Genomic DNA, 57671 nt, shown 5'->3' with positions numbered 1-57671 from the left:
CTTCGATGCAGGGTTCCGTTCGGATCGGCGCCAGCGACATCGTCTGCCAGTCGATATTCAACGTTTCCATCGCAAGCCTCCGATTTCACATGTACGTCGCATTTCGCGTCGCTGACGGGCCGCTTGCACATGCAAGTCGAAAAGTGCGTCGCGGACTTCCTGAGGTTGCCGTTGCATTCGCGGCACGACATCAGCGACGGAAAATCACGTCACGATGCGTGTGTCGTGCGTCACCGGAATCGATGGCGCGTCGACGGCTCCGATCAGCTGCATTGCCGTGTCGCAATACTAGGAGCCGGGCTCATGTGCAGGTAGACCCGTATCGGAACACTTTCCCGTTCCTCATTGACACCAATCCGCCCCGTCACCGCATTCGCCGGGAGATCGATGCAACCGACCGCCTCCTGTCCTCAATGGATTGGTGCGGAGCAGGCAACACCATGCATCCCGAGTCGATCTGGTACGGCGACCCGGCTTTGCCTAGCATGCAGGTGCGTGTGGCCCATCGTTCGGATGGCGGTCATAGGGTCGACTTGCAGGCAAGACCTGCGCCATTGCGCTGATTCGCTTCGAAAAACAACGCACCGCCTCGATACGCAAGGGTCGAGAACCGCTCGCGTTGGCCATGCAAGCAACCGGGAGGCATATGGAGAACGAGAGGTTGAAACCTCCGCCGCTGACACTGCTCGACAAATACCGGGGGCGGGAATTCGCCGCGCTCTACACGACCACGGTCACGGTCTCCGGAGGCGTCTCCGGGCACGGCCGTGCATCGGGCGTCGCGAGATCCGACGACGGTTGTCTCGTCCTCGATCTGCGCTTGCCCACCGAACTTGGCGGCCCGGGTGGCGGCACCAATCCCGAGCAGCTTTTTGCCGCCGGCTACGCCGCGTGCTTTCACGGTGCGCTGAGCCTGCTGGCGCAACGCGCGCAGATCGATATCCGGGAAACAACGGTGGCCGTCGAAGTATCGTTCGGCCGCGATCCGGTCGATGGCGGATATGCGCTGATTGCCAACGTCACCATCCGCATGCCGGGTGTGGACCTGCCTGTCGCGGAAGGTCTCGTTCGCGACACGGAACGCCTGTGCCCCTATACGAAGATGGCGCGGCAGGGAATCTGCGGCGTCATCGCAATTTCGGCATGACGGGCGATTGGTTCCGAAGCGACAACAGAGTGCGCACGCTCCCGGCACTACTGGCCCCCGAGGCGCGCGATTACGATGGTTGTCAGGCAGGTCCTGCGGTGAATCGCTGTACGCGGGGTCGGCAGTCGCCCTTCCACAGATCAGGAGAACAGATCATGACGCAACGTATCAACTATTTTCAGCAATCGCCGGAACTGACCAAAAAGCTCGTCGAGCTCGACGGGTTGTTTCAGAAAACGACGATCGAGGCGCCGGTCCGCGAGCTCGTCGAGATTCGGGCATCGCAACTCAACGGCTGCGCGTTCTGCGTCGACATGCATATCAAGATGGCAAAAATCCACGGCGAGCGCGAACTGCGTCTGCATCACGTCGCGATCTGGCGCGAGTCGACGCTGTTTTCGCCGCGCGAGCGTGCCGCGCTGGAATGGACCGACGTGCTGACCCACCTCCCGTCACATGGCGTGCCGGACGATCTCTACGAACGCGTTCGTGCGCACTATTCCGAGAATGAGCTGTCGGATCTCACCTTCCTGGTGGGCGCAATCAACAGCTGGAACCGGCTGAACGTCGCATTCCGCATCGCGCCCGGTTCGTTCGACAAGATGTTCGGGCTCGACAAGGCCAACCTGGAGTGACGACATGAAACGCATCATGCTTGTTCTTGCACCGCTGGTATCGTCGCTGCTGATGGTCGTTCAGCCAGCCGCCGCCGCTCCGCAAGCCACGGTCACGCCGCTGACGACGGAGCCGTTGCCCGAGTATCCGGGCAAGGAAGTCCAGATGATCGTCGTGGATTATCCGCCCGGCAGCGTCGACCCCGTTCATCGTCACGATGCGCACGCATTTGTCTACGTGCTCGACGGCAGTATCGTGATGGGCCTGAACGGCGGCAAGGAGGTCACGCTCCACGCGGGTGACACGTTCCACGAAGGCCCGGACGATGTGCACACGGTCGGACGAAATGCCAGCAGCACGAAGCCGGCAAAGTTCGTCGTGTTCCTGATCAAGAACAAGGGCGCGCCGGTCCTCACGCCCGTGAAGTAGGGCAATCGCTGCCAGGGCCCGGTAATGCCGGGCCGCTCGCCGGTTTCAATCATCACGCCCGGTGTGCCCCCGCGAACGCTGCACTCGGCAAGCGTGGGCGACAGTCGGTGGATGGCCGTGCAGACCACGGGCGAGTCGCCGTTTCAACGTCGAGCGCCGACACAACGCCTGTCGACGCGCCGCCAACCCGATTGGCCAGCGACGGCACACTCATCGGTCGCAGGGATGCTTGGCTGGCACGAAGTCATCAAGCTTCGCTATCCTGAATATCGTCTCGGTGTAATCATCCGCTCAGCGTATCGCTTCGCTCTCAGTGTTGTTCGATACCTTGTTTCAACGTTTCCCCCTGCTGCCCAGACGACGTCCGCGGGAGGTATTTCTACGGCCTGTTAATGTTGTGGTCCATCGATGCGGCAGCGATGATTTGCCGCCGCCAACGTCATGACAAATCAGCTTAGCCGAGTACGAACTTCAACGTGCCCAGGCTGCCGACTTCGACCACACCATCGCTATTGACGAAGGAACGCGTACCTTCGGCAACGATCGTGTTGTTGGTCAAATAGGCGCCGTTCCAGCTATCGACAATGTTGTAGGGACGCTGGTCGGGGCGCTGGCTGCCGCCGAAGCTAATGTTGAATGGCGCGACGCCGTCCTTGCCTTGGGCCTTGCTGTACACCCAGCCATAGTGTCCGACGTTGCCTTCGGAAGCGAACGCGCCGATCGGGCTGTAGTTGGTGGTATAGGTGCCGGCGATGACGCCATTGGATGCATCGGCGGACGTGATTTTGAATGTGAAATTCTTGTCCGACGAGATATAGGTGCCGGTGAGAGGTACATTGGCCATGGGAATCTCCATTTCTTATGAATTTGGAGGATGCAGTCAAGCGCGTCAGTCGCGCACCTGCCAGAGCAATATAGGCGTCGGATATCGTGGATACACCCTGTAAAGCCTGACAGGGCTGAAAATAAAAAGCGCATGTTTTTCCGTGTGGATATCCATACGGATGAACGCCTGCGGCATTCGCAGCCCCTCACGGCGCCACAGGCGCTGCGTCGACCCGTGCAATAAGTCAGCGCAATTTCACATTCTCAATCACGCCTCCCACGTCATTTCTGCTTGTTGGCCCCGCCTAGGGCCGGTGTTCCGGTGATTCCCGCCACATCGGTTGGCCAGCGAGATTTTCGCTTTGGACAGCCTGAGTCCGGCGGCGCGCCGTGTGGATTGTCAAGGGTGGCTACATTGTCCTTGCTCGCAAAGGTCGCAACTTGCGCTTCCAGGGCACCCCACTGTGTCACCGTCCGTCACTATTGAGTTAATTATTCAACAATTCTGAGATTGTGGACGTTCGGCCATTCCCTTGATGCTCACAAAAGTCCCATTGATACCGGCCTCCGTAAGTCCTCCGTAAAATGTTTATCTTTTGTGCGTGGATATGACCTCGTTTTTTTGCCGAAACAGATGAGACAAAGCCATTTTTAATGCTCATAAAAAAGTCGTTGCCGACGAATTTCACCGTGCTATTCTCACCGCCAAGGAGTGCTTCGGCTTCAAGCTCCGAAAACCAGAAAACACGTTATATGACGGGACCGGCTGCCAAAGCCTGTCCGCCGAAAAAGCAAACGACCAACCTCCCCGTTCCGCGATCGCGCCGGTGAGGGCCTGACGGGAGACGGGGCATGTCAAATGTTGCTGGCAAAGCCTATGGCATGAACGTCGTGACGCCGATGCCGCCGCATCGGACGTGGATCAACCGATTCATCTTCATGATCGCGCGGGCGCTGCCCGCCACGCTGACCGGACTGATCGGTCTGTCGATCATCCATTTTGCGCGCTGGGCCATCATCCGCCGAAGTGACTGGCCCGATCTCGGCCAGCCCAAGTCCGATCTGAAAAACGATTACATGCTGTTCATCAGCAACTTCAACGGTACCTGGGATCAGTACATCGACGCCTTTTCGGACGGCATTCCGGGTGGCCTTGACCTGTTCTGGTATGCCAGCACCAAATATCCGCATTCCATTCCGATCACGCCGTTCAAGAATTACATTCGCGCGAATCAGATCGATACCGACTACTACTACAACGCAACGCCCGGCGCCGCTCAACGCGACATCAAGGCCGCATTGCGTGTGCGGTCGAATTTGGTCACGCTCGCGCATCAATATGCGACGTTGTCCCCCGATGCTTTTGCGCAAGCCTATCGCGCGATGCTCGTGGCCGTGCAGAACGATCTCGGCACGCACGGCTTCGCGCCCGTCGCGTCGAACGACACGGCCAACGCCGATACCAACCGCCAGCCCTTCGTCGATCGGGCCTGGCCCAAGAGCAAGGCAGGAGGCACCCAATCATGAACCTCGACGGTGGTCATTATTTCCTTACCGTGCTGTCGCCGATTCGGGTCGAGCCGTGGAAGGACAACGACGGCAACGTGACGTCGCCCACGTCGTCGTTGCGCCAGGTGCTCGCCACCCTGCCGACTGCGATGCAAAGCAAGGCATGCGAGGCCGGCGGCCGTAACAGCCCGTTCTCGCGCTCCCACAGCACGCACTTCGCCCGCTTCGCGGTGATTGACCAGCCGGCCTTCAACGGTCGCGTGCCGGTCGACTCGCTCGTCGACGCGATCCGGAAAACCAATCTTCTCGAGGATCAGCACGTCGACAACCTATCGACGTCGTGGCTGCTCCTGAGCGTGGATTTCGACCCCGCGCCCAGTCACGCCAGCGACAACGACGGCGGCCTGCACGATTATCTCGTCAGCTTGTGGAATGTGATGCGCGACGAGCTGAGCGCGGTCTATCGACATTGCTACGGCTTCGAGACCGTCGGCACCGGCGACGAATTCGCGCATTACATCAAGCGCTGCCAGGTCGAAACGACGATGCCGTTCAACGATTACTGGATCACGACGCCGCCATTCCTGTCGCGGTCGATTTCGATTCCGATGATTGGCGCGGCGATCGCGATTTTCACGCTGGTGGTGACGCTCATCGTAGCGATGGTGGCGGGCAAATTGGCATGGCTCGCGCTGCCCGTAGCGCTCGCGTTAGGCATCTACGGCGCTTATCGGTACGTGATGAAGTGCGGTGAGGTACCGTTCGATACCGCGCCGTTCTCCGATCTGCGCTCGGTGCTGAAGTCGTTGTATCTCCAACAGAATTTCGCGCGCTTCGCGATCGATCACCAAGGCGACGATCCGGCGAGGCTTCACGCGGCGTTCGGCGATTTCCTCAAGACGCACCGCCCCACTGACATCGAGAGCCCGACCCAGCCGCCGGGCGTCATCGACACCGACGTTCCGGCCGTCGACAGAGTCAGCCCGAGCGTCAGGGCAACCGTTCCCGCCGCCGCCATGGCCAACTCGAACGAGGCACCAGGGGTGACCCAGTCATGACAGAGCAACAGTACGACGTCGATCTCGATCTCGCCGATATCCAGGGCAACATCCTCACCGCATATGGCCGTCAGGGCTTTCCGAAAGGACGCTTCATGCTGCTCAACGTGCGTAACGCCGTCAGTGGACGCGCGTTCGTCGAGCATATGCGCCGGAAGGCGACCACCGCGATGCGATGGCCTTCCCTTCGTCATCCCACGTTGAGGCCCACGGGCAAGGTCTCGGTGGAGCGGCCGGACGTGACGATCAACCTCGCATTCACGTTCTGGGGGCTGGTCGCGCTCGGCGTGCCGACGCGCACGCTGCGCGGAATGCCCGACGACTTCATCGACGGCATGGCGGCACGCGCCTCGATCCTCAGCGACGACGCGACCGACTGGGATCCGGTCTGGAACCAGTCGGCAACGAAGGACCCACGGAACCAGCCGCACATTCTCGTGATGCTCAATGCGCGGATGCAGGATGACGGCACCGCTGTTCCCGGTTTGCAGACGGTCACCGACGAGATCATCGACTGGTGCAAACATGCCGACAGCGGCGTTGCCCTGTGCGTGGGTCATCGTGGCTCGGACGAACGCTGGCAGGATCTGTCCGCGATCACCCGGGAATTCGACGGCAAGATCGTGGCGACGCCCGACGAGCATTTCGGCTTTACCGACGCGATCAGCGATCCGGTCTTCGACGGGCAGGTGCCCGGCAACAGGAAGGTCGCGATGGAAGCGGCCGTCGGCCAGGGCAAGGTGGACGGCCAAGGCAACTGGTCGCCGCTCGCGCGCGGCGAGTTCCTGCTGGGTTGGCCGGATGAAGCGCAGGAAATCCCCGGCGCCGCGATGCCGCTCGATTTCAGCCGCAACGGAACGTTCTTCGCGTATCGCAAGCTGCATCAGGACGTGAGCGGTTTTCACGGCTGGATCGACAAGACGGCGGACCAGTTGAATGGGCTTTGGCGCCTCGGGTCGCAAGACGAAGCGAAGCAGACACTGATGGCAAAAATGGCCGGCCGCTGGCAGGACGGGGTGCCGCTGATGGCGGCGTCGACCTTTGCCGAATGGCAGGCCTTCAACGCCCAATACCCGCTTTTCGACAAGGACAAACCCGGCGAGCTCAATCCGGAACGGGCGCGCCGCCTGGTCGATTTCGTCTATCGCGGCGATCTCGATGGCCTGCGCTGCCCGATGGGCGCGCATACGCGCCGCATGAACACGCGCGACCTGCTCGATCCGCACGTCGGCGACAACAATCCGGCCAACCGTGCCGGGTCCGCGCTCAACAACCGCCGGCGCATCCTGCGCCGCGGTCTTCCATACGGCAGCCAGGACGACGCCCACGGCGAGCACGGGATCGTCATGCTTGCGGTGTGCGCGAACCTGTCGCGCCAGTTCGAGTTCGTTCAGCAGCAATGGCTGAACTACGGCCTCGATTTCAATCTCGGCAACGACACCTGCCCGCTCGTCGGCAGTCATGCGCCGAATGCGCGTTACGTGATCGCGGCCGATCCGAAATCGGGCAATCCGCCGTTCATCGCGAGCGGCATCCCGAACTTTGTCGAGGCGCGCGGCGGCGACTACTTCTTCATGCCCAGCATGACGGCATTGCGCCTGATCGGCATGGGCCTGACCGATCCTACCTGACGCGGAGCGCGCCGATGTCCTTTGCCTTTGCATCGAACCTGTTCCATGCAATCGCGCTCGAAGCCCACTCGCTGGGCAAGGGTGTGCTCGCCGGCGACGAGATCGCGGCGAAGCTCGCGAGCGGCAGCGGCGATCTCGCGGCGCGGCTGAAAGCCGTGCTGACCGATCCTGCCGGCCAGCGCGCGGTGTTCGCGTCGCTGCGCGCGTTCGCGCCCAATATCGCCACGGACAAGACGTTCGTCACCGCCTATCGGTGCGACGGATCGGTCATCGTCACCCTGGCGGCCGACGTGCGCGAGGTGCTCGATCGGCAAGACGACTTCGAGGTCGTCTACGAACCGAGGATGCGCAAGATCACGGGTGGCCCGAATTTCTTCCTCGGGATGCAGGATGGCGCCGATTATCAGCTCAACGCGTCGATCATGCGACTCGCCGCGCAGCGCGGCGACGTGGTCGACATCGTCGTCCCGAACGCGCGCGATGCGGCCCGGCGGATCGTGGCCGCGCATCCGCACGAGATCGATCTGCCGCAGGTGCTGACCACGGTCGTGCCCGCACTGATGGTGCGGGAGTATTTCGGCGTCGATACCGCGTCCGTTCCCGATCTCGTCGAATGGACGACCGCGATGTTCTGGTATCTGTTCGCCGATCTGCAAGGCGATCCGGTGGTGGAAAGCAAGGCGCTCGATTACGCCGGCCAATGCCTGAGCGCGATCGATGCGGCGATCGCCAGGCTCGACGCGAACCCCGGCGGCCCGGTCACCGTGCTGAAGCGTGCGGTGGCACTGCGCGATGCCGGCGCGGGCGGATTCGGCGGCGCCGGTATTCGCAACAACATGATCGGCCTCGTGATTGGCGCGATTCCGACCATTTCGAAGGCGTGCGTGCAAGCGCTCGACGTGCTGCTCGATCATCCGGACATGCTCGCGCAGGCCCAGGCCGCGGCAGCGCGCGGCGACGAGCAGGCGGTCGGCTCGATCCTTTTCGAGGCACTGCGGTTCAATCCGGTCAATCCGGTGATCTATCGTCGCGCAACGCGTGACTGCGAGATCGCGTCGGGCACGACGCGTGCGTGCCAGGTGAAGAAAGGCGCGATGGTGTTCGCGTCGAACCTGTCCGCGATGTTCGATGCGGCCGTGGTCGACGATCCGGATGCGTTCCGCACCGACCGGCCTTGGGACATCTATATCCTGTGGGGCTATGGCCTGCATCGCTGCTTTGGCGATGCGATCAATCGCGCCATCATTCCGGCGCTGATGACGCCGCTGTTGGCAGGCGCGCCGCTGGCGCGCGCCGACGGCGCTGCGGGGCGGCCGGATACCGAAACGCCGTTCCCGCAACATTTCTCGGTCGTGCGATGAACCAACAATTGAGCTGCTGCGGGGAAAGTCAGGATGGCGGCTGCAGCTGTTGAACGTCGAAGAATGGTGTCGGACCGACAACGATTCGGATAACGAAACGGATGAGCCGCGATCGTTCCGGCCGCGCTGAGCGCGTTCTTCAATTCATGACGCCCCGGGCATCGCCGGGCGCGTCATGTCGCGGCAGTATCAGAACGGGCTGCGTGTCGTATCGCCATCGGTGAACACCGCGTCGACGACCTGATAGAACGCCATCGCCGTATCCGCAACCTCCCAGACCGCAAGGATGACGTGGTAGCCGCTACGCATCGGCAGCTGGCATGGGTGAATGGTCGGCTGCTGTGGCACCAGGTTCGCGTTCGGGTCCCAGTATGGCTGGCCGGGATTCTGGATCGTGCAGAACGGCGTGGGCTCGAACTGCGCGCGCGTCAGCTTTTCCGACGGGTTCCAGTCGGCGCGTGTAATGAAGTAGTTCCAGCGACGCGTCTTGTGCACGGCGCTGAATTCCCATTTGAAATTCTGCACCGCGCCCGGCCGTAGCGGGATCTTCTGCCAGCGGCCCGGCGACTGCTCGTTCAGCACGGGCAGCGGGCCATTCGTGCTGGCGCCGGCGATTTCGCCGTCCTTCGGTGGTGCGGCATTCTTCGCGTCGTCCGGCGCGAACGGATCCGACAGGCCGCTTTGCGTCGCGGGGAAGAACTTGCCGTTCTCCATCGCGTTCGCGTGCCAGGCGTCGACAGGGCAGTTCGGATTCTGGCCTTGCGTGCACAGCACGATGCGCGAAGGCGGTTCGGTCAAACGGCCGTGCGCGTGAGCACCGGCCGCCACGACCAGCAGTGCCACGCCGGCCAGCGAGCATGGCATGACGGAAGCAACGTATCTGCGGATGATCTTGTTCATGAGCCCTCATGGCATTGATGTCGAAACGGATATGCGCACATCGAGCCTGTCGCAAGATCCCGGGCAGAGATTCCTGTCGACGCGTCGTCGCGCACGCTGATCGGCAAAAGCGGCGGTCGAATGAAACCGCGGCAAGCGATAATCAATCGCCACGCTTCCTGACAAATCACTTTCACCAAATCAAACCTTATCCGCAAAAATCGGAAAAATAAATTTCCCTCATTGATAATTTTTTGATTCTCGACATCGAAACATCCATTTTCAGGATGCTTCGTTCGTCGCCCTGATGTAACGCGGATTTTGGTGTTTGACGATCGTGAATGATCGATCTCGACATTTCGTGTTCGAAGGACACCGGCATGATCGCCTTCGTTGTTCAATAATTTTATTAGTTGATTAATATTCGAACTGGATCGAGATCATCAATAATCGCAAACCATATTAATATTTATGGTTGCGCCAAAGCATCACAGCGGACACGATGAGAAAAGCGCACCGAGTATTCTTGGGTGGCTCCTCCCGGTTATTTTTGAAATAGCTTTTTTGCAGTGGATTTTATCTTTGTGAGATCTGCAGGAATCCTATGAGGCTGGATAGGTATTCCCGCCGCTGAAGACAGCGGGCTCGACCATTTGCTTGCTCCACAGCCATTCGAGCAGCTGTTGCGCCCTGGCCGCTTCCATCGATCTGCCGAGAAACGCAATCAGCTCGAGCGGATGCGTTGCCCGCGTCAGCATGTCGAGGAGCGGAAACAGCGCCACGCCATTCCAGAACGCGACGGGTCGATCAAGACTCGGATGCTGCAAGGCGGGATGCGCGGTGACGCGGTCGCCGGTCGCGCAAGGCACCACGACAATGCCGGTATTGCGGGCGAAGCGGATCGGACTGTGCAAGGGCAACGGAGGCGCGGGCTCGCCGGGCTGGGGCTGGTTCGACGGCACGTGCGCCAACTCGTCTTGCAGCGCGTGCGTCATGAGGTCCACGCGCGCCGCGGTTTCGTCGTCGAGCGAGGCCATCGCAACCGTATCGGACGTCAATGCGGGCGTCGAGCGCAGGCGCCAGAAAGGCGACTCGGCGCACCATGCCTGACGGTAGTACCCGGCCGTCCATGCGAGGTGACGCGCCGCGCCTTCGTTCAGGCGCGATTCGTAAAAACGCTGCGCCAGTTCGCGCTCCGACGCATCGCTTGCCCGGCACCATGTGTTGATCGCGATAGCGGCCTGGAGCGAGAAGCGCATCGCCTTCTCGACGCCCGAGGACGAGATCGGGTCGAGCGCGAAGGCCGCGTCGCCGAGCTTGATGCGTCCGTCCTGCCAGGAGAGCGCGTCGACGTAGGGCGTCGATACGCACATGCGCGGCGAATCGCACCAAGGCAAACCTGCAATGTCCTTGAACAAGGCGCTTCGCGTGCAGGCGTTGCGCAATACAGACGCCGGCTCGCGTTCGAGCGCGTCGTCCCGCGCGGAGGGATCGAACGTGAACATCACGCGGTAACGGCCGCCCGGCAGCGCAGCGCCCCACATCCATCCGTCATCGAGCGCTTCCACGCGCGTGGCGGCATCGGCATGCGCAGCCAGTGTTTCCATCGCGGCTTCGGCCCATACCGTGGACAACCGAGGCGCGCGCAAGCGCTGCGGCTCGCGCCGGCTCTGCCGGCCCTGGGCATCGAGCAGCACGTGCGCCTCGACGTTGCGCAGCCCGTCGGGCGTAGCGATTTGCACGCGCCAGGCACCGGGCGCTCCGTCGACTTGCGCGACGCTCGCCGGCCGCAGCACTTCCACGCCGCGCGCCACGGCCAGGCGCAGCAGCGCCGCATCGAATGCGGCGCGCTCCACGACGGCGCCGTCGTGCGCCACCGTCTCGATCGATTCGCTCGTCCAGCGTACGCTCGTGGGCTTGCCTGCGAGGATGGGAACGGATTCGAGCACCTCGTCCGCGTCGAGGTAGTCGATGATGTTTCTGACACCCGGCGTCAGCGCTTCCCCGATCTGCGGACGAGGCCATAACGGGCTTCGCTCGACGAGCAGCACGCGATGCCCGAGATGGTTCAAGCGAAGCGCCACGCACAGGCCAGCGGGACCTGCGCCGGTCACGAGCATGTCGAACGTGCGATTCACGCCGTTCCCGCACCACCAGACGACGCGCCAGGCGAACCGGCAAACCAGGCCGGCGCATAACGCGCGAGCCTGCCATGCGCGCCGATTGCATAGTGCAGCCAGCCGCGAATGTAATCGCAGGCGCTGCGTCCGCGCTCGAGGACCTCGTGATGGCATCCGCCGCCGCAAAGATAGCGCGCCCAGCATGTATTGCAGGGCTGTTGCTGGTGCACGTGACGCTCGGCGAGCCAGATCGTCTGGCGCGCCTGATCGACACCCGTGGAGAGATGCCCCATGGCGCCGGCCTCGTCGCCGACGAAGCGGTGACACGCCGCCAGCTCGCCATCGGCGGAGACGCCGAAATACCCCGCCCCCGCGCCGCACGGATACGGCCGATGCGTGCCGCGCTGGATTTCGCGCAGCGCGTTCTGCATGTTCGAGAACGGGTAGCGCTCGCCGCGCATGACCTTTTGCTCGAACGCGAGCCCGCAGGCGATCATCCCTTGCAGCATGTCTGCCATATCGTCCGGGCCCATTTCCGCGCGACCGTTCGAAGCGCGCAGCAGCGGCGAGAAGCCGACGCTGTGGAACCCCATGTCAACGAAAGTATCGAGCGTGCTCGGCAAGTCGAGATTGAACGGCGTGACGGTCACGCGCGCCGACACCTGCATGCGCCGCTGGCGCGCAAGCAACGGCGTCACGCGCTCGACGATGTGATCGAACGAGCCCATGCCGCCCTTGAACGGACGCAAGCGGTCATGCACGGGCGCGGGGCCGTCGAGGCTGACGGTGACAGCGAAGCCGTGCTCTTCGAAGAACGCCCCGTCGTCTTCCTGCAGCAGACTGCCGTTCGTCGTCACTGAAAATTGGCATCGGATTCCGCGGGCATCGGCGCGCTCCCGCGCGTGGACCGTCGCCGCGCGCAGCACCGCGCGATTGGCGAGCGGCTCACCGCCCATGAATGCAAGATTGATCTTGCCGCCGTCGCTCGCCTGCTCGATCAGCAGGTCGACTGCCGCAAGCGCGGTTTCGAGCGGCATGTTCTTCGCCTTGCCGCCAAATTCCCCTTGCTGGGCGTAGCAATAGGTGCAGCCGAGATTGCATTTCTGCGCGACGGCAAGCGACAACGCGTGCACCGGCATTTCGGTCAAAGGCTCGTCGTCGATCGCCGCGCGCATGTCGAGCCCGCGGCTCGCGACCAGCGACGCGACGGCCTGCGCATCCCCTTCCTCGAGCGCCGCCTGAAACGCGTCATGCAGATCGTGCGGCACATGAAACAGGCGGCTTCCGTTCACAAGCAACAGTTGCGCGCCCTCCGCATCCTCGACCACGTGGATCCCGGGATGCCGCGGGCGCGACGCCTCGACGATGCGCGCCGCCATCGCCGACGCCAGCGGCGCGAGCGGCTCGACGGCGCGATCAGGTTTCATCGGCATCCTTGCCGCGGATCACGAACTGCAGATCCTCCTGCCAGGACCGGAACAGATCGTCGTAGGACCACAACCGCGTGTCGACGCGATTGTCCGGCACGTACGTGCCCGTGCGGCGCTTGGCAAGCCACATGTCGCCGCGCGCCAGCCCGTCGTCGCCCGGCTCGACATTGACGAAGTCGGGTCGCGACGCGGCCCAGTAGTAGCACGCGCATTCGCGATAGTCGTTCTGCCAGGGCGCGCAGAGGCCTTGCGTCAGCTCGCCCGGTTTCAGCATCTCGGGGTTGAAGCTGGCGGTGTCGCCCTCGAAAAAGTGCCTCAGCGTGAGCGTCGCCTTCAGGGTCTCGGTTTTGCCTTGGACGTAGTACACCTCTTCCAGCGCGTTCTCGTGAGCCGTGAATTCGCATTCGACCGGCTTGCCCTGCAAATGCACGATGCGGGCGATGGAGTTCGACCACTCCATGAACGACACCGCATTGGGATTGGGCACGCTCGCCAGCGTGACAGGATCCCCGTCTGGCAGCACCGGCCCTCTCGTGAGGACCATCGTGCCGACCTTGTGGCCGTCGAAGCTCAGCAGGCGGCGCGTCTTGAGATGCTCGTAGCCCGGCTCCGCATCGACGACGTAGTTGTTGTTCTCGACCAGGGTGATGCCGACGAATGCGCGCCGCCAGAAATTGCGGAAATCGAACTCCAGGCCCGGGAAGCAATTCGAAATCGCCGTGCGCGGCAGCGCCGAGGCCGGGTTGCCCACGCCGCGATGGTGAATCTGCGCGGTCAGGTTGGACGCGCGGATCTCCCCGTTGCCGGGCTGCTCGAGGTCTTTCGGAACGTTCGGATCGTTAGCCGACATGCTTGTCTCCCTTCGGATCAGGTTGTCCGAACATCGCGTCTCGCGCCGCCTTGATCACCAGGTTGATGTGCCGGCGCGTGAGCGTCAGGCTGCGGCCATCCGCCCCGCGCATCAGGGCCGGCATCTTGCGCAAGCCCTCGGCGGTCAGGTCGCCGATCTCCTCGGGCTGGCGCAGCAGCTTGGCGAACCACGGCGCGCCACCCGCCGCCAGCGTGCTGAACACGCGCTCGTGCAGCGCACGCAGCGCGAGATTGTCGACGATCGATTCGGCGGCGATCGGCTCGTAATAGCGCTCGAAGTCGGCCGTGTTCTGCCGCACCATCGTGCTCGCGACGTTGAGCCTTCCGTTGACCGGGTTACCGTTCATGACGGCGGTGTTCATGAGGCGGATCGTTTCGAGCGCACGCAGGACGATCTCGGTGGCTTCGTCGATCGATACGCTCTCTTCCGGGATGTGGATGCCGTGGAGAATCTGCTCCATCTCGTCGGACACCACGCGCACCGGCAGGGTATCGGGCGCATAGGCCGGCGGCCCGGCGCCGATATAGCCGTGCGCGCGCAGCGTGGAGCCGTCCCTCCTCGTCAGCACGACTTGCACGTGGCCATCGCATTCGTCGTCGAGATAACCCCAGCTGACTTGATTGCCATCCTTGTCGGCGTATCCGGCAAAAATCTGCGCGGGGTTGGTCGGCGCCGGATGCGCCTTCGTGGGGCCGCCCGCCTCCCTGAAGCCGAGCCACTTGCCGGGCTTCTCGGCGTAGAGCAGGAGATCGTCGCGATCGATGACGGGATCGAGCTTCAGCTTGTCTTCGCTTTCCTTGTCCGAGGTGCGGCGCACCAGCCGCGTGCCGTACACGATACCGGCGGCAGGGGTGTAGCGCAGGCGGATCTCGGGGAACTGCGCCGTCGGCTTGACGAACTGGACGTGGCCGAGCGGAAGATGCCGCCCCTGGCGAAAGTGTTCGCAATGGCCTTGCATCGCGTGCCGCTTGTGATCCTTGAGGCCGGTCAGGTTCGCGTGGATCTTGTCGTTCGCGTCGTTGGTGCGGCGGTAGATCTTGATGTTGCCCAGATGGATATCCCAATGCAGCGCGTCGAGATCGAGTTGTTCCATCGCGAGCAATTGCAGCGTGAGCGGCTGCAGCGTATCGGGCGCCTCGCTCGTGCGCGCAAACACTTCGAGAAAAGGCGCGACAGGCCGCACCTTCCTGTTCTCGTCCTTGAAGCGAATCGTGTCGGGCACATAGGCCTTCACGATCTCGCCGCTTTCGGGATCCACCTCCAGCGTCGTGCACGGCACGATGCGTCGAAAGTCGAGCGGGTTGTCGGGATCGACGACGAGGTCGAACGCTTCCAGCGGCGTCGCCGCGGCGCCCAGCCTGCCGACCGCGATGGGCGGCAAAATCCGGAGTTCCAGTATCGGCATGTGCGGCTCCTAGAGTAGCGCCAGGTCGACGTCGCCGGACAGGATGCGCCTGGCGACAGCGGCCAGGTTCTTGTCGGCTTCGCGCAGACTGAGCAAATACGGATGGCGCGCGGCATCGGTCCTGGCCAGCAAGGCCGCCACGAGGTGCTCCGAGGCCTCGAGCAGATCGAGGTGCCCGCGCCAGCGGTTTGCCTCGCCGAACGGGCTGTTGAGCGTATAGGGCATCTGGAACGGCGGCCCCGCGAGCGACGCGTCCGGCTCAATCGACACGCGCGACTGCATCAGGATCTCCGAGAGCGCGCGCAGGTTGTACATCTCGCCGAACGCCGCATTGACGATCGTGCCGCGCGGCGTGAACTGCCCGGCCGCATTGAGCCCGCCGTAGAGCGTGAAGCTGTGGATCAGGTACTGCAGCAGCATGCGGTAGCGCAGGTTGAACAGCGACGCCCACAGCTGGGTCACCGGCTCGGTGATGGGCGTCACGGGTGCGCCGCCCTGCTCCGGCACGAGCGCGGGGTCGAGCGCCACGTAGGGATTGACCGCGACGGGCCGCGAAGGCCGCCAGGTGTCGTCTACCTTCGCCGCGTGCAGCTCGGCCGCCGCTGCCGGATAGGCTTCCGTCCAGGCTTCTTCGAGAAAGTCGTCGGGGCGTGCGGCAAGCCAGCTGTCGACGCCGCACAGCTCGCCTTCGAGGACCGCGCGCATCTCGACATAGATCCGCAAAAAGCGCACGAAATGCGAGGGATCCTTGCCGTGGGGCGCCTCCCCTTGCTTGGAGATCTTATCCAGCGCGTTCACCGCGTCGTCGCGCGAGGTGGCGGGCATCACGAGCACGTCCGGCGTTCCGCCTAGAGAGCGACCGCCGCCGCTGCCCCTGTGGCCGCCCTTGTACCCGCGTCCCCATTCGGCGAAATCCGCCTGGCAGCGGTAGGTGTCGGCCTGGAAGGCATCATCGGGCAGGTGGTCCCTGACGAGCGGAATCAGCGTATGAAACAGCTCGGCGACCTTATGAGGCCTGGATACCTGCTTTCCGATGCGTCGGCGGATATCCTTGCCCAGCTCGCCGCCGTCCCAATGGAGCGGCGCCTCCGTATAGACGTATTTCGCGAGCGAATCCAGCGTCAGCGGTTCGAGCATGAAAGGGAACGGATAGAACGGCGTATCCCACGGGTAATCGTCACGCTCGAAATGCAACGGCGAGCCGATCAGACGCAGCACGTTCTGCACCGTGATCAGGTGGCCCATCTCCTCCTTGGCGATGCCGAGGATGGTTTCCTGCCAATTGCGGACCGTGTCGCGAAACGCCGCCGGCACCTGCGGCCCGCCCAGCGAATAACCGGCGTACAGATACTGCACCATCAGGCAATGCTCGATTTCCGCGTCGATGGACAGCAGATAGGTGACGTAATCGCGCGTCGAGAGCTCATGCTCGAGCAGATGCTTGATGGAATAGTCTTCGGCGACCGGCTCGCCAGGCGCAAGCCGCTCCAGGGATGAACCGCCGGGCGCGAGATGCCGCCACAATCTGAGAGATTGCATTGCCGCTCCTTATTACCGACGTCTGAAAAAGAGGGTTGTGCAGAACTACAGGGAATGGCTGGTACTTCGGTATCGATGCGCGCCAAACGCCTTTCGACTCGCCGCGTGGCCGTTCGAGCGGGCGCGTCACCGCCCCTCCCGCTCGTCGTTCCCGGCTCCGGCTCCCCGTAGCATTCCGCGGCACGTTCAACTGCGACCGCATGCGCCGAACCATCAGGTTGGCTGGCAGATGAACGGGTATTCCGAATCGTCAATCAACGGCTCGATGTCGAAGAAATCGTTGAGCACCGATTCCGCCGTGCAATAGGCGCCTTCCACCCAGGCCTGATCGTTTGAGTAGCACTCCCCTACGATAAAGACGGGCGCATCCTTGCCGTCGAGCAGCTGCGACGGCTTGCGTATTTTTTGCTGGACGTCGGCAACGTCGTAGTGCGCAGCCCACGCGTGGTAGCCCGCACGGAACGGCGGCAGCGACCAGTCGACATAGGCCGCCTCGAGCGGCTCGGGCACGTCCGCAAAGTCCGAGTTCGGTCCAAAGTGCAATTCCGCCAGCTGCTTTCGCAGCATCTTGACCATTCTGTCGGGCACTTTGCGCGGCCCGATCAGCGGTTGGATATCGTCGGCGATCGGCACATGCCGCTCTTCGTTCGGCCCGAGCTCCAGCTCGCGCCAGAACGTCGTGAAGGTTTCGTCGTCGTAGGAAGCCAGCAGGCCGTAGACCGGCTTTGTATTCTTGTCAGTCGCGTTATTGCCGAAGTAGACCACCATGCGGATCGGCGTGTCGGTCACGCTCGGTCCCATGGTGTTGCGCTTGGCGACGGCGAGCAGCAACGTTTCCTGCTTGATGGTCATCCGCTCGTCGGCAGCTTGTTCCACAGCCTTGACCAGCTCGTCGGCGCTCGCGAACTGGACATTCAGGATCGCGTCCGAACCGGACATCGCCTGCACGAACACGGGCGGAAAGTCCTGCGCCTTGAGCGACGCGATCACGGCATCCGTTACTTCATAGCCGTCGATCTTTGGCGGATAGGGCGTTGCCGGGTCCAACCACCATTCTTTCTCGAAGAACATGCCGACCTTGTAAGACGGTTGCATGATGGCCGACTCGAGATAGAGCTTGACCTTCTGGTCGTTCAGGACGTCCAGTCCGCCCCGATCGTCATAGCGGGAGCCCTGGGCAACCTGTTCGAGCGCCGCGCGCGGCATGGCCAGCCAGGCGGCCGACGTGGTCTGACGGGCAGCCTCCCGGTAGGGATCTTCCCGCTTCGCGATCGTGTAATGGACGACGCCGTCCTCGACATGGATGGAGCGCAGCCGCTGGTTCGGGTAATACTGAAGCGTGACGCCTCGCTGCCGCGCCAACTGCTCGATGGCCGCAAACAATGCGTGAAACATGCCCGAGTAGCCGGTCGTCAGCGTCATGTACTGATTGCCCGGCGTGAATTCGTTGTTCGCCTCGAAGGCGACCGCGGAATTCCAGTTGATCACGTTGGACGAGTATCCGTTGCCGTCCGCGGCGTACTGATAGCCTTCCGAGCCGAGCTGGTCGTACATCAGGTTCCAGTAGCCGATGTCCTTGAGCAAATCGCCTTTCTGGAAGATGGAGCTCGACGGCAGTTCGGCCGTGATGCGGCCATGCTGATAAAACGCGTCCCACTGCTTGCGTGTGCTCGGACCACTGGTGCTCGTGACCGACAACGCTTCGACGACGGCGAAGCCCTGGTCGGGCGTGGTCGCGGCACCAAAGTTGTTGGCCGCGTACGGCGCCGGCGTGCGCGAAGAAATATCGTTTTGATAGAGATTCCTGGCGCGCAGGTAGTAGAGGGGATTGCTCGATTCGTTGAAAGGCACGGCATAGCGGTCGAGCCCGAGCTTGGCGATCACCGTCGTGACCAGCCGGTGGCCCTGCGCTTTACCGTCGTTGTTGCCGTTCCATTGCGAATAGCGCATGCCGCCCAACTCGAGGTACGAATGGTCGGGATTGTTCTGGTAGTGCCAGGTGCAGACCCGGGCACCGGGTGCACGGGTGCCCTGAAATTCCTTCGAAAAATCGTACTTGCCCCAGTCGAAGAGTTCCAGGACGTCGCCCTGCTGCAACTGCCGATGCGGATCGCCCCCCGCTCGCGTCCGGCCATTCAACAGTCGCCAGGCCGTGTATAGACCGGCGGCACCACACCCGAAGATCGAATAGGTCTTGCTTGCCATGGTGTCCTGCTCCCGTAGATGCCCGGCCTGCGCTCAGGCCAGCTTGTTGAAATAGCGGTTGCCGGTGGAGAAGTGCGAGATGTCGAATGGGGTATGACCGTCCAGGGTCAACTGGCAAAGAATTTCGCCTAGCAGCGGAACGAACTTTCCGGCCCAGCCGGTCGCATAGATGACGATGTCGCGGTGGTTCGGCACATAGTCGGGCGCGAAGTCGATCAGCAATTCCTTGTTCGCGATCTTGCTGAGTGCGACGAGGCAGGTCGACGTGAAGCGCGGAACCGGCTCGAGACCTTCCATATGCTCGCCGACCCACTCGGCCGTGAACGCGAGCTCCTGAGGATTCGGAATGGGCGTGCGCTGATCGGGGGACGTCAGCGGCGCGAGGACGAAATCGGAGGCGACACGGATATAGCCCGGGTAATTCCAGGCTACCTCCGGGAAGCCGTAGAACTGATTGCCGTTGTCGCCCACCGGGTTCTGGAAAACGAACCAGGTGGGGTACTGGATATCCGGCCGAGTCTTGCGGTAGTAGGCCGAGGCCATATTCCAGTAGGTCGCCGCGATACGGAACCCCAGCAGCTTGAACACGTCGTCGGCATAGGGGCCCGGCGTCAGCACCAGCTTTTCGGCACTGAAGGTCCCAAGCGGAGTCTTCACTTCAAAGAGGCCCTGCCGACGCTCGATGCCGATGACCGGCGCCTCCTGCAACAGCTGCACGAAGGGAGAGCGCTGATTCCAGTCGAGCAGCGTCCGCTGCGTGGCCGCGAGATCGATGCTGGCGCCCTGGGCCTGAAATAGTCCCGTATACGTCGACGGCAGATTGCGAAAGTGAAAACGCCTCTCCAGTTCGCCCGCATCCAGCGTTTCATAGGCAACCCCTTCGGCCTTCAGTGCTTGCTCGGCGGCGGGGATATTGCCCTCTGTCGACTTGACTGTCGGATCGCCGAACCACAAGGTGCCGACCGTGTCCATGAGCGGCTGCGGCGTCAAGCCTTGCAACTCGTCCCAATAGGGGATCGACTGCTTGACCAGCTTGACCATGTAGGCGTCGGGATAGGGAATGCGGAACTGGCGCGACACGCCAGCCGAGCTGCCAAGCTGGTTCACGAAGGTGAACTGCTCGAGCACCAGCGTCCTGGCCTTGCGCTTGCCGAGATGGTAGGCGGTCGATAGGCCCATGGGCCCTCCACCGACAACGATGACGTCAAAGCGATGCGTTGCGTCGTGCATGGTGGGGCTCCAGGGCATCCGGAAGCACATCGATTTCAGCGATCCGCGAGATCACGGTCCTGATTGATGCAGCAATGGCCGAGTCGCTAAGTCGAGCGTCAGAGAGGCTTTGAAAAGCGGGATTGATTACGCCAATTTCATGCTTGGCGATGCGTCGTCCGTATCACGCTTAGCCAGCCGCTGCGGTCGAATTACATGCCTGGCCACGGATGTGAGCAAGCTGGCAATCCTGACAGGAGGTTGAGATCTCAATCCCGGTTCGTCGCGACGAGTCAGGGTTTTCTCCAATGTTTTTATGGCCGATGTAGATTTGGTATATGACGCACGCCGCCTCACGCGAACGCCGCCGCGATGGTCGTCAGGTATTGAGGCTCGTCAGGTCGTCCCACGCGAAGACGATGATGTGCGACCGCCAGACCGACCCCGGATCGACATACTCGCCTGTTGGCCGGCAATTCAGCGCTTCGTAGACGTAGACAAAGACCGTGTTAACTCCCCGCGATGGCGTTGCTGCGCCCAGTCGCCGCGGTCACGCGTTGTGCGCCCCCCCCCCGAATTTGAGTTGGCAATCGTGCCGTAGTGATAAGGCTCCCTTTCTCGCTGGCGCGTTCGTCCCGGCGTCAGGATCTGTACGCGACAGCGAATGGCAGTTGGGGCGACGTGAACGACTCGTTGCAGCCATTCGCTGTGGGACCGCAGGAACGGCCCCTAATGATGTTGAACGGCCATATGAGCGGCTCTAAACTAGTTAGCGCAATTAGCGCCCGCGCGACTTGAGCAAGGTGACCGTCGTGTCGATCTTGCCCTAATGCGCGTTCCTGCTATATTCATGTCCGGAGCATGTACGTAGTCGGCGCCGGAGCCGGGGCGGCGGTCAGCAACGCTTATTGGCGAACGGATATCGTTACCGATTGCTAGAGTAAACGAAAAAAAGAGAGGGGAATATGACGGCGGTGGTTTCGTGTATAAATTTGAAGGGCGGAGTTGGGAAAACGGCATTAGCGGTCAACTTTGCGGCATTTTGCGGAAAAGAAAAGTTGAAAACTTTGTTGATCGACCTAGATCCTCAAACAAATGCAACTTTTTCCACCATGGGTGTCCAGGCTTGGAATGACAACGCTCGAAAGAACGGTACGGTGGCCGATCTGTTAGGCGCCCGCAAGCACACGGACGCGCAAGAAAAAGACAAAACCGCGGAGCAGGTAATTGTTAAAGATGTGTTCGAAAACGTTGATCTAATACCTTCGCATATCGATCTTTTTACTGTTGACCTTGATTTGGCTGGCGCACGATTTAGAGAGACAAGACTAAAAAACTCTCTCAAGGATACTCTTCCAAATTACGACATCGTAATTTGCGACTGTCCTCCAAACCTCACAATCCCGACTCAAAATGCGCTCGCATTCAGCACCCATTATGTCGTTCCGGTATCTCTCGATTTTTTGTCAGCAATTGGTGTCAGTTTGCTTCTCAAGCGAGTAGAAGAGTTTGGCGAAGATCTTGATCACGAGTTAGTGCAGGCAGGAGTGGTGATTTCACGAGTCGGACGCCCGGCGACCCACCGTGAGGAAACCGAGGCGACATTGCGGGCGCAATTCAAAAATGCGGTGCTCGCTGGCGTAATTCACGAACGGGTCTCAGTTAGCAAGTCAGCCCAATCAAATCATTCAATATTCGATTCAAATGATTCAATAGCGATTGGCGAATTTACTTCTGTCTGCCGTGAGCTGAAAAAACGGATTGGTGTCTAAACGATGAAAAGTCACGATTTTGCCAAGCATCTCGCCTTGATGGCACAGGCGCTAAGAGCAGCTCCAAATATTGAGCTTGAGAGCAGCATGGACTGGGAAGGCGTCTTTCAAAAGCGCTCCCGCTCAACGGTTAGCGATGAGGACATTCCACACGCTCTGAACATGCTAGTTGGGCTCAATAACGTCAGCAAACAGCAGTGGCTATCACTCATCGAGGAATTTGGGTTTGTAATTGACGTCAGGCCACGCGATGCAAACCGTGACATTTTCGGAAAATTGCTTAAATTTTTGGCCGAACACCCGGAAGAGCGAGTTCGCTTGGTGGGAAAGAAAAGTAAGAAACCGATTAAAGAGTCGGAAGAACTCGCAAACGCGCTGACAATTTTAATGCGGTAAATATGAACAATTTGCGTGCGGAAATTGAGCTAAATTTCGATCACTTCTTTCAAAATCTGCCGAGTGAAGTGTCGGCGGTTACGAAAGCGTTGTCAAATGAAAAAGGGCGATTCTTAGACAGCTACTTTCGATTAGTCACGTTGCAAGCGTGGCGGACAAATCTTATCGACGTAATTTCGGATAGCGCTGCGAATGAGTTCTTCAAGGAAGCTCAAAACGACGCCTTGGTCTCTCACTCTTTAGCACGACAAGGCTCTTGGCGCGTCGCATTGATTTGCCTTCGCAGTTGCATCGAAAACGTTTTATTCGGACTTTACTATCTCGATCACCCGGTCGAACTAGTGCAGTGGCATTCAGGTGGTCATCTGTTGGGTTTCACTGAAACGATTGCATACCTAGCCAAACATCCATCGCTGTCTGGGGTGGCTGAATCGATAACCGGCATAGACGTTATAAAGAGTGAATATGCGACGCTGTCCAAAGCAGTACACGGTTCAGCTGTGCACTTTCGCATGACGAAAGGCGGTGTTGTTCAGGGGCTAAACATCGATTCGTTGCCAGATTTAGGGGCGTGGCTTACGCGGGAACGGCAGACGTTAGTCGGCTTGAATCTACTTCTTGTGGCGTTTTTCCACAAGCATCTAGGGGGAGCTGCCCATCCCAACGTCCGAAAGGTTCTCGGTTTTACAATCCCGGCAGCAAAGCATGCCGAGATTAAAAAGCAGTTTGGAGTTCTGATCAGGGCACTTAAACCGAAGGACGATTGAAAATACACTCCGAAGCGGCGGATCCCGGATGTAGTGGTCGCACCGACCGCTTTTAGAAGGGCGCAGACGTTGGAGCTTTCACAGATTTTGCCTAACCAACGTCCGCAACTGGCCGAACGCGGCCGGCCGCCGCCCTGTGACGCGCGACCGGAGCAGATCGACCCACAAGGGGTACTCGCCATTCCCAATACCGGTCATTCGCAACGGCACGCTACGGGCCAGCGATCTCGCTCGGCGAACTCCCGCAAGTTTTCTCGACGGCGGGTCTGCGAAGACACTGGGTGCTGGGGAATCAGAAACTTGAACATGGTGGTAGCAATCAGCTCATTGAGCCGAGGTGGACGAACGCCATGGCCTGCTTCGCGAAGGGGTGCAGTTCCCCATCTGTCACGCTCGAGCGCGGAATCTTGCCCTGCGTGTCATGGTGGAACAAGCTGGCGAACTCGTTAAAGGACCGTAGGCTTTTGACTTCGGGCTTGAGCTGCTCGAGCGGGCTTCCGGCGGGTGCATTCTCGATAAGTCCGACGATGACGCCCATCGTCACGCCTTCCCGGATGAGGCCCGGGAAGCGTCGATGCAAATTGCCCTCGACGAGAACGCGTAGCGCCTGAGCTACATGCAGGAGGTCGTCGGGTGCGGCGCCCGACAGATAGTTCCACGTCGTCCTGTAGCGCTTATAGTAGTCCGACTCACACATCATCGAAAATTCGGCCGGCGCCAGCTCAGAGAACTCACCCACACGACGAATCTGCAGTGAAAGGATCTCCGGCACCTTCTCTTCAGTCATGACCTTCTCAAGCTCGTAGAGGAAATACGCGTCGTGCGCTAGGACGATGACCTGCGCGCACTTCTTAGCCACCTCACAGAGCGCTGTGATCGTCTGCGATCGGCGGTTGCTGTCGAGCGAAGCAAATACGTCGTCCATCACGACGATGTTGCCAGCATAGCTCTTCTCATGTAGGGCCTTCGCGAGGAAGAACGCCAGCGCCAAGCTGCGCTTGTCACCGTCAGAGAGGACCGTGCTGAAGGACGGCGCATTCGCCGCAGCCTTACCCGCGGGCACGTGCTTCTCGCGCACCAGCACGCCGTACTCCGTGCGTGGGGTAGGACCACCCACGTAGCTGTAGTTCAGCTTGCTGACCTTGAAGGGCGTACACAGGTGAGCTAACCACTTATTGATGTCGCTCTCGTACTCCGTCAGCATCGACGACATCAGCCTGTCCAGCGCTTCCCTCGCGGTCGCCTTGGCCTTCTCGTGATTGTTTCGCTCATCATCGGCTCGCTTTCGCTCGCTGACGATAGCGACCACATCGGTACTGTGACGAACCTTCTGCGCACGCACTCGAGCCAGGCTTGCTTCCAACTGCGCCTTGTCCTGGGTCTGCAGCCCCTTCTTGAAAGCAGCAATCTTTGTGTTTGCGACCTCGACGGCGGCGTTGTACTCGCCGAGCACCTGCAGGATAGTATCTCGAGCGTCGATGGCCCGCGTGAGGATGCCCGTGTCTAGGGGCTCTAGCGGTTGCTTGGCCTTCTCCTCGGCCGCCGCCCCCAGGCAGTCCCTGATTTCCTGAGCAAAGGCCTTCAATTCAGCAGTGTGGGGCGCAGTGCAGTCGAGTTGCAACTGCTCAGCCCATGCCTGCGCACGGTCGACGTTCGCCTGGAACTCGCTGACCCAGGAGTCGATGGTACCGTCGCTCAGCGAGCGACGAGCCGAGCCCGGCAGCGCCTGGATGCGGTTGTTGTGCTCGTTGTACGCCACGTTGAAGAACGTGCCGTAGGCCTCGATGATGTCTAGGCCTTTCGTCGATTGGCCGCAGAACGGGCAGTTTTCGTTCTTGACGAAACGCTGACCATCGCCAATCCACCGCTCTGAGTCCGAGCCGCCGTGACTCTCCATGTGCGCCTTGACCAACGCACCTGCGTTCTCATGCATCTGTTTGAAGGAGCTCTTGAGGACGGCTTCGAAATCGTTGAACTCGACCTGGGGCAGGGTCAGCAGCTTCAGCGCAGCGCGCTGACCGAGCGCGGTCGCCGAATTCGCGTTTGCGATTCGCGTCTCGTAGTCTGCAATCAGTTCGTCGGCCTGCAGTTCTTCAGGCAGTGCTAAGAAGGCCGTCACCGACATCGCGCCCCGGTAGCCCTGCAGTTTGCCCTCCGCCGCGCTGCGAGCTTTTGTCGCCGCCGTCATGGCCTCATGAGCTGCATCAACCTCCTTCTTCTTCGCCACGGCTGCGGTCCCTAAGGCAAAGTCGAGGAGAGACTGATGGTGGTCGGCCTGGACTTCGCTGCCAGCGTACACGTTGCGTTCAATGAAAGCTTGGTCAAATACCATCAAGTTCGGCATCGCAGCGTCCCAAGCGCCATTGTCGAACGTGATGTTGGTTCCGCCCGTGGGCAACTTGAAGCGGAACTGGGCCCGGGCTACACCGGTGCCGCCAATGGTCGCTCGCGCAGCCATGGCCTCAGCGTCTGCAGCGGCGCAAGCACGCATCACTGCCGACAGTGTCGACTTGCCCCGCCCATTGTCCGCGTAGATGAGGGTCGCGTGCTTGAGTTCGACTGCCTTGGCGAGCGGGGTAGCGAACAAACCCACGCCCTCTAGCTTTAGGATTTTTTCCAGCACGATGTTTTTTCCTGCCACTCGTAAAAACGATTTTCCCAATGCCAGCAACCGTGCCCTGCTGCAGCCGCTCTCGGCAGATGAGTTTCCTAGCGCGAGACCGTGACCAATTTTGGCATCCTTCTGCCGGTCAACCATTGTTCGTAAGTCGGCATCACGACTCCCGCTTTTCGTCGAGCCGAGCACGTGCCGCAGCAATCGATTGGTGCAGCTTCGCCTGCAGCGTCTCACGCGGTGGCAGCACGGTTAGGTACTCTGCCACGTGGATCCCGCTTTTGCCGAGTTCAAGCAATTCAATCTGCTCTTGCTTTTTTCCCGCACACAAGATGATGCCGATCGGCGGCGCCTCATCAGGCTCCTGCTCGTGCTTCGCGAGCCAGCGCAAGTACAGCTCCATCTGACTCTTGTACTCGGCCTTGAAGGAACCGAGCTTCAATTCGATCGCGACAAGACGCTTGAGCTTGCGGTTGTAGAACAGCAGATCAAGATAGAAGTCGTCATCGTCGATGGGAAGTCGTTTCTGGCGCGCAACAAACGTGAAGCCCGCGCCGAGCTCCAGTAGGAACTGCTCCATCTCGCGCAGGATCGCATCCTCGAGATCGCGCTCCAGATAGTGATCATTGAGGCCGAGAAAGTCGAGGATGTATGGATCTTTCAGCACGAGGTCAGGCGTCATCTGCTGCGCGTCGCGCAGGTGCGCCACTTCGTGCCGGATCACTTCGTCGGGTTGCCGCGACAGCGCGCTGCGCTCGAACAGCATCGATTGCATCCGCTCCTGCAACTGCCGCGACAACCAGCGCTCCAGACGACAGAGTTCAATGTAGAAGTCGCGCTTGAGCGGGTCTTCAACGTACATCAACATCTTCAGATGGGTCCAACTCAATTCTCTCCGCAGTGCGGAGAGAATTGGTTCATCCGGAAACACCTCGGCCGCGCGGATGCAGTGGCGCAATTGCTGCTCGCTCCACCCCCTGCCGTACTCGCCTCTCAGTTGTCGTGCGAGCGCGGGGAGGATCTGTTGTCCGTAGCCCGCGCGCTCACCGCCCAGCACATCATCTCGAATGCGACGACCAACCTGCCAATAAAGGAGGGTCAGTTCCGCGTTGACGGCCGCAGCCGCCCGAGCGCGCGCCGAATCAATCATGTGGCGGATGTCGGTCAAGAGGGATGCGGGGACGAGTTCTGTCATCTTGTCAGGAATGGAGGAATCGGCGGGCCGGTGCGCGCCAGCAGTGGCCACGTTACCGGAATCTCAGCAACGGCGGAACCCTGCTGGGCTCCCTCCACAATTCTCTCCGCACCGCGGAGATAATTCGGCCATCTGCCCCCGCCGAGGCCCTCACCTCTCACCGCCCTGAATGTGGACGCTCGCAATTGAGCTTCAGCTGCGTCTCAGGCGAATCCGCCTCACCAGCAGCCCTACCCGGATCAAAGATCGCCAAGGCACGAGTGTGACGAAAAGGTCGATGGATTCGGCCACTGGCACGCCGTCGTCAGCGCCAGAAAGCGGGGCCACAGAGGCGGTAGTAGAGCCCATAGTCGATCACAGCAGCCAGTAGCATCGAATGCCAAATTTAGGGCGCCGCGAGCTTAGGGCTTTCGCTCGATGTCCTGATCCGTCTATCAATGCGCATCAGACGCTCAGCGCAATTCGCGACCGCAGTCAAACAACGCTCGTGCCTCAGCCCGATTCGATCGGCAAGCCAAAGTCCGGATTCGCCACGCCACGCGACGAACACTAAAAATCGCAACGCGAACAGGTGCTCGGTAAACATCGGCGGCTCACCCGCTCGAAGGCCCTTGCCAGCCGGGGCTTGGACGGATTCCCACGCCCCACACCGCCCCACCCCCGCCATTCATCACAATTCATTTAACTTTCCGTGAGGACTTGGACACCGGCCTCTGCCTACGATGGGCGCATATTTTCAGGACCTGCTTCCAGGAGCCCATCATGCCCACCCGCAGACACCTGCTGTTCGCCGGCGCCACCGGCCTCGCCGCGCTCGCGACCCTGTCGTCCGTCGGCCGCCGCGCGCTGGTCGGCCGCGCGTTCGCCGCGCCGCCCGCCGCCCCGCAGCCGGCCGCCCCTTTCGAGGTCACGCTCAGCGACGCCGAATGGCATCGCCGGCTCACGCCCGCCCAGTACTCGATCCTGCGCGAAGCCGGCACCGAGCGGCCGTACAGCAGCCCGCTGAACGACGAGCACCGGCACGGCACGTTCGCGTGCGCGGGCTGCAGCCTCGCGCTGTTCTCGTCGGCCACCAAGTTCGACAGCCACACCGGCTGGCCAAGCTTCTGGAAACCGCTCGACCACGCGGTCGATACCAACGCCGACGCGTCGTTCGGGATGGTCCGCACCGAAGTGCATTGCCACCGCTGCGGCGGCCATCTCGGCCACGTGTTCGACGACGGCCCGCAGCCGACCGGCCTGCGCTACTGCATGAACGGCCTCGCGCTCACCTTCCACACGACCGCCGCCTGATCCGGCCCCACTCCCGACCGACTGGAGAACGCACCATGCTGCTCATCGTCCTTGCCTATCTCGGCGGCGTGCTCACGATCCTGAGCCCGTGCATCCTGCCCGTGCTGCCGTTCGTGTTCGCGCGCGCCGACCAGCCGTTCGTGCGCACCGGCCTGCCGCTGCTGGCCGGCATGGCGCTCACGTTCGCCGTCGTCGCGACGCTCGCGGCCGTCGGCGGCGGCTGGGTCGCGCAAGCGAACCAGGCCGGCCGCTGGATCGCCATCGTGCTGCTGGCGGTATTCGGCCTGACGCTGCTGATGCCGCGCTTCGCAGAACACCTGACGCGCCCGCTCGTCGCCGCCGGCAACCGGCTCACCGGCTTCGCGCAACGCGACGGCCGCCCGGCCGGCCCTGCGTCGTCGCTGCTGCTCGGCGTCGCCACGGGCCTGCTGTGGGCGCCGTGCGCGGGCCCGATCCTCGGCCTCGTGCTGACCGGCGCGGCGCTCCGCGGCGCGAGCGTCGGCACGACGCTGCTGCTCGTCGCGTATGCGGCCGGCGCGGCAACATCACTCGGCGTCGCGCTCGTGATCGGCGGCAAGGTGTTCGCCGCGATGAAGCGCTCGCTCGGCGCCGGCGAATGGATCCGGCGCGGGATCGGCGCGGCGCTGCTGGCCGGTACCGGCGCGATCGCGCTCGGCCTCGATACCGGCGCGCTCGCGCAACTGTCGACCGTCACGACGGGCGGGCTCGAGACGAAGCTCGTCGACCGGCTCGGCGGGCGCCCGAACGGCGCGCCGGCGGCGACGCCCGCAACGGGCAACGCGGCCGCCAATGCAAGCGGCGGCGCGATGATGGCCGCGACTGCCGATGGCGCGCAGGCTGGCGGTGCGTTGATGCGCGTGGCCGACGCGAAACCGTCCACGCTGCCCGTCGAAGGCACGCTGCCGTCGCTCGACGGTGCCGTGCAGTGGCTGAACTCGCCGCCGCTGACGGCCGCCGGCCTGCGCGGCAAGGTCGTGCTCGTCGACTTCTGGACGTACTCGTGCATCAACTGCCTGCGCACGCTGCCGTACACGACCGCGTGGGCACGCAAGTACGCGCCGTACGGGCTCGTCGTGATCGGCGTGCACGCGCCGGAATTCGCATTCGAACGCGACATCGGCAACGTGAAGAAGGCCGTGCACGACCTCGGCATCGACTTCCCGGTCGCGATCGACAACGGCTATTCGATCTGGCGCGCGTTCGGCAACGAATACTGGCCCGCGCACTACTTCATCGACGCACAGGGGCGCATCCGCCATCACCACTTCGGCGAAGGCGAATACGCGCAGTCGGAACGCGCGATCCAGTCGCTGCTCGCCGAAGCTGGGCACCCGGAAGCGCTGAACGTGCCGCTCGGCCTGGCCGGTGCGCCCGCGAGCGGCGCGCTCGCGGCAGCGGACACCGCGGATGTCCGCTCGCCCGAAACCTATGTCGGTTATGCGCGCGCTGAAGACTTCACGTCGCCGGGCGGCGTCGTGCGCGATACGGCGCACCGCTACGACGCGCCGGCCCGCCCCGACCTCAACGACTGGGGCCTCGCCGGCACGTGGCAGGTCGGTGCCGAGCGCGCGTCGCTCGCCGCGCCGGACGGCCGGATCGTCTACCGCTTCCATGCGCGCGACCTGCACCTCGTGCTCGGCCCGGGTGCGAACGGCCAGCCCGTGCGCTTTCGTGTGACGCTCGACGGCGCGGCGCCCGGTGCCGCGCACGGCGCCGACGTCGATGCGCAGGGCTACGGCACCGTCACCGGGCAGCGCCTGTACCAGCTCGTCCGGCAGCCCGGCGCGATCGCCGACCGCACGTTCGCGATCGAGTTTCTCGATCGCGGGGTCGATGCGTATGCATTCACTTTCGGTTGAACCCAGGCACCGCCGCAACCCGGCCACCGTCTTCGCCAACGCATTCAGAAGGAGCACACGATGAACCCGACACCCACCCGAGATTCCGCGTCGCGACGGCGCGCAGCGATGCTGCGCCGCATCGGCGCCATCGCCGTCGCGGCCGCCGCCGTGTTCGGCTTCCAGCGCGTCGTCAATTCCGCCGAGCCGATGCGCACCGTGCCCGCGCCGACGCTCGACGAAACGCCCGGCGCGGCCCACGACGAGACGGCCGTGCTCGCCGGCGGCTGCTTCTGGGGCGTACAGGGCGTGTTCGAGCACGTGAAGGGCGTGAAGCAGGTCACGGCCGGTTATGCGGGCGGCGCGTCCGAAACCGCGCACTACACGCTCGTCGGCTCGGGGCTGACGGGGCACGCGGAATCGGTTCGCATCGTCTACGACCCGACGCAGATCACGTACGGCCGGCTGCTGCAGGTGTTCTTCTCGGTCGTGCACGACCCGACCGAGCTCAACCGTCAGGGCCCCGACGACGGGACGCAGTACCGGTCCGCGATCTTCCCGACCACCGCGCAGCAACGCGCGGTCGCGACCGCGTACATCGCCCAGCTTGGTGCCGCGCATGTGTTTCCGGCGCCGGTCGTCACGCGCGTCGAGGCGTACAAGGGGTTCTATCCGGCCGAGGCCTATCATCAGAACTACCTCGAGCTGCATCCCGACGCGCCGTATATCGCGTTCAACGACCTGCCGAAGGTCGCCGGGCTGAAGCAGCGCTTCCCGGCGCTGTACCGCACGAACGCGGTGCTGTGGAGCGACACCGGCTCGTGACCCGCAACCGGCCGCATGATGCGGTGCCGCGCGGCCAGCGCGCGCGCCGCCCTGCGGCCGGTTTGCGCCGCATCAACGAAACACCTGCCGCCGTGCCGGGGCAAACCCGCATCGCGTCCGCCGTACCGGGCAACTTCGCGTAGACTTCTTGAGATCCCCGCCGCCACGATGCGGCGTTCGGAACAATCGCCCAGCCAGGAGGCGTCACGCATGCGCGCAGTGCCTTTGCCTGACAGCAACACCCTCGAGGAGCCGTCCACCGGCGCGGTCGTGCGCGACCTGCGCCGCGTGCCCATTCACCCCGATCACTGGTATCCGCTTGCGTGGTCGCGCGAGCTGAAGCGCGGCAAGACGCTCGGCGTGCGCTTCGCCGGCGATCCGATCGTGCTCGTGCGCACCGAATCGGGCGCCGTGTACGCGCTCGAAGATCGTTGCGCGCACCGCCAGGTACCGCTGCACGCAGGGGTCGTGAGCGGCGAAACGCTGCGCTGCTGTTATCACGGCTGGACCTACGCGTGCGACAGCGGCCGCTGCGTCGACGTGCCCTACCTCGGCCGCGAGCGTTTGCCCAACGGCGTGCGCGCGTATCCGTGCCGCGAAGCGCACGGGCTGATCTTCGTGTTTCCGGGCGACGCGACGCTCGCCGACCAGCGGCCGTTCCCCGCGCTCGAATCGGCGGACGACCGCGCGTACAAGACCCGCCGCTTCGGCCGCGAGGTCAAGTGCCACTACTCGTTCATGCACGAGAACCTGATGGACATGAACCATCAGTTCCTGCATCGCAAGCAGATGGGGCAGATGCGAGCGCGTTCGGTAGGCCGTCGCCGCGGCGACGACTGGGTCGAGGTCGACTATACGTTCGTGCGGATGGAAGGCAAGCAGCCGGTCGGCGAAGCGCTCGTGTTCGGCGCGAGCAAGAAGGCGTCCGACCAGTCCGACAAGAGCGTGATGACGGTGCGCACCATCTACCCGTACCAGACGCTGCAGATCCGTTCGAGCGAAGGCACGCTCGTGATGGACCTGTGGATCGTCTACGTGCCGCTCGACGCCGAGCAACGCACCAACCGCACGTTCGGACTGCTGTCGATCCACAAGCCCGGCATCCCGTTCGCACTCGATCTCGCGTGGCCGCTGCTCGTCTGGTTCACCGAGCGCATCTTCCGCGAGGATCGCTGGATCGTCGAGCGCGAGCAGGAAGCGCACGATCGCCAGGGCGCCGACTGGAACCACGAAGTGTTTCCGGTCATCAACGAGCTGCGCGACCTGCTGCGCCAGTGCGGTGCGCGCACCGTGATCCCGATCCGCGAAGCGCGCGACGGCGCGTGATCCATGCGGCGCATGCTCGCCGCGGCGCGCGCCGTTACAACCGGAACGCGCCCGGCAGCAACGTGTCTGCGGTCGTGACGTCAACTGCTCCTTTCAGGTTGCTCAGGATCACTTCCATGTCGGGCGTGCCGATCTCGATGATCACCTGACGGCATGCGCCGCACGGCGCGATCGGGCCGTCCGTGTCGCCGACGACCGCGAGGCGCGCGAAGTCCCCCGGACGATAGCCGGCGGCGATGGCCGAAAACATCGCCGTGCGTTCCGCGCAATTGCACAATCCGTAGGACGCGTTCTCCACGTTGCAGCCGTGAAAAATCGTCCCGTCGTGCGCCTGCAGCGCCGCGCCGACCTTGAAGCGCGAATACGGCGCATACGCACGTTCGCGCGCCGCCTTGGCCTGTTCGATCAGTTCGTTTCGTTCCATCGCGATGATGCCTCCGGTAGTGGGTTGGGACGCATCGCCGCGGCCGCATCCCGGTGCGCACGATACTCCCTTGATGTAAAGCGGCCACCGATACCCGCACACTCCCCCGTGCAGGTTCAGCCGATCTGCTGGTGAATGGTCGGCGGCGCGGCGCCCGTCTCGCCCAGCACATAGCTGCGCTGGACCGCGTCCACCGCGTGCGCCGCGGTGTCGGTATCGCGGGCATGTACATAGCCGAGCGGTTGACCTGCGTCGACGCGCTGCCCGATCTCCGCGAGCGCGGACAGTCCGACCCGCGTGTCGATCGCATCTTCCGCACGCATGCGGCCGCCGCCGAGCGCGACGACCGCCAGCCCGAGCGCGCGGCAATCGACATGCTGCACCACGCCGCTCGCGCGCGATGGCACCGGTACGATCACCGCCGCGCGCGCAAGATGACGCCACGGCACATCGATCAGGTCCGCGGGACCGCCGAGCGCCACGACCATTCTCGCGAAGCGTTCCGCCGCCGCGCCCGAGTCGAGCGAGCGCTGCAGCATCGCCCGCGCCTGTGCGGTATCGCGTGCCAGCCCACCGGTGACGAGCAACTGCGCCGCGAGCGCCATCGTGACGTCATGCAGGCGGGCCGGAAGCGACTTGCCGGTCAGGTAGTCGATCGCGCACGCCACTTCGAGCGCATTGCCCGCGCACGGTGCGAGCGACTGGTTCATGTCGGTGAGGATCGCGGTCGTCTTCATGCCGGCGCCGTTGCCGACGTCGACGATACTGCGCGCCAGTTCCGCCGATTTCTCGACGGTCGGCATGAACGCACCGGAGCCGACCTTGACGTCCATCACGAGCCCGTCGAGCCCGGCCGCGAGCTTCTTCGACAGGATCGACGCGGTGATCATCGCGACCGACTCGACGGTTGCCGTCACGTCGCGAATCGCATAGATACGCTTGTCGGCCGGTGCCAGCCGCGCGGTCTGCCCGATGATCGCGACACCGACGTCGCGCACCGTGCGGCGAAACGCCGCCGTATCGGGCATCACGTCGTAGCCGGGAATCGCGCTGAGCTTGTCGAGCGTGCCGCCGGTATGGCCGAGCCCGCGCCCCGAGATCATCGGCACGTAGCCGCCGCACGCGGCCACCATCGGCCCGAGCATCAGCGACACTACATCGCCGACGCCGCCGGTCGAATGCTTGTCGATCACCGGCCCGTCGAGATCGAGCGCGCGCCAGTCGAGCACGTCGCCCGAATCGCGCTGCGCGATCGTCAGCGCGACGCGCTCGTCGACGCTCAGGTCGTTGAAGTACACGGCCATCGCGAACGCCGCGACCTGCCCCTCGGTCACGCTGCCGTCGGTCACGCCACGCACGAACGCGGTTATCCCTGCGTGATCGAGCGGCTGCCGGTTGCGCTTCTTGCGGATGAATTCCTGCGGTAGAAACATCGTTGCCTCTCCTCGATCGGTCGGTGGCTGCTGCACGGTTCAATGCAGGGAGAAGAACAGGCCGGCAATCGCGGCGCTCATCAGGTTCGACAGCGTCGCGGCCGTCAGCGCGCGCAAGCCGTGCCGCGCGACTTCCGAGCGACGCTCGGGCGCGACCGCGCTGAAGCCGCCCGCGAGAATCGCGATCGACGAGAAGTTCGCGAAGCCGCACAGCGCGAACGACACGATCGCGAGCGTCTTCGGGTCGAGCACCTGCAGGCCGGCCGCCGCGACGTGTTCGCTGCCCTTCAGGTAGGGCGACAGGTCGCCGTACGCGACGAACTCGTTGAAGATCAGTTTCTCGCCGATGAAATTGCCGGCCAGCGCCGCGTCGTGCCACGGCACGCCGATGATCCACGCCAGCGGCGCGAACAGATGGCCGAGAATGCCCAGCAGCGTGATCTGCGGAAAACCCGCGAACGCGGCCACGCCGCCGACGATGAGGTTCATCAGCGCGATGAGCCCCACGAACGCGATCAGCATCGCGCCGACGTTGATCGCGATCCGCAGGCCGACCGACGCGCCGGACGCTGCCGCCTCGATCACGTTGGCGGCCCGCTTGTCGTCGAAATCGAGACCGTCGACCACAACGCGGCTCGGTTCGACGGTCGGAAACAGCAGCTTGCCGAACAGCAGCCCGCCCGGCACCGCCATGAACGACGCGGCGAGCAGATACTCCATCTTCACGCCGAGGCCCGCATAGCCGACCAGCACCGAACCCGCGACCGATGCCATGCCGCTCGCCATCACCGTGAAGATCTCGGCGCTCGTCATGTTCCGCACGAACGGCTTCACGAGCGCGGGCATCTCGCTCTGCCCGAGAAAGATCGTCGCGACGGCCGAGCACGCCTCGATCCGGCTCACGCCGAGCACTTTCGCGAGCCCGGCACCGAGGATCGCGACGAGCCACTTCATCACGCCGATGTAGTACAGCACCGCGATCAGCGCGGTGACGAAGATGATCATCGGCAGCACGCGCAGGCCGAACACGAAGCCGCCGTCGCCGAACAGCTGGAACATCCGGCTGTCGACCAGCCCGCCGAACACGAACGAGATACCGTGATTGCCCATGTCGAGCACGCGATTGACGCCGTTCGCGGCCGCCGCCAGCGCCGCGCGGCCCGACGGCACGAACAGCACCAGCGCGCCGATCGCGAGCTGCGTAAGCAGCGCGGCGATCATGGTCCGACCGCTTACCGCGCGCCGGTTGTTCGACAGCAGATAAGCCACTAACAACAGGAACGACATGCCCAGGAGACTGCGCAGAATATCCACCTTGTGCTCCTTTCTCTCAATGTTATTGATCTTGTCCGGCACGCGGCCCGGAACGCTCTTGCGACGCTGTCGGTGGATATTACTCGTTCGGCGCGCTCAAATGCGTGCGGGGCGTGCCGCTCGAACCGGCACGCCCCGCAAGACACACGCCGTTCAACCCGCCCGCTCGACCGGATGCGGTTCGCGCAACCGGTTCGCGATGCGCGCCGCCTCGTAGTAGCCGGCCGCCGGCGGCCGTTTCAGATAACGACCCGCGCCGCGCACCGCACGCAGGTCGCCGTCGGCCCACGCAAGCGCGCCGCGCGTGAGCGTGTGCGTCGCGACGCCCTGCACGGTCATCCCCTCGAACACGTTGAAGTCGACCTGCTGGTGATGGGTCTTCACCGAAATCGTCTTCGTCGCGGCCGGGTCCCACACGACGAGATCGGCATCGGCGCCCACCTGCACGGCGCCCTTGCGCGGATACAGGTTGAAGATCTGCGCGGCGTTCGTCGACGTGATCCGCACGAACTCGTTCGGCGTGATGCGGCCGTGATTCACGCCGTGATGCCACAGCACCGACATGCGATCCTCGACGCCGCCGCAGCCGTTCGGGATCTTCGTGAAATCGTCGCGGCCCATCGCCTTCTGCGACGCGCAGAACACGCAGTGGTCGGTCGCCGTCGTATGCAGCTGCCCCGACTGCAGCCCGCGCCACAGCGCCTCGCGATGCTCGGCCGAGCGGAACGGCGGGCTCATCACGTGCGCGGCCGCACGCGTCCAGTCCGGGTCGCGATAGACCGCCTCGTCGATCACGAGGTGGCCCGGCAGCACCTCGCCGAACACGCGCAGCCCTTCGCTGCGCGCGCGCGTAATCACGTCGACCGCGTCCTTCGCCGACACGTGCACGATATACACGGGCACGCCGAGCACCTGTGCGATGCGGATCGCGCGGTTCGCGGCCTCGCCCTCGACCTCCGGCGGCCGCGACAGCGGATGCGCCTCCGGCCCCGTCATCCCGCGCGCGAGCAGCGCCTTTTGCAGCTGGAACACGAGCTCGCCGTTCTCCGCGTGCACGGTCGGCAGCGCGCCGAGTTCGAGCGAACGCGTGAAGCTGTTCACGAGCACCTCGTCGTCGGCCATGATCGCATTCTTGTACGCCATGAAGTGCTTGAAGCTCGACACGCCGTGCTCGCGCACCAGCGTGCCCATGTCGCGGTGCACGCTCTCGTCCCACCACGTCACCGCCACATGGAAGCCGTAATCGGCCGCCGCCTTCTCGGCCCAGCCGCGCCATGCATGGAACGCGTCCATCAGCGGCTGCTTCGGGCTCGGGATCACGAAATCGATGATGCTCGTCGTGCCGCCCGACAGCCCGGCGGCCGTACCCGAATAGAAATCGTCGCTCGCGGTCGTGCCCATGAACGGCAGTTCCATGTGCGTATGCGGATCGATGCCGCCCGGCATCACGTACTGGTCGTGCGCATCGACGACGGCCGCGCCGGCCGGCGCGTCGATCGTCTCGGCGATCTGCAGGATCGTGCCGCCGTCCTGCGGGTCGGCGCAGAGCACGTCCGCGCGATAGGAGCGGTCCGCATCGACCACGGTGCCGCCGCGAATCAGGATTGCCATTGGGTTGCCTCCTCGTTGACTGTCGGGTGCCGCATGCGGCGGGCTACGCGCATCATGCGCTCGCGATCTGCGCGCGCGGTCCGGCGCGCCACTTCATCCAGGTGCCGTACACGCCCGACGCCAGCACGAGGCCGACGAACCACGCGTACGTGTAAAGCGTGTTGAAGAACGCCGGCACGTTCGGGAACGACGCCGGAAATGCGGTGTGCAGGAAACCGGGCAGGTTCGGCAGCACGCCGACCGCGAGCGCCACCAGCGCGGCCGGGTTCCAGCCACGCGCGTAGCTGAAGCCGCCGCGTTCGTCGAACAGCGCGCGCGTGTCGAGCTGCGTGCCGCGTATCAGGAAGTAGTCGACCATCAGGATGCCCGCGACGGGCCCGAGCAACGCCGAATAACCGACGAGCCAGGTGAAGATATAACCGTCCGTCGTCGCGAGGATCTTCCACGGCATCATCACGATCGCGATCGTCGCGGTGATCATCCCGCCCGTGCGGTACGAGATGGCCTTCGGCCACAGGCTCGAGAAGTCGTATGCGGGGCCGACGAGATTCGCGGCGAGATTGCAGCACATCGTGTCGAGCGTGAGGATCACGAGCGCGATGCCCACGCCGATGCCCGTCATCCGGCTCGTCAGGTCGATCGGATCCCAGATCGCGTTGCCGTAGATCACGACGGTCGCCGACGTCACGACCACCGACACCACCGACAGCAGCGCCATCGGCAGCGGCAACCCGATCGACTGTCCGATCATCTGGTCCCGCTGCGAATGCGCGAAGCGCGTGAAATCGGGAATGTTCAGCGCGAGCGTCGCCCAGAAGCCGACCATCGCGGTCAGGCCCGGCCAGAAGGTCGCCCAGAACAGCCCGGCCTTCTTGCCGCCCGCCGCGAACTGCGATGGCGCCGACAGCATCGAGCCGAAGCCGCCCGCCTTCGACGTCGCCCACCACACGAGCGCCACGCACATCACGACCTTGATCGGCGCGGACCAGCTCTCGAGCCAGCGGATCGAATCGGTGCCGTGCAGGATGAAGTAGATCTGCAGCGCCCAGAACACGAGGAAGCACGCGAGCTGCCCGAACGAGATGCCGACGACCGGCAGCGCCGCGCCGTGCAGCGCGTTGCCGGTCAGGATGTTCAGCAGCGTGTAGATCGCGCTGCCGCCGAGCCAGGTCTGGATGCCGTACCAGCCGCACGCGACGATCGCGCGCAACAGCGCGGGCAGCTTCGCGCCCTGCGTGCCGAACGACGCGCGCACCAGCACCGCGTACGGAATCCCGTGTTTCGCGCCCGCATGGCCGATCAGCAGCATCGGCACGAGCACGATCAGGTTGCCGAGCAGCACGGTCATCACGGCCTGCCACGGCGACATGCCTTCCTGGATCAGCCCGGCCGCGAGCATGTACGACGCGATGTTCATCACCATCCCGACCCACAGCGCCGCGAAGTGATACCACTTCCACGTGCGTTGCGCCGGCGTCGTCGGCGCGAGGTCGTCGTTGTACAGGCTGCCGCCCGGCGCCGCGGCGCTGTCGGGATCGGCGGGAATCGCTGCGGGTTTCATCGAACGCACTCCACGTAAACGTCAGCGCCGGCATCGCGCGATGCCGGCCCAGGGGAACGAACAACGGCGGCGCCGGATCTCCCGCGCCGCCGGATGCAGGTCAAGCCGCCTTCGCGTGTTTCTCGGGTGCCGTCGGGCTCGTACTCGTACCCGCCTCCGCGCTCGCCGGGTTGTTCGGATGCGTGGTCCAGTTCGCGTAGTCGCCCGAATCGACGCGCTCCATCGTGATGCATTGCTCGACCGGACACACATGCATGCAAAGATTGCACCCGACGCATTCCGAGTCGATCACTTCGAAATGGCGCACGCCGTCCTTCTCGCGCGTAATCGCCTGGTGCGACGTGTCCTCGCATGCGATATGGCACAGCCCGCACTGGATGCAGCGGTCCTGGTCGATGCGCGCCTTGATGTCGTATTTCAGGTTCAGGTATTTCCAGTCGGTCACGTTCGGCACCGCGCGGCCGCGCACGTCGTCGAGCGTCGCGTAGCCCTTCTCGTCCATCCAGTTCGACAGCCCGTCGGCGAGATCCGATACGATCCGGAAGCCGTAATGCATCGCCGCGGTGCACACCTGCACGCTGCCGGCGCCGAGCACCATGAATTCGGCCGCATCGCGCCACGACGAAATACCGCCGATGCCCGAGATCGGCAGGTTCGGCGTTTCCGGATCGCGCGCGATCTCCGCGACCATGTTCAGCGCGATCGGCTTGACCGCCGGGCCGCAATAACCGCCGTGCGTGCCCTTGCCGTCGACCATCGGCATCGGCGCCATGTGATCGAGATCGACCGCAACGATCGAGTTGATCGTGTTGATCAGCGACACGCCGTCCGCGCCGCCCTTGTACGCGGCGCGCGAGCCCATCCGGATGTCGCTGATGTTCGGCGTGAGCTTCACGAGACACGGCAGCTTCGTGCCTTCCTTCACCCAGCGCGTGACCATCTCGACGTATTCGGGCACCTGCCCGACCGCCGCGCCCATCCCGCGCTCGCTCATCCCGTGCGGGCAGCCGAAGTTCAGCTCGACCGCGTCGGCGCCCGTGTCCTCGACGAGCGGCAGGATCCATTTCCAGTCGCGCTCGTTGCACGGCACCATCAGCGACACGATCAGCGCGCGGTCCGGCCAGTCGCGCTTCACTTGCGCGATCTCTCTCAGGTTCACGTCGAGCGGACGGTCGGTGATCAGCTCGATGTTGTTCAGCCCCGCGATGCGCTGGCCGTTCCACTGCACGGCGCCGTAGCGCGAACTGACGTTGACGACGTGCGGATCGAGCCCGAGCGTCTTCCAGACGACCCCGCCCCAGCCCGCCTCGAATGCGCGGTTGACGTTGTAGGCCTTGTCGGTCGGCGGCGCGGACGCGAGCCAGAAGGGATTCGGCGAAGTGATGCCCGCGATGGTGCAGCGAAGGTCGGCCATGTTCGGCTCCGTGAGAGTGGGGTCGCTATCGTGGATGCGTGGATGCGTGCGTGTGCGCTTAGGCGGCCTTCGCGTCGCGCTGCGCGAGCGCCGCGTCGATCGACGCAGCCGCGCGCTTGCCGTCCTGCACGGCCTGCACCGTCAGGTCGATGCCGTCCGTCGCCGCGCAGTCGCCGCCGGCCCACACGTCGGGCCATGCGGTGCGCCCGTCCGCGTCCACCGCGAAACGCGCGCCGTCCGCCGTCAGCAACTCGGCCGCGACGCCATCCGGCACCAGCGTCTGGCCGATCGCCTTCAGCACCATGTCCGCGTCGACGGTGAAGCGCTCGCCCGACGCCGCCTCGAATTCGACGCCCGTCACCTGCCCGTTCGTGCCCACCATGCGCACGGGCTTCGCGTGCGTGACGAGCGTGACGCCGCTCTTCTGCGCGAACTCGCGCTCGGCCCACGTCGCGCTCATCGCGTCCACGCCGCGCCGATAAACCATCGTCACGCGCTCGGCGCCGAGCTTGCGGCTCTGCACCGCCGCATCGATGGCCGTATTGCCGCCGCCGATCACCACCACGCGCCGCCCGACCGGCACGTTCTCCAGCCCGTCGGCCTGCCGCACCTGCTCGATGAAATCGACCGCGTTCATCACGCCAGCCAGTTGTTCGCCGTCGATCGCGAGCGCACGCACGCCGCCGAGACCCATCGCGAGAAACACCGCGTCGTGCTGCTCGCGCAGCGCATCGAGCGTCATGTCGCGCCCAAGCGCCACACCCGTTTCCAGCGTGATGCCGCCGACCGACAACAGCCACTCGACTTCGCGCTGCGCGAAATCGTCGACGGTCTTGTACGCGGCGATCCCGTATTCGTTGAGACCACCGGCCTTCGGGCGCGCGTCGAACAGCGTGACGCTGTGCCCGGCGAGCGCGAGCCGGTGTGCGCACGCGAGCCCGGCCGGCCCCGCACCGACCACCGCGACATGGCGGCCCGTTTCGGGCGCGCGCCGGAAGCGCACCGCGCCGGTCTCCATCGCCCAGTCAGTCGCGTGCCGCTGCAGCGCGCCGATCGCGACGGGCTGCGAATCCTGATGGTTGCGCACGCATGCGCCTTCGCACAGGATCTCGGTCGGGCACACGCGCGCGCACATCCCGCCGAGCGGATTCGCGGACAGGATGTCGGTCGCCGCGCCCTTCAGGTTGCCGTTGCCGATCTTGCGGATGAAGCTCGGGATGTCGATCTGCGTCGGGCACGCCTGCACGCACGGCGCGTCGTAGCAATAGTGGCAGCGGCTCGCGGCGGCCGCTGCCGCGGTCGGATCGAGCAGCGGCGCGATATCCGCGAATTCGCACGAGAGTTGCGTGGACGACAGGCGATGCGCGGCGATATCGCCGGTTGGCTTGGTGGTCATACGCGTTCCTTCGACTGGGTGGAGACAAAGCCGTCCCCGCCGGCTGCAAATGCACAGTCGGGGCGGTCATGCTGAGGAATCCTGCGCTCGCGCGCTATGCAGCCTGCCGGCTGCTACGGTCGATTCGTCATGAAGCCGGCTCGCATGCGCGCGACAACATCGCGTGCAGCAGCACGTTCGCGCCGGCCTCGATCCACGCGGGCGTCGCGTCCTCGATCTCGTTGTGACTGATGCCGTCGACACACGGCACGAACACCATCGACGTCGGCGCGACCTGCGCGAGATAACACGCGTCATGCCCCGCGCCCGACACGATGTCGCGATGCGAATACCCGAAGCGATCGGCCGCGCCGCGCACGGCCTCCACGCAGGCCGGATCGAACGCGACGGGCTTGTAGTAGAAAATCTGCTCGAGTTCCGTTTCGAGCCCGATATCGCCGGCGATGCGCGCGACGCCGTCGCGCAGCGCGGCATCCATCTTCGCGAGCACGGCGTCGTCCGGATGACGGAAATCGACGGTGAAGAACACACGGCCGGGGATCACGTTGCGCGAGTTCGGGTGGACCTGCATCATGCCGACCGTCGCGCAACCGAACGGCGCGTGATCGAGGCCGATCCGGTTGACGAGATCGACCACCCGCGACGCGCCGAGCAGCGCATCGCGGCGGCGCGGCATCGGCGTCGGCCCCGCATGCGCTTCCTGCCCGGTGAGGGTGATCTCGTACCAGCGCTGCCCCTGCGCATCGGTCACGACGCCGATCGTCTTGCACTCCGCCTCGAGAATCGGCCCCTGCTCGATATGCAGTTCGAATGCCGCGTGCAGCTTGCGTCCGCCGCACGGCACGTCGCCCGCGTAGCCGATGCGCGCCAGCTCCTCGCCGATCGTCTTGCCGTCGACGTCCTTGCGCGACAGCCCGTATTCGAGCGGAAACACGCCGGCGAACACACCGGACGCGACCATCGCGGGCGCAAAGCGCGAGCCCTCCTCGTTGGTCCAGATCACGACCTCGACCGGATGCTCGGTCTCGATGCCGTGATCGTTGAGACTGCGAATCACCTCGAGGCCGCCGAGCACGCCGTAGATGCCGTCGAAGCGGCCGCCCGTCGGCTGCGAATCCGCATGCGAGCCCGTGACGACCGGCGCCGCGTCGGCCACGCGGCCCGCGCGGCGCATGAACACGTTGCCCATCGTATCGACCGTCACCGTGCAGCCGGCCGCCTTCGCCCAGCCGACGATCAGGTCGCGGCCGGCCTTGTCGAGATCGGTCAGCGCGAGGCGGCACACGCCGCCCTTCGGCGTCGCGCCGATCTTCGCGACTTCCATCAGGCTGTCCCACAACCGCTTGCCGTCGATCTTGATCGACGGGTCGAAGACGGGCCGCTTCACTGCTTCCGATACCGCGTTCATTCGTATCGCTCCTGTGGGGTCGGTGATGTCGTCAGCCCGGTCTGTGCCGGTGCGTGCCATGCCTGATTCGGGGGCAAGCCCGCCCATGTGCGGTGCATGTCCCGGTCGTTCGCGAAGTTCGTCCGACAAATCGGCGGGAGGGTTAACGTTGCCTTCCGCCGCTCGTCGAATCCTGTCCGATTGGACAGGTTTTAGACGATCAAAATGACCAAAGCAATGTCTTTCTTGCGTGGATCGATAGAGCGAGAAACGTGCCATCGCAACGCAGCATCGCTGCGGATGCGTCGTGTCCGCACACGTGCGTTCGACGCGAATCAGCGGCTAGAATGAAGCCCAACGCGGCATGCCCGCCGCGCGAGGGCAACGATGAGACATGACGAGGCGGCAGCCGAAGCGACCGGCCGTGACGAAACGACCGTGCCATTGCGGCGACGCAAGGCGCACATCCGCGAGTCCAACGAAGCGCATCTGCTCGCCTGTGCGGAGGCCGTGTTCGCGGAGCGCGGGCTCGACGGCGCGAGCACCGCGATGATCGCGGAGCGCGCCGGCCTTCCGAAGGCGAACCTGCATTACTACTTCCCGACGAAGCTCGCGCTGTACCGCCGCGTGCTCGACGACCTGTTCGAGGAATGGCATCACGCGGCCGGCTCGTTCGAGGCCGACGACGATCCGGTGGAAGCGATCGGCGGCTACGTACGCGCGAAGATGGCGCTGTCGCGGCGGCGCCCGCTCGGCTCGAAGGTCTGGGCCAACGAGATCATCCAGGGCGCGGAGCACATGCAGGACATCCTGTCGCAACGCGTGAAGCCGTGGTTCGACACGCGCGTGAAGGTGATCGACGGCTGGATCGCGCGCGGGCTGCTCGCGCCGATCGACGCGCATGCACTGATGTACCTGATCTGGGCGACCACGCAGCACTACGCGGATTTCGACGCGCAGATCCGCGCGCTGAGCGGCAAGCGCGCATTCACGCAGAAGGCGTTCGACGAGAAGACCGAGCAGGTCGTGCAGTTCGTGATTCGTGCGTGCGGCGCCGTGTCGCCGCACGCGAAGCGCTAACGCAGCCGCACGATCCGGCGCAAACAAGACGGGCGACGGGCCGCGCGCAGGAGCTCCCTGCGCGATACCCGTCGCCCGTATCGCAGCGTGTGTGCGAGACGTTACGCGATTCGCTCGATCGCGATGGCCGTCGCCTCGCCGCCGCCGATGCACAGCGACGCGACGCCGCGCTTCAGGCCGTACGTTTCGAGCGCGGCCAGCAGCGTCACCATCACGCGCGCACCTGACGCACCGATCGGATGGCCGAGCGCACACGCGCCGCCGTGTACGTTGACCTTCTCGTGCGGCAGGTCGAGATCGCGCATCGCGGCCATCGGCACCACCGCGAACGCTTCGTTGATCTCGAACAGGTCGACGTCGCGCAGGTTCCAGCCGGTTTTCTCCGACAGCTTGCGCAGCGCGCCGATCGGCGCGGTCGCGAACAGGCCCGGCTTGTCCGCGTGGGTCGAATGCCCGACGATCACGGCCTTCGGCGTAAGGCCGAGGCGCTCGGCTTCCGAGCGGCGCATCATCACGAGTGCGGCCGCGCCGTCCGAGATCGACGACGCGTTGGCTGCCGTCACGGTGCCGCCGTCGCGGAATGCCGGCTTCAGCGTCGGGATCTTGTCGAGTTTCGCCTTGCCCGGCTGCTCGTCGATCGACACGATGGCTTCGGTCTTGCCGGCCTTCACGGTCACCGGTGCGATCTCCGACACGAAGTGCCCTTCCGCGATCGCGCGTTGCGCGCGCGTCAGCGACGCGATCGCGAACGCATCCTGTGCTTCGCGCGTGAACTGGTAGGCCTGCGCGCAGTCCTCGGCGAACGTGCCCATCAGGCGGCCTTTTTCATACGCGTCCTCGAGCCCGTCGAGGAACATGTGGTCGAGCACCTGGCCGTGACCCATGCGCATTCCCGCGCGCGCCTTCGGCAGCAGGTACGGCGCATTCGTCATGCTCTCCATCCCGCCCGCGACGGCGACGCCCGCCGACCCCGCCAGCAGCAGGTCGTGCGCGAACATCGCGGCTTTCATCCCCGAGCCGCACATCTTGTTGACCGTGGTCGCGCCCGCCGCGAGCGGCAGCCCGGCCTTCAGCGCGGCCTGCCGCGCCGGCGCCTGGCCCTGCCCGGCCGGCAGCACGCAGCCGAACACGATTTCATCGATGCGCTCGGCCGGCACGTTCGCGCGCTCGAGCGCCGCACGAATGGCCACCGCGCCGAGCTCGCTCGCGCTCGCCGCCGCCAGGTCGCCCTGAAAACCGCCCATCGGCGTACGCGCCATACCAACGATTACGATCGGATCCTGAGTCGTCATGATTCGCTTCCTCCAGTGTCAGCGCGGTGCCATGCGCAACGCGCCATCGAGACGGATGACCTCGCCGTTCAGCATCGTGTTCTCGGCGATGTGGCGCACCAGCGCCGCAAATTCTTCCGGGCGGCCAAGCCGCGGCGGGAACGGCACGCTCTTGCCGAGCGCGTCCTGCACGTCCTGCGGCATGCCGGCCATCATCGGCGTCGCGAAGATGCCGGGCGCGACCGTCACGACGCGGATGCCGAACCGCGCGAGTTCGCGCGCGATCGGCAGCGTCATGCCCACCACGCCGCTCTTCGACGCCGCATACGCGGCCTGCCCGATCTGCCCGTCGAACGCCGCGACCGACGCGGTGTTGACGATCACGCCGCGCTCGCCTTCCGCATCGGCGTCCTGCTTCGACATCGCGTCGGCGGCCAGCCGGATCATGTTGAACGTGCCGACGAGATTGATCGACACCGCGCGCGCGAAACGATCGAGCGAGTGCGGGCCTTCGCGGCCGACGACCTTCTCGCCCGGCGCGACGCCCGCGCAGTTGACGAGCGCGTCGATGCGGCCGAACGCGTCGCGTGCAGCGGCGACGGCCGCCTGGCCATCGGCTTCGCTCGTCACGTCGGTCTTCACGAAGCGCGCGGATTCGCCGAGCTCATGCGCGAGGCTCGCGCCGGCATCGTCATTGACGTCCAGCAGCACCGCCTTGCCACCTTCGGCGACGACCATGCGCGCCACCGCGGCGCCGAGGCCCGAACCGGCACCCGTAATCAGAAAAACGCGATCCTTGATATTCATTAGCAATCCGTATTCAGGGTTGAGCGGCCTTCTCGGCTTCCATCTTGCGCAACACGAAGCGCTGGATCTTGCCGCTCGGGGTTTTCGGCAGCGCGTCGACGAAGTCGATCGCGCGCGGATAGGCGTGAGCGGACAGCCGCCGCTTCACGTGCAGGCTCAGTTCCTCGGCCAGCGCCGGTGTGTCGTCGAAGCCCTTCGACAACACGACGAACGCCTTCACGATCTCCGTGCGCTCCGGATCGGGCACGCCGATGACGGCGGCCTCGCTGACGGCCGGATGCTCGATCAGCGCGCTTTCCACGTCGAACGGGCCGATCCGGTAGCCGGACGACGTGATCACGTCGTCCGCCCGGCCGATGAAGCTCACGGTGCCGTCCGGCTCCAGCTCGACGTTGTCGCCGGTGCGGTAGTAGCCGCCCGCGATCGCCGGCGTGTCCTGCTGCCAGTAACCGTGGAACCACAGCAACGGCGAGCGCGCGATGTCGATCGCGAGGTTGCCGGGCTCGCCGGGGCCGAGCTCGCGGCTCGCGTCGTCGAGCACCGCGACGCGATAGCCCGGCATCGCGAAACCGGCCGATCCCGGATGGACGACGTGCGCGAGGCCGTGATGGTTGTTCACGACCATCCCGAGTTCGGTCTGGCCGTAGTGATCGTAGATCGGCGCGCCGAGCGCCGCGTCGAACCAGCGCACGACTTCCGGATTCAGCGGTTCGCCCGCGCTGCTGACCACGCGCAGCTTGCCCTTCACGCGCGCCGCCGCTTCCGTACCGGCCGCCATCAGCATCCGGAACGCGGTCGGCGAACCGGCGAGGCTCGTGATCCCGAGTCGTTCGATCACGTCGTACGTGCTGTCGACCGTGAAGCCGCCCTCGTGGAGCGTCGTCGCGTGGCCGAGCAACAGCGGGCCCGTGATCGCGTAATAGAGGCCGTACGCCCAGCCCGGATCGGCGATGTTCCAGAACCGGTCGCCGTCGCGCAGGTCGACCGCCTCGCGCATGTAGGCGCCGAACGCGAGCAGCGCGCGCAGCGGCACCGGCACGCCCTTCGGCAAGCCCGTCGTGCCGGACGTCGACATCATCATGAACAGGTCCGTGCCCTTGCGCGGCACCGGTTCGAACGTGTCGGACTGCGCGTCGAGCGCCGCGCGGAAATCGATGTCTCGGGCCGGCAGCGCGTCGCCCGATTCGCGCACCGTCGCGACGGGCGGGCACGCGGCGATCTCGTCGAGCTTGGCGCGATTCGCGACGTTGGTCACGACCAGGCGCGCGTCGCTCATCCGCAGCCGGTGCTCGATCGCCTTCGGGCCGAACGCGGTGAACAGCGGCTGATAGACGGCACCCGCGCGCCACGTGCCGAGGATCGTCGCGACAAGCTCGGGCGTGCGCGGCAACAGGCCGGCCACCACGTCGCCCGGCTTCACGCCCTGCGCGACGAGCAGGTTGGCGACGCGGGCCGACAGCGCCTGCATCTGCGCGAACGTGAAGCTGTGGTGCTGCCCGCCCGCATCGATCCAGTCGAGCGCGATCGCGTCCGCCGATGCGTGCCGGTCGCAGCATTCGACGCACGCGTTCAGGCCGCGCTCCAGGTCGCCGTGCAGCTGCGTCGCGGCGGTCTCGATACTGAACCGGGCCACGGCGTCGGCGTAGGCCGGCACCGCCCGGGCGGTTGCTCCATCAGGCATGCGTGTCTCCTGTGCGTTATGGCCGCCGGCGAGCCGGGGGCGCGACGGGGGATACATCGATAGTAGACAGCCGTGACATTGCAATCAATGACAAACAGAATCTAGAATCGTGATCGCTTTTGCCATGTCGGGAGGATGCAGGAAAATGGGGCCGCAGATGATTTCGCCGGATTTCGTCGACGACGCGCTCGCGTGCCTGCGCCGGCAACGCATCCCGACGGCGCCCGTGCTACGCGCCGCCGGCCTGCCGGCCGCCGTGCGCGAGCCCGTCACGCCGCAGCAGTACGGGCGGCTGTGGCTCGCGATCGCCGGCACGATCGACGACGAATTCTTCGGGCTCGCCGCGCGCCCGATGCGACACGGCAGCTTCACGCTGCTGTGCCACGCGGTGCTCGACGCCGGCACGCTCGAAAAGGCGCTGCGGCGGGCGCTGCAGTTCCTGCGCGTGGTGCTGGACGAGCCGCACGGCGAGCTCGTCGTCGCCGACGGGCAGGCGCAGATCGTGCTGACGCAGTCGGGTGCGCCGTATCCGGCGTTCGCGTACCGGACCTTCTGGCTGATCCTGCTCGGCGTCGCATGCTGGCTGATCGGCCGGCGCATCCCGCTGCAGCGCATCGATTTCGCGTGCCCGAGCCCCGACCAGCGCAGCGACTATCACCAGTTCTTCGGCGTGCCCGTGCATTTCGACCGGCCCGACAGCCGGCTCGCGTTCAACGCCGCGTACCTCGCGCTGCCGACGATCCGTTCCGCGCAAGCGTTGAAGACTTTCCTGCGCGGCGCGCCCGGCAACCTGCTGGTGCGCTACCGGCACGACACCGGCTGGGTCGCGAAAACGCGCGCGCACCTGAAGGCGCTGCCGGCCGCCGAGTGGCCCGACTTCGACACGCTGGCCGTCCGCCTCGGCACGACGCCCGCGACGCTGCGGCGGCGTTTGCGCAGCGAAGGGCAAAGCTTCGCGGCGATCAAGGACGAGCTACGTGGCGCGCTCGCCCAGTCGCTGCTGCGCGGGCACGCGCTCAGCGTCGCGGAGATCGCGGCCGAGCTCGGCTTCACCGAGCCGAGCGCGTTTCATCGTGCGTTCCGCAAATGGACGGGCACCAGCCCCGGCGCGTTCCGGCGTGACGTGCATGCGGCGGAGGCGGAGACTTGAATCGCGGGCGCGATGATGCGGCTGGCGGTCATCTCAGTGAGCGCTCGGTGAAGGCGGACATCCCGTCGCGCGACGCTGATCGGCGCGGCAATGTCGGCACAAGGCATCGACGCGGCCGCCGCCTACCGCGCGGCGAGCGCGACGCTGCTGCGCAAGTTCACGGCCGACGCGAACCAGGTTCGCGCCGGCAAGCTCAGTCACTATCTCGGGCTCGACGGGCTCGAAGCCCACACCGAACGCCTGCGCGCATTCGTGCCGTGACATAACGCCTGCGCCATCGCCGCGCCACGAACTCAGCGGGAGATGCCGTCAACACTCGCGGCAACGCCATGCAGCGGCCGCGAGAACAGCTTGCAGCCCGCGTAGTAGACGAGCGACGTCAGCGACAGTCCGACGATCCACGAGACATCCGCGCCACCGAGCCGGCTCGCCAGTTCGCCCGTATAGAGATCGGTCGCCATGAACGGCGCCTGCGCGACGATCCCGATGAAATACGACCCGACCGCGATCGTATTGAAACGCCCGTAGATGCCGCCGTCCTGCCGGAAGAACGAATCGACGTCGTACTCGCCGTGACACACGAGGTAGTAATCGACCAGATTGATCGCCGTCCAAGGCACGAGCACGTACAGCAGCAACAGGATGAAGTTCGTGTAGCCCGCAAGGAAATTGTCCTGCCCGAACAACGCGATCGCGAGCGCGATGGCGCACAGGACGATCGCGGTGATCGCCCGCGCACGCGCCTTGCCCGACCACGACGGAAAGAGCGTCTGCAGCACGGTGATGGCCGACAATGCGCCGCAATACAGTTCCATCGCATTGCTGGCCGCGATGCCGAACGACAGCACGACGATCACGAGCACGCTGATCCCTTGCGTGAGACCGGTGAGGCCGCTCACGACGTTGCCGTCGGGCGTCGCGAGGCCGACCAGGCAGCCGAGCAGCATCGGGAAGAACGAGCCCAGCACGCAGCCCCAGTAGCTCGACCAGAACGCGGTGCGCGGCCCCGTATCGGGCGGCAGGTAGCGCGAATAGTCCGACACGTAGGGCGCGTAAGCGATCTGCCACAGCGCGGCGACCGACATCGCACCGAGGAAGCCGGACAGGTTCAGCGAATGCTTCGAGAACGTATCGGCCGGCAGCCCGTGCACGAAGATGATCCATACGAACGCCAGCACGAGCACGCTGCCCGAGCACCAGCTCAGCAGCCGCGCATACGCGTGGATCAGCTTGTAGCCGTAGATCGATCCGAGCAGGCTGATCAGGCCGATCACCACGACGCCGGCGTCGAGCGGCATGTCCGGGCTCAGGCTGTGCAGCGCCTGCCCGCCGAACACGCAGTTCGACGCGAAGAAACCCACATACATCACGACCACCAGCGCGACCACGAGCAGCGCGCCGAACGACCCGAACTGCCCGCGGGTCTGGATCATCTGCGGCACGCCGAGCTGCGGCCCCTGCGCGGAGTGCAGCGCCATGAAGACCGCGCCGATCAGGCTGCCGACGAGCGTGGCGAGCGCCGCCCACCAGAACGGCTGCTTGAACACCGTCGTCGCGAGCGATCCGGTGACGATCGTCAGCATCATGATGTTCGACCCGAACCAGATCGTGAACAGGTCCTTCGCGCTGCCGTGCCGCTCGGTCAGCGGAATCGGCTGGATGGTGCTTTCCTCGAGATGAGCAATGGACTCGCCCTGACTCATGTCGTCTCCTTGTTTCTGTTGTGATGTTCGCGGTTCGCGGGCAGTGGTGGCAATGCACTCGATGTGACGCGAACGCTCTGGTCCGCGTGAGGCATGCGATCTTCAGTTAGTGATTTTTTGTTATTTGCAATCCTAACTACTTAATGAAAACCACCACATCGTTCGATCGCGCAGTTATACCCCTGAAGCCCGCTCTTCGGCGTCTCGGATATCCGCTCAGGAGAAGGCAAGCAACCGGCCAATCTCCGGAGCGAAACCCGCCGACCATTGCGCTCCCGCCCGCCTGTCGCCGGACGAAAGCGCGTCGCTCAACCGGTCAGCAGTCGATCCCGAGCACTTCGCGTGCGGTTGCATCCACCGCCTTGCGCATCGTGCCGACCAGTTCGTCGATTTGCGCGTGATCGATCACCAGCGGCGGTGCAACGATCAGGCGGCCGTTCGTCGAACGCACGATCGCGCCGAGTTCGAAGCCGACCGTCCGGCTGTGCCAGGTCAGGTCGGCCTCATTCTCGAAGCGTTCACGCGTCGCCTTGTTCTTCGCGAACTGGATCGCGCCGACCGCGCCTACGCCCTGGATCTCGCCGACCAGCGGATGGTCGTCGAATGCATCGCGCAGTGCCTGCTGCAGATACGGGCCGGTATCCGTCCTGGTCCGCTCGACGAGGCGTTCGCGCTCGAGCACGTCGAGGTTGGCCAGCGCGACGGCCGCCGCGACCGGGTGCCCCGAATAGGTCAGCCCGTGCGCGTAGACGCCGCCCTTCTCGACCAGCGCATCACCGACGCGCCGGCTCATGATCAGGCCGCCCATCGGCACGTAGCCCGACGTCAAGCCCTTGGCCATGCAGATCAGGTCGGGCTCGAAGCCGAAGTGACGGTGCGCGAACCACTCGCCGGTACGGCCGAAGCCGCCGATCACTTCGTCCGCGCAAAGCAGCACGTCGTACTGACGGCAGATGCGCTCGATCTCCTGCCAATAGCCGTCCGGCGGAAAGATCATCCCGCCCGCCCCCTGGAACGGCTCCGCGACGAACGCGGCAACGCGATCCGCGCCGATCTCGAGGATCTTGCGCTCGAGCGACAGCGCCGCCTGCTTGCCGAATGCCTCGGGGCTCAGATCGCCGCCGTTCGCATACCAGTACGGTTCGTCGACGTGCGTGATGTTCGGAATCGGCAGGTCGCCCATTTCATGCATGAACGCCATGCCGCCCAGCGACGCGCTGCCGACCGTCGACCCGTGATAGCCGTTCACGCGGCCGATCAGCACCTTCTTCTCCGGCTTGCCCATCACGTCCCAGAACCGTCGCACGGTGCGGATCAGCACTTCATTCGATTCGGATCCCGAATTGGTATACACGACATGACTGAAGCGATTGCCGAGCAGCGCGAACAGCCGCTCCGACAGCTCGATCACCGACGGGTGCGTCGTATGAAAGAACATGTTGTAGTAGGACAGTTCCTTCATCTGCCGCGCGGCGGCGTCGATCAGTTCCGGCCGGCCGTAGCCGACATTGGTGCACCACAGCCCGGACATGCCGTCCAGATAGCGGTTGCCGTCGTTGTCCCATAGATGGACACCTTCGCCGCGCACCATCACGCGCGCGCCTTCCTGGTTCAGCGCCTTCTGGTCGACGAATGCATGCAGGTGATGGGCGGCGTCGCTGCGTTGATAGTCCTGCGTCGTACGATGCGGAAAATCGGGTGCATTCATGGGCAAGTCTCCGGTTCGTTTTATGGATAAAAAGCGTGGTCAGGCATGCCGCGGAAGCCGCCGCCGCACGGTGCGGCACGGCCCGCCGCGTCGAATCAATAGCTGATCCAGGTCGTCTTGAGGCCCGTGTACTTGTCGATCGCGTGCAGCGAAAGATCGCGGCCGAAGCCCGACTGGCGGAACCCGCCAAACGGCGTCTGCGCGCTCAGCGCATCGACCGTATTGACGGACACCGTACCGGCGCGCAGCCGGCCCGCCACGCGGTGCGCGCGCGACAGGCTGCCGGTCCAAAGCGACGCCGCAAGGCCGTAGATCGAGTCGTTCGCAAGCCGGACGGCCTCGTCCTCGGTGTCGAACGCCATCACCGACAGCACCGGCCCGAAGATCTCCTCGCGCGCGATGGCGTCGTCATGCTTCACATCGATGAAGATCGTCGGCTCGATGAAGTAGCCCTTGCCGTCGACGCGCGGCGCGCCTCCACCGATCGCGAGCGTCGCGCCATCGCGGCCGCGCGCGATCCACTCGCGCACGCGCCGATGCTGCTGCTGGTCGACGATGGCACCCATCCCGCTCGACGGATCGAGCGGATCGCCCGGCATGAACGCGGCCGCATGCGAGATCAGCCGGTCTATGAACGCGTCGTGAATCGAGCGCTGAACCAGCAGCCGCGAGTTCGCGGAACACACCTCGCCCTGGTTGAAGAAGATGCCGAAGCACGCCTTGCGTGCGGCGAGGTCGAGATCGTCCGTGTCGTCGAACACCAGGTTCGGGCTCTTGCCGCCGCATTCGAGCCACACCTGCTTCATGTTCGACTGCGCCGCATACTCGAGGAATTTCTTGCCGACGGCCGTCGATCCCGTGAACGCGAGCACGTCGACGTCGGGATGCAGCCCGAGCGCACGCCCCGCGGTCTCGCCGTAGCCCGGCACGACGTTCAGCACGCCGGGCGGCAGACCGGCCTCGAGCGCCAGCTCCGCGAGACGCAACGCGGACAGCGGTGATTGTTCGGCAGGCTTCAGCACGACGCTGTTGCCGGCCGCCAGCGCCGGCGCCACCTTCCACGCGACCATGTCGAGCGGGAAATTCCACGGCACCACGGCGCCGACGACGCCAAGCGGTTCGCGCGTGACGACCGCGAGATTGCCGGGGTCGGTCGATGCGACTTCGCCGTTCAACTTGTCGACGGCCTCGCCGTACCAACTGAACAGCCCGCCTGCGGCCGGCACGTCGATGCTGAATGCGTCCGCGACGCGCTTGCCCATGTTGAGCGAATCGAGCAGCGCGAGCTCCGCGTCATGCGCTGCGATGAGTTCGCCGAGCCGGCACAGCACGCGCTTGCGCTCGGCCGGCGCGCAGCGCGACCAGACGCCCGATTCGAATGCGTTGCGTGCTGCGCGCACCGCATCGTCGACATCCGGTGCGTCGCACGACGCGACTTCCGCGATGACGGCCTCGGTGGCCGGATTGATTGCGGCAAACGTCCGGCCGCTTCGGGCCGGCACGCTACGGCCGCCGATATGCGCGAGCGTTCTCGGGGTGACCTGCGCCGCGAGTCGCCTCCAGTCCGCGTGCTGATGGTTTTCTGCTGAAGTTGGGTTCATTCAAGACTCCGTTGTGACGACCAGGCGTTTGTGCGTTGTTCTCCGCCTGGATTCGACCCGACGAAAGACGCCAGCGGGCATGACCAAGGTCCATGACCGCCGCGAATCGCGGCAGTCGTCCGGTTGCCAAACTGTCGGGCATCAAAAAGAGATTTGAAAGAACAGTTTTTCTTCTCACTGAAGAGGTTATTTCTATTCATCCGGCTGTCGTGCAGCGGGTTTTCCTGCCGCTTCGCGATCCTGGTGCCGTTTGTTTGCGTTCGACCGCATCGTCTTGCCGGTGCGATGCCACGTGCCCCCCGCTGCGACGCGTGGCCGGCACAACGTTGCGCCGCGGCCCGTCCGACCACATACTGGTCGGCCTGTACGAACAAGGGTGCGTCGATGCTGAGTGTCGATCAGGGTGCCGCTTCGCTCTTTGGCGTGATCGGAACTGCCGTGTCTTTGCTGGCAGCGATTCCGTACGCGCTCGCGATCTACCGGCGCACCGTTCGTCCGCATCTGTTCACGTGGCTCGTATGGTCGGTCGTCACGGCAATCGCGGCCGCCGGCCAGTTCGTGGCGGGTGCGGGGCCGTCCGCGTGGTGTACGGCGGCGATTGCCGTCACGTGCTTTCTGACGCTGGTGGCCAGCGTCTTTCGCGGGGAACGCGGCTGGACAGGCCTCGACTGGGTTTTTCTGGGCGCAGCCCTGTCGGCCATTCCGCTATGGATGCTGACCGACGATCCGACGGTCTCGATCTGCCTGGTCACGCTGATCGAGCTTGCCGGCCTCGGCCCGACCGTGCGCAAGACGATCCGCGATCCGTGGAGCGAGAGCCTCGCGTATTTCGCGCTGTGTGTGCTCAAGTACGCGCTGGCGTTGCTGGCACTGAGCACGTGGAGTGTCGCGGTCGCGTTCTATCCGGCTGTCAACATCGTCGCGTCGATCGGCATCTGCCTGGTGATGCTCGTACGGCGTCAATCGCTATCGAGCGTGCGGTAGGTGTTGTCCGTCGGTGCTGTGTCCGGAGTACGCTGCTTGCTGCAACGAGTCGCCGCCGATGAGCGGAACCACCAACCTTCAGAGACCCTGAGAGACCCCGACATGGATGCAATCCGTACCGTCATCGAACCCTACGAAGCCGCACTACGCACCGCGATGCTGGCCAACGATGTCGACGCGCTCGATGCGCTGCTGGACGACGAACTGGTGTTCACCGTCCCGACCGGCCAGGTCATCTCGAAGGAGGACGATCTGTCCGCGCATCGCGCGAAACTTCTGCGCCTCGACCAGCTCGATTTCCACGAGACGCGCGCATGCGCGATCGACGAGATGATCCTGACCACGACGAAGGCGACGCTCGCCGGCCGGTTCGACGGCACGGCGTTCGACGGTACGTTTGCCTATACGCGCCTGTGGCGTCGATCGGGCGCCGGCTGGCGCGTCATCGCCGGGCATGCTTCGCAGGTCATGTAGGCTGCACCCGGTTCCGGCCATCCGAGCGTGCATGCGCGGGTGAAGGCCCGGGGCAGACTGCTGCGCCTGCCCACGCCGGGGGTAGACGTAGCCAGTGCGCGTCTCGTCAAGCGGACTGCAACCTCGACGCACGGCTGTCTTCAAGCTTGAACTCGCCGACCGTCTGCGCGAGCTGGGCAGCCTGCTCGCGCAGCAACGTCGCGGCAGCCGCCGACTGTTCGACGAGCGCCGCGTTCTGCTGCGTCGCGTTATCGAGCTGCGACACCGCCTGATTCACTTGCTCGAGCCCCGTGCTCTGCTCCTTCGCGGCGACGGTAATTTCGGCAATCACGCTCGTGATGTTGCGTACGCCCTCGACGATTTCGTCCATCGTCGCGCCGGCCGTCTGGACGAGCCCGGAGCCCCCCTCGATCTTCTCGACCGACGAGTGAATCAGCTGCTTGATTTCCTTGGCCGCCTGCGCGCTGCGCTGCGCGAGCGCACGCACCTCGCCCGCGACGACCGCAAAGCCGCGGCCGTGCTCGTTCGCACGTGCAGCCTCGACCGCCGCGTTCAACGCGAGAATGTTGGTCTGGAACGCGATGCCGTCGATCACGCCGACGATGTTGGCGATCTCGCCGGACGCTTGCGTGATGTCGTTCATCGTCGAGACGACCTCGCTGACGACCGTGCCGCCGCGCAACGCGACATCCGACGCCGATTCCGCCAGACGACTCACCTGGCTTGCGGCATCGGCCGAATTGCGGGCCGTGCCGGCGATTTCCTCGAGCGCGGCGGCAGTTTCCTGCAAGCTCGACGCCGCGTGTTCGGTCCGGCTGGACAGATCCTGGTTGCCCTGCGCGATCTCGGCGCTCGCGAGGTTGACGGATTCGCTGAACTCGCGGATCTGCAGCAGGATCGTGCTGATCTTTTCGGCGAACAGGTTGAACGCATGCGCGATCTGCGCGGCTTCGTCCGATCCGTCGGCAGGCAGGCGTTTCGTCAGGTCGCCGCTGCCGCTCGAGACATCCGTGAGCGCATCGCGAACCATCAGAATGCGCTTGAAGGCCGCGTTCGTCATCGCGCCGACGAGCGCCGCCGCGATGACGGCAACGATCAGGATGGCAGCCAGCGTCGTCGTCGCAACCGCACGCATGCCGGCCGTCACGTCCGCCTTGTCGAGCGCGAGCAGCAACGACCAATCGGTACCGGCGATCGGTTGCGCACGGACCAGCTTGGTGGCCCCGTCGATGTCGACCGCGACGGGCGCGGACGTTGCCTGCAGCGCACCGAGGTGGTCGGAGTCGAGCGCAGGCGAGAGGTCGGTCGCGGGCTTCATGATCAGGTCGGTCTTGGCCGATGCGATCACACGCCCGCTCTTGTCCACCATGAACGCGAAGCTCGCCGGCGTCGGATGGACGGAGGTCACGATCGAGCTCACGCTCTCCATGAACAGGCTGGCCGCCAGCACGCCCTTCACTGCGCCGTCGCGCACCACGGGCACCGCGAACGCAACAGCCGGCTTCCCGGACGTCGCATCGCGGTAGAGTGCCGTCACGACCAGGTGCCCCGCGCTGACGGCTTGCTTGTACCAGGGCCGTGCGGTCGGGTCGTAACCGGGCGCGAGCGGGACGTTCGAGAATGCGGTCTTGTCCGGCAGGCCCAGCGTCAGCACCTCGAAGCCGCCCGACTTGCCGAGCAACTTCAGCGCCGGCAGCGGGTCGCCTTCGCCGATCGCGATCGTGTCTGCGAGCGCCTGGGTTTCCCGGCTTCTGCTGGCCACCCATTCGTTGATCGCCAACGCGTGCCCGGCGAGGATCGACTTGTGATTCTGGTCGATGGTCTCGTCGTTGTGGTTCTTGACGACGTAATAGACCAGCCCCCCCGTGACGGCCAGCGCCGTGACCACAATGGCGACGCAGGTCGCAAGTATCCGAGCGCGTATCGACGACAGCATGATGACTTCGATCTCCGTAACCACGTTATTTGAATGGAGTCGCCGAAAGCCGGCAACGTCCTGTTTAACGACAGCGGTTGCGGGAACTTAAGGCCTGACTGGCCAGACCAGTGTGGGCGGCAGATCGGCGGGGACTACGGAGTTGGGCGAGGACAGACTGATCCGGAGAGATCAGACTACCGTGCTGGCTGTCCGTGAGGCGTACAAGGGAGAAGGTGCCAGGAAATTTCGGTGGCGCAGTGCTGCGGATCGCTCGAGAGCGGCGCGGGCCTGAGTCGACATCATCGGTGCCCAGTTCGGCTACGTTGCCGCTGCCGGCGCGCGTACATTTCGGCCGTAGAAGTGCAAAAACCCCCGCCTTTCGGGCGGGGGTTTCTGGCTTAGGGAGCCTGACGATTACCTACTTTCACACGGGAATCCGCACTATCATCGGCGTAGAGTCGTTTCACGGTCCTG

The 57671-nt window shown here is 64.4% G+C and carries 46 protein-coding genes (1 of these 46 running past the window's edge); 19 read left to right on the top strand and 27 right to left on the bottom strand.

Annotation, left to right across the window (positions count from 1 at the left end; all coding sequences use genetic code 11):
• Window positions 1–70 carry the 5' portion of an efflux transporter outer membrane subunit gene (locus ACTRWB_RS36065; protein ID WP_446904707.1) on the bottom strand. 2039 nt of this gene lie to the left of the window's left edge, so only the first 70 of its 2109 coding nucleotides appear in the window; the start codon lies at window positions 68–70; the stop codon falls past the left edge of the window.
• A gap of 576 nt (window positions 71–646) precedes the next feature.
• Between ACTRWB_RS36065 and ACTRWB_RS36060 the strand changes: the two genes are divergently transcribed.
• From ACTRWB_RS36060 to ACTRWB_RS36050, 3 genes are all read left to right on the top strand, one after another.
• On the top strand, window positions 647–1147 hold the full coding sequence (locus ACTRWB_RS36060; protein ID WP_446904706.1) for an Ohr family peroxiredoxin: 501 nt from the start codon (window positions 647–649) through the stop codon (window positions 1145–1147).
• 155 nt (window positions 1148–1302) lie between these two features.
• Window positions 1303–1782: a carboxymuconolactone decarboxylase family protein gene (locus ACTRWB_RS36055; protein WP_446904744.1), complete on the top strand. Its 480-nt coding sequence runs from the start codon at window positions 1303–1305 to the stop codon at window positions 1780–1782.
• Window positions 1783–1786: 4 nt separating this feature from the next.
• Entirely contained in the window at window positions 1787–2191 is a 405-nt protein-coding gene (locus tag ACTRWB_RS36050) for a cupin domain-containing protein (RefSeq protein WP_446904705.1), read from the top strand.
• A gap of 454 nt (window positions 2192–2645) precedes the next feature.
• On the opposite strand, the gene ACTRWB_RS36045 is transcribed toward ACTRWB_RS36050, so the two are convergent.
• On the bottom strand, window positions 2646–3035 hold the full coding sequence (locus ACTRWB_RS36045; protein WP_129517698.1) for a hypothetical protein: 390 nt from the start codon (window positions 3033–3035) through the stop codon (window positions 2646–2648).
• 833 nt (window positions 3036–3868) lie between these two features.
• Between ACTRWB_RS36045 and ACTRWB_RS36040 the strand changes: the two genes are divergently transcribed.
• The 4 genes from ACTRWB_RS36040 to ACTRWB_RS36025 are packed head-to-tail and all read left to right on the top strand — an operon-like array spanning window position 3869 to window position 8575.
• Window positions 3869–4543 carry a hypothetical protein gene (locus ACTRWB_RS36040; protein WP_446904704.1) on the top strand — a complete coding sequence of 225 codons (675 nt, stop codon included), beginning with the start codon at window positions 3869–3871 and terminating at the stop codon, window positions 4541–4543.
• Window positions 4540–5583, top strand: coding sequence for a hypothetical protein (locus tag ACTRWB_RS36035; protein WP_446904703.1), 1044 nt, complete (start codon window positions 4540–4542; stop codon window positions 5581–5583). Before ACTRWB_RS36040 ends, ACTRWB_RS36035 begins: the two co-directional genes overlap by 4 nt.
• A complete protein-coding gene (locus ACTRWB_RS36030) occupies window positions 5580–7214 on the top strand; it encodes a Dyp-type peroxidase (RefSeq protein WP_446904702.1) in 1635 nt (544 codons plus the stop codon). The genes ACTRWB_RS36035 and ACTRWB_RS36030 overlap by 4 nt, the downstream gene beginning before the upstream one ends.
• Before the next feature lie 14 nt (window positions 7215–7228).
• Complete coding sequence (locus ACTRWB_RS36025; protein WP_446904701.1) at window positions 7229–8575, top strand: hypothetical protein; 1347 nt, start codon at window positions 7229–7231, stop codon at window positions 8573–8575.
• A gap of 189 nt (window positions 8576–8764) precedes the next feature.
• On the opposite strand, the gene ACTRWB_RS36020 is transcribed toward ACTRWB_RS36025, so the two are convergent.
• The 8 genes from ACTRWB_RS36020 to ACTRWB_RS35985 all read right to left on the bottom strand — a co-directional run bounded on the left by ACTRWB_RS36020 (window position 8765) and on the right by ACTRWB_RS35985 (window position 20254).
• Window positions 8765–9439: a lytic polysaccharide monooxygenase gene (locus tag ACTRWB_RS36020; protein WP_446904743.1), complete on the bottom strand. Its 675-nt coding sequence runs from the start codon at window positions 9437–9439 to the stop codon at window positions 8765–8767.
• 617 nt (window positions 9440–10056) lie between these two features.
• Window positions 10057–11592, bottom strand: a complete 1536-nt coding sequence (gene qhpG, locus ACTRWB_RS36015) for a flavin-dependent monooxygenase QhpG (RefSeq protein WP_446904700.1) — start codon at window positions 11590–11592, stop codon at window positions 10057–10059.
• On the bottom strand, window positions 11589–13001 hold the full coding sequence (locus ACTRWB_RS36010) for a radical SAM protein (RefSeq protein WP_446904699.1): 1413 nt from the start codon (window positions 12999–13001) through the stop codon (window positions 11589–11591). The genes qhpG and ACTRWB_RS36010 overlap by 4 nt, the downstream gene beginning before the upstream one ends.
• Window positions 12991–13854: a hypothetical protein gene (locus ACTRWB_RS36005; protein ID WP_129517691.1), complete on the bottom strand. Its 864-nt coding sequence runs from the start codon at window positions 13852–13854 to the stop codon at window positions 12991–12993. The genes ACTRWB_RS36010 and ACTRWB_RS36005 overlap by 11 nt, the downstream gene beginning before the upstream one ends.
• Window positions 13844–15280, bottom strand: a complete 1437-nt coding sequence (locus tag ACTRWB_RS36000) for a hypothetical protein (protein ID WP_446904698.1) — start codon at window positions 15278–15280, stop codon at window positions 13844–13846. The genes ACTRWB_RS36005 and ACTRWB_RS36000 overlap by 11 nt, the downstream gene beginning before the upstream one ends.
• A 9-nt stretch (window positions 15281–15289) precedes the next feature.
• The gene (locus ACTRWB_RS35995; protein WP_446904697.1) at window positions 15290–16819 is read right to left on the bottom strand and encodes a ferritin-like domain-containing protein; all 1530 of its coding nucleotides are present in this window, start codon (window positions 16817–16819) and stop codon (window positions 15290–15292) included.
• A 213-nt stretch (window positions 16820–17032) separates the two neighbouring features.
• Entirely contained in the window at window positions 17033–19024 is a 1992-nt protein-coding gene (locus ACTRWB_RS35990; protein ID WP_446904696.1) for a hypothetical protein, read from the bottom strand.
• Between the two features lie 33 nt (window positions 19025–19057).
• Window positions 19058–20254, bottom strand: a complete 1197-nt coding sequence (locus tag ACTRWB_RS35985; RefSeq protein WP_129517687.1) for an FAD-dependent oxidoreductase — start codon at window positions 20252–20254, stop codon at window positions 19058–19060.
• A 944-nt stretch (window positions 20255–21198) separates the two neighbouring features.
• On the opposite strand from ACTRWB_RS35985, the gene ACTRWB_RS35980 reads away from it, so the two are divergent.
• Genes ACTRWB_RS35980 through ACTRWB_RS35970 form a run of 3 tightly spaced genes read left to right on the top strand, consistent with a single transcriptional unit; the run spans window position 21199 to window position 23168 of the window.
• Entirely contained in the window at window positions 21199–22005 is an 807-nt protein-coding gene (locus ACTRWB_RS35980) for a ParA family protein (RefSeq protein ID WP_446904695.1), read from the top strand.
• Window positions 22006–22008: 3 nt separating this feature from the next.
• Window positions 22009–22401, top strand: a complete 393-nt coding sequence (locus ACTRWB_RS35975) for a hypothetical protein (RefSeq protein ID WP_186271844.1) — start codon at window positions 22009–22011, stop codon at window positions 22399–22401.
• A 2-nt stretch (window positions 22402–22403) separates the two neighbouring features.
• Window positions 22404–23168: a hypothetical protein gene (locus ACTRWB_RS35970; RefSeq protein WP_446904694.1), complete on the top strand. Its 765-nt coding sequence runs from the start codon at window positions 22404–22406 to the stop codon at window positions 23166–23168.
• Between the two features lie 319 nt (window positions 23169–23487).
• On the opposite strand, the gene ACTRWB_RS35965 is transcribed toward ACTRWB_RS35970, so the two are convergent.
• Entirely contained in the window at window positions 23488–25926 is a 2439-nt protein-coding gene (locus ACTRWB_RS35965) for an AAA family ATPase (RefSeq protein ID WP_446904693.1), read from the bottom strand.
• Window positions 25927–25942: 16 nt separating this feature from the next.
• Window positions 25943–26977 carry a PDDEXK nuclease domain-containing protein gene (locus tag ACTRWB_RS35960; protein ID WP_446904742.1) on the bottom strand — a complete coding sequence of 345 codons (1035 nt, stop codon included), beginning with the start codon at window positions 26975–26977 and terminating at the stop codon, window positions 25943–25945.
• Between the two features lie 762 nt (window positions 26978–27739).
• Here ACTRWB_RS35960 and msrB point away from each other — a divergent pair.
• From msrB to ACTRWB_RS35940, 4 genes are all read left to right on the top strand, one after another.
• The gene (gene msrB / locus ACTRWB_RS35955) at window positions 27740–28270 is read left to right on the top strand and encodes a peptide-methionine (R)-S-oxide reductase MsrB (RefSeq protein WP_446904692.1); all 531 of its coding nucleotides are present in this window, start codon (window positions 27740–27742) and stop codon (window positions 28268–28270) included.
• 35 nt (window positions 28271–28305) lie between these two features.
• Window positions 28306–30150, top strand: coding sequence for a cytochrome c biogenesis protein DipZ (locus ACTRWB_RS35950; protein ID WP_446904691.1), 1845 nt, complete (start codon window positions 28306–28308; stop codon window positions 30148–30150).
• A gap of 60 nt (window positions 30151–30210) precedes the next feature.
• The gene (gene msrA, locus ACTRWB_RS35945; protein WP_446904690.1) at window positions 30211–30954 is read left to right on the top strand and encodes a peptide-methionine (S)-S-oxide reductase MsrA; all 744 of its coding nucleotides are present in this window, start codon (window positions 30211–30213) and stop codon (window positions 30952–30954) included.
• Window positions 30955–31164: 210 nt separating this feature from the next.
• Entirely contained in the window at window positions 31165–32280 is a 1116-nt protein-coding gene (locus ACTRWB_RS35940) for a Rieske 2Fe-2S domain-containing protein (protein WP_446904689.1), read from the top strand.
• 34 nt (window positions 32281–32314) lie between these two features.
• Here the strand turns inward: ACTRWB_RS35940 and ACTRWB_RS35935 are convergent, their stop codons facing one another.
• From ACTRWB_RS35935 to ACTRWB_RS35900, 8 genes are all read right to left on the bottom strand, one after another.
• The gene (locus ACTRWB_RS35935; RefSeq protein WP_129517516.1) at window positions 32315–32704 is read right to left on the bottom strand and encodes a cytidine deaminase; all 390 of its coding nucleotides are present in this window, start codon (window positions 32702–32704) and stop codon (window positions 32315–32317) included.
• A 116-nt stretch (window positions 32705–32820) separates the two neighbouring features.
• Entirely contained in the window at window positions 32821–34137 is a 1317-nt protein-coding gene (gene deoA / locus ACTRWB_RS35930; RefSeq protein WP_446904688.1) for a thymidine phosphorylase, read from the bottom strand.
• A 39-nt stretch (window positions 34138–34176) separates the two neighbouring features.
• On the bottom strand, window positions 34177–35451 hold the full coding sequence (locus ACTRWB_RS35925; protein WP_193103033.1) for a NupC/NupG family nucleoside CNT transporter: 1275 nt from the start codon (window positions 35449–35451) through the stop codon (window positions 34177–34179).
• Between the two features lie 153 nt (window positions 35452–35604).
• Complete coding sequence (hydA, locus tag ACTRWB_RS35920; protein ID WP_446904687.1) at window positions 35605–37062, bottom strand: dihydropyrimidinase; 1458 nt, start codon at window positions 37060–37062, stop codon at window positions 35605–35607.
• A gap of 52 nt (window positions 37063–37114) precedes the next feature.
• Window positions 37115–38623, bottom strand: a complete 1509-nt coding sequence (locus tag ACTRWB_RS35915) for an NCS1 family nucleobase:cation symporter-1 (RefSeq protein WP_446904686.1) — start codon at window positions 38621–38623, stop codon at window positions 37115–37117.
• Between the two features lie 100 nt (window positions 38624–38723).
• Window positions 38724–40037 carry an NAD-dependent dihydropyrimidine dehydrogenase subunit PreA gene (gene preA, locus ACTRWB_RS35910; protein ID WP_446904685.1) on the bottom strand — a complete coding sequence of 438 codons (1314 nt, stop codon included), beginning with the start codon at window positions 40035–40037 and terminating at the stop codon, window positions 38724–38726.
• 58 nt (window positions 40038–40095) lie between these two features.
• The gene (locus ACTRWB_RS35905; protein ID WP_446904684.1) at window positions 40096–41433 is read right to left on the bottom strand and encodes an NAD(P)-dependent oxidoreductase; all 1338 of its coding nucleotides are present in this window, start codon (window positions 41431–41433) and stop codon (window positions 40096–40098) included.
• A gap of 127 nt (window positions 41434–41560) precedes the next feature.
• The gene (locus ACTRWB_RS35900) at window positions 41561–42841 is read right to left on the bottom strand and encodes an allantoate amidohydrolase (RefSeq protein ID WP_446904683.1); all 1281 of its coding nucleotides are present in this window, start codon (window positions 42839–42841) and stop codon (window positions 41561–41563) included.
• A 366-nt stretch (window positions 42842–43207) separates the two neighbouring features.
• Between ACTRWB_RS35900 and ACTRWB_RS35895 the strand changes: the two genes are divergently transcribed.
• A complete protein-coding gene (locus ACTRWB_RS35895) occupies window positions 43208–43900 on the top strand; it encodes a TetR/AcrR family transcriptional regulator (protein ID WP_343495185.1) in 693 nt (230 codons plus the stop codon).
• 101 nt (window positions 43901–44001) lie between these two features.
• On the opposite strand, the gene ACTRWB_RS35890 is transcribed toward ACTRWB_RS35895, so the two are convergent.
• From ACTRWB_RS35890 to ACTRWB_RS35880, 3 genes are read right to left on the bottom strand one after another with little or no spacing between them, the layout of a single operon-like run.
• Window positions 44002–45192, bottom strand: a complete 1191-nt coding sequence (locus ACTRWB_RS35890; protein ID WP_412025954.1) for an acetyl-CoA C-acetyltransferase — start codon at window positions 45190–45192, stop codon at window positions 44002–44004.
• 18 nt (window positions 45193–45210) lie between these two features.
• The gene (locus ACTRWB_RS35885) at window positions 45211–45978 is read right to left on the bottom strand and encodes a 3-hydroxyacyl-CoA dehydrogenase (RefSeq protein ID WP_129517526.1); all 768 of its coding nucleotides are present in this window, start codon (window positions 45976–45978) and stop codon (window positions 45211–45213) included.
• Window positions 45979–45991: 13 nt separating this feature from the next.
• Window positions 45992–47659 (bottom strand): acyl-CoA synthetase, encoded by a 1668-nt coding sequence (locus ACTRWB_RS35880; protein WP_446904682.1) that lies wholly within the window; start codon window positions 47657–47659, stop codon window positions 45992–45994.
• Window positions 47660–47804: 145 nt separating this feature from the next.
• Here ACTRWB_RS35880 and ACTRWB_RS35875 point away from each other — a divergent pair, with 145 nt between their 5' ends.
• Window positions 47805–48809 carry an AraC family transcriptional regulator gene (locus ACTRWB_RS35875; RefSeq protein ID WP_446904681.1) on the top strand — a complete coding sequence of 335 codons (1005 nt, stop codon included), beginning with the start codon at window positions 47805–47807 and terminating at the stop codon, window positions 48807–48809.
• Between the two features lie 90 nt (window positions 48810–48899).
• Entirely contained in the window at window positions 48900–49070 is a 171-nt protein-coding gene (locus ACTRWB_RS35870) for a hypothetical protein (RefSeq protein ID WP_446904680.1), read from the top strand.
• A gap of 32 nt (window positions 49071–49102) precedes the next feature.
• Here ACTRWB_RS35870 and ACTRWB_RS35865 read toward each other — a convergent pair whose 3' ends face one another.
• From ACTRWB_RS35865 to ACTRWB_RS35855, 3 genes are all read right to left on the bottom strand, one after another.
• Complete coding sequence (locus ACTRWB_RS35865; RefSeq protein ID WP_419689927.1) at window positions 49103–50512, bottom strand: purine-cytosine permease family protein; 1410 nt, start codon at window positions 50510–50512, stop codon at window positions 49103–49105.
• A 316-nt stretch (window positions 50513–50828) separates the two neighbouring features.
• Window positions 50829–52220, bottom strand: a complete 1392-nt coding sequence (locus ACTRWB_RS35860) for an aspartate aminotransferase family protein (RefSeq protein ID WP_446904679.1) — start codon at window positions 52218–52220, stop codon at window positions 50829–50831.
• Window positions 52221–52315: 95 nt separating this feature from the next.
• A complete protein-coding gene (locus tag ACTRWB_RS35855; protein ID WP_446904678.1) occupies window positions 52316–53821 on the bottom strand; it encodes an aldehyde dehydrogenase in 1506 nt (501 codons plus the stop codon).
• A 384-nt stretch (window positions 53822–54205) separates the two neighbouring features.
• On the opposite strand from ACTRWB_RS35855, the gene ACTRWB_RS35850 reads away from it, so the two are divergent.
• Entirely contained in the window at window positions 54206–54805 is a 600-nt protein-coding gene (locus tag ACTRWB_RS35850) for a hypothetical protein (RefSeq protein ID WP_446904677.1), read from the top strand.
• Window positions 54806–54907: 102 nt separating this feature from the next.
• Entirely contained in the window at window positions 54908–55279 is a 372-nt protein-coding gene (locus ACTRWB_RS35845) for a nuclear transport factor 2 family protein (protein WP_446904676.1), read from the top strand.
• A 106-nt stretch (window positions 55280–55385) separates the two neighbouring features.
• Here ACTRWB_RS35845 and ACTRWB_RS35840 read toward each other — a convergent pair whose 3' ends face one another.
• Window positions 55386–57215, bottom strand: a complete 1830-nt coding sequence (locus ACTRWB_RS35840; RefSeq protein ID WP_446904675.1) for a methyl-accepting chemotaxis protein — start codon at window positions 57213–57215, stop codon at window positions 55386–55388.
• Window positions 57216–57671 lie beyond the last annotated feature (456 nt).

Source organism: Burkholderia sp. YIM B11467, assembly GCF_052952715.1.
Note: the sequence above shows the minus strand (reverse complement) of the source record. Positions and strands in the feature narration are given on the sequence as shown.

What these genes read in the sequence shown, in the direction of transcription:
- ACTRWB_RS35975 (WP_186271844.1), top strand. Translation starts at nt 22,009, where the DNA reads ATGAAAAGTCACGATTTTGCCAAGCATCTCGCCTTGATGGCACAGGCG.
- ACTRWB_RS35840 (WP_446904675.1), bottom strand. Translation starts at nt 57,215, where the DNA reads ATGCTGTCGTCGATACGCGCTCGGATACTTGCGACCTGCGTCGCCATT.
- ACTRWB_RS35850 (WP_446904677.1), top strand. Translation starts at nt 54,206, where the DNA reads ATGCTGAGTGTCGATCAGGGTGCCGCTTCGCTCTTTGGCGTGATCGGA.
- ACTRWB_RS35870 (WP_446904680.1), top strand. Translation starts at nt 48,900, where the DNA reads ATGTCGGCACAAGGCATCGACGCGGCCGCCGCCTACCGCGCGGCGAGC.
- msrB (WP_446904692.1), top strand. Translation starts at nt 27,740, where the DNA reads ATGCCCACCCGCAGACACCTGCTGTTCGCCGGCGCCACCGGCCTCGCC.
- ACTRWB_RS36025 (WP_446904701.1), top strand. Translation starts at nt 7,229, where the DNA reads ATGTCCTTTGCCTTTGCATCGAACCTGTTCCATGCAATCGCGCTCGAA.
- ACTRWB_RS35865 (WP_419689927.1), bottom strand. Translation starts at nt 50,512, where the DNA reads ATGAGTCAGGGCGAGTCCATTGCTCATCTCGAGGAAAGCACCATCCAG.
- ACTRWB_RS35890 (WP_412025954.1), bottom strand. Translation starts at nt 45,192, where the DNA reads ATGACGACTCAGGATCCGATCGTAATCGTTGGTATGGCGCGTACGCCG.
- msrA (WP_446904690.1), top strand. Translation starts at nt 30,211, where the DNA reads ATGAACCCGACACCCACCCGAGATTCCGCGTCGCGACGGCGCGCAGCG.
- ACTRWB_RS35845 (WP_446904676.1), top strand. Translation starts at nt 54,908, where the DNA reads ATGGATGCAATCCGTACCGTCATCGAACCCTACGAAGCCGCACTACGC.
- ACTRWB_RS35875 (WP_446904681.1), top strand. Translation starts at nt 47,805, where the DNA reads ATGGGGCCGCAGATGATTTCGCCGGATTTCGTCGACGACGCGCTCGCG.
- ACTRWB_RS35900 (WP_446904683.1), bottom strand. Translation starts at nt 42,841, where the DNA reads ATGAACGCGGTATCGGAAGCAGTGAAGCGGCCCGTCTTCGACCCGTCG.
- ACTRWB_RS35915 (WP_446904686.1), bottom strand. Translation starts at nt 38,623, where the DNA reads ATGAAACCCGCAGCGATTCCCGCCGATCCCGACAGCGCCGCGGCGCCG.
- ACTRWB_RS35950 (WP_446904691.1), top strand. Translation starts at nt 28,306, where the DNA reads ATGCTGCTCATCGTCCTTGCCTATCTCGGCGGCGTGCTCACGATCCTG.
- ACTRWB_RS35880 (WP_446904682.1), bottom strand. Translation starts at nt 47,659, where the DNA reads ATGCCTGATGGAGCAACCGCCCGGGCGGTGCCGGCCTACGCCGACGCC.
- preA (WP_446904685.1), bottom strand. Translation starts at nt 40,037, where the DNA reads ATGGCCGACCTTCGCTGCACCATCGCGGGCATCACTTCGCCGAATCCC.
- ACTRWB_RS35960 (WP_446904742.1), bottom strand. Translation starts at nt 26,977, where the DNA reads ATGACAGAACTCGTCCCCGCATCCCTCTTGACCGACATCCGCCACATG.
- ACTRWB_RS35995 (WP_446904697.1), bottom strand. Translation starts at nt 16,819, where the DNA reads ATGCAATCTCTCAGATTGTGGCGGCATCTCGCGCCCGGCGGTTCATCC.
- ACTRWB_RS35855 (WP_446904678.1), bottom strand. Translation starts at nt 53,821, where the DNA reads ATGAACCCAACTTCAGCAGAAAACCATCAGCACGCGGACTGGAGGCGA.
- ACTRWB_RS35970 (WP_446904694.1), top strand. Translation starts at nt 22,404, where the DNA reads ATGAACAATTTGCGTGCGGAAATTGAGCTAAATTTCGATCACTTCTTT.
- ACTRWB_RS35885 (WP_129517526.1), bottom strand. Translation starts at nt 45,978, where the DNA reads ATGAATATCAAGGATCGCGTTTTTCTGATTACGGGTGCCGGTTCGGGC.
- ACTRWB_RS35990 (WP_446904696.1), bottom strand. Translation starts at nt 19,024, where the DNA reads ATGGCAAGCAAGACCTATTCGATCTTCGGGTGTGGTGCCGCCGGTCTA.
- ACTRWB_RS35980 (WP_446904695.1), top strand. Translation starts at nt 21,199, where the DNA reads ATGACGGCGGTGGTTTCGTGTATAAATTTGAAGGGCGGAGTTGGGAAA.
- ACTRWB_RS36060 (WP_446904706.1), top strand. Translation starts at nt 647, where the DNA reads ATGGAGAACGAGAGGTTGAAACCTCCGCCGCTGACACTGCTCGACAAA.
- ACTRWB_RS36055 (WP_446904744.1), top strand. Translation starts at nt 1,303, where the DNA reads ATGACGCAACGTATCAACTATTTTCAGCAATCGCCGGAACTGACCAAA.
- ACTRWB_RS36020 (WP_446904743.1), bottom strand. Translation starts at nt 9,439, where the DNA reads ATGCCATGCTCGCTGGCCGGCGTGGCACTGCTGGTCGTGGCGGCCGGT.
- ACTRWB_RS36030 (WP_446904702.1), top strand. Translation starts at nt 5,580, where the DNA reads ATGACAGAGCAACAGTACGACGTCGATCTCGATCTCGCCGATATCCAG.
- ACTRWB_RS36005 (WP_129517691.1), bottom strand. Translation starts at nt 13,854, where the DNA reads ATGTCGGCTAACGATCCGAACGTTCCGAAAGACCTCGAGCAGCCCGGC.
- ACTRWB_RS35905 (WP_446904684.1), bottom strand. Translation starts at nt 41,433, where the DNA reads ATGACCACCAAGCCAACCGGCGATATCGCCGCGCATCGCCTGTCGTCC.
- ACTRWB_RS35935 (WP_129517516.1), bottom strand. Translation starts at nt 32,704, where the DNA reads ATGGAACGAAACGAACTGATCGAACAGGCCAAGGCGGCGCGCGAACGT.
- ACTRWB_RS35895 (WP_343495185.1), top strand. Translation starts at nt 43,208, where the DNA reads ATGAGACATGACGAGGCGGCAGCCGAAGCGACCGGCCGTGACGAAACG.
- hydA (WP_446904687.1), bottom strand. Translation starts at nt 37,062, where the DNA reads ATGGCAATCCTGATTCGCGGCGGCACCGTGGTCGATGCGGACCGCTCC.
- ACTRWB_RS36035 (WP_446904703.1), top strand. Translation starts at nt 4,540, where the DNA reads ATGAACCTCGACGGTGGTCATTATTTCCTTACCGTGCTGTCGCCGATT.
- deoA (WP_446904688.1), bottom strand. Translation starts at nt 34,137, where the DNA reads ATGTTTCTACCGCAGGAATTCATCCGCAAGAAGCGCAACCGGCAGCCG.
- ACTRWB_RS36010 (WP_446904699.1), bottom strand. Translation starts at nt 13,001, where the DNA reads ATGAAACCTGATCGCGCCGTCGAGCCGCTCGCGCCGCTGGCGTCGGCG.
- ACTRWB_RS36045 (WP_129517698.1), bottom strand. Translation starts at nt 3,035, where the DNA reads ATGGCCAATGTACCTCTCACCGGCACCTATATCTCGTCGGACAAGAAT.
- ACTRWB_RS36000 (WP_446904698.1), bottom strand. Translation starts at nt 15,280, where the DNA reads ATGCCGATACTGGAACTCCGGATTTTGCCGCCCATCGCGGTCGGCAGG.
- ACTRWB_RS35940 (WP_446904689.1), top strand. Translation starts at nt 31,165, where the DNA reads ATGCGCGCAGTGCCTTTGCCTGACAGCAACACCCTCGAGGAGCCGTCC.
- ACTRWB_RS36040 (WP_446904704.1), top strand. Translation starts at nt 3,869, where the DNA reads ATGTCAAATGTTGCTGGCAAAGCCTATGGCATGAACGTCGTGACGCCG.
- ACTRWB_RS35965 (WP_446904693.1), bottom strand. Translation starts at nt 25,926, where the DNA reads ATGGTTGACCGGCAGAAGGATGCCAAAATTGGTCACGGTCTCGCGCTA.
- ACTRWB_RS35860 (WP_446904679.1), bottom strand. Translation starts at nt 52,220, where the DNA reads ATGAATGCACCCGATTTTCCGCATCGTACGACGCAGGACTATCAACGC.
- ACTRWB_RS36050 (WP_446904705.1), top strand. Translation starts at nt 1,787, where the DNA reads ATGAAACGCATCATGCTTGTTCTTGCACCGCTGGTATCGTCGCTGCTG.
- ACTRWB_RS35985 (WP_129517687.1), bottom strand. Translation starts at nt 20,254, where the DNA reads ATGCACGACGCAACGCATCGCTTTGACGTCATCGTTGTCGGTGGAGGG.